This window comes from Floridaenema fluviatile BLCC-F154, assembly GCF_041929135.1.
Taxonomy (GTDB): Bacteria; Cyanobacteriota; Cyanobacteriia; order Cyanobacteriales; family Aerosakkonemataceae; genus Floridanema; species Floridanema fluviatile.
In genome coordinates this window covers 57,672-115,342 of record NZ_JBHFNS010000084.1, presented here as the reverse complement: position 1 = coordinate 115,342, position 57,671 = coordinate 57,672, and the positions used below count along the sequence as shown (strand labels likewise).

The 57,671-nt window shown below is 41.8% G+C and carries 45 protein-coding genes and 2 pseudogenes (2 of these 47 cut by a window edge); 23 read left to right on the top strand and 24 right to left on the bottom strand.

The features are described 5' to 3' along the window. From ACE1B6_RS23125 to ACE1B6_RS23105, 5 genes are all read left to right on the top strand, one after another. Positions 1-1,870, top strand: partial view of an AMP-dependent synthetase/ligase gene (locus ACE1B6_RS23125; protein ID WP_459563085.1) — the 3' portion only. 149 nt of this gene lie to the left of the window's left edge; 1,870 of the gene's 2,019 nt are visible here — the last part of the coding sequence; its start codon lies beyond the left edge, outside the window; its stop codon occupies positions 1,868-1,870. Positions 1,871-2,093: 223 nt separating this feature from the next. Then, complete coding sequence (locus ACE1B6_RS23120) at positions 2,094-2,543, top strand: YlqD family protein (RefSeq protein WP_073596152.1); 450 nt, start codon at positions 2,094-2,096, stop codon at positions 2,541-2,543. 115 nt (positions 2,544-2,658) lie between these two features. Continuing rightward, entirely contained in the window at positions 2,659-3,945 is a 1,287-nt protein-coding gene (locus ACE1B6_RS23115; protein WP_413259628.1) for a dihydrolipoamide acetyltransferase family protein, read from the top strand. A 339-nt stretch (positions 3,946-4,284) separates the two neighbouring features. Beyond that, positions 4,285-5,724, top strand: coding sequence for an ATPase domain-containing protein (locus tag ACE1B6_RS23110; RefSeq protein ID WP_459563086.1), 1,440 nt, complete (start codon positions 4,285-4,287; stop codon positions 5,722-5,724). 126 nt (positions 5,725-5,850) lie between these two features. Next, the gene (locus tag ACE1B6_RS23105; protein WP_413259626.1) at positions 5,851-6,837 is read left to right on the top strand and encodes a hybrid sensor histidine kinase/response regulator; all 987 of its coding nucleotides are present in this window, start codon (positions 5,851-5,853) and stop codon (positions 6,835-6,837) included. A gap of 85 nt (positions 6,838-6,922) precedes the next feature. Here the strand turns inward: ACE1B6_RS23105 and ACE1B6_RS23100 are convergent, their stop codons facing one another. Beyond that, complete coding sequence (locus ACE1B6_RS23100; protein ID WP_413259625.1) at positions 6,923-9,313, bottom strand: vanadium-dependent haloperoxidase; 2,391 nt, start codon at positions 9,311-9,313, stop codon at positions 6,923-6,925. A gap of 375 nt (positions 9,314-9,688) precedes the next feature. On the opposite strand from ACE1B6_RS23100, the gene ACE1B6_RS23095 reads away from it, so the two are divergent. Continuing rightward, the gene (locus ACE1B6_RS23095; protein WP_413259624.1) at positions 9,689-10,693 is read left to right on the top strand and encodes a zinc-dependent alcohol dehydrogenase family protein; all 1,005 of its coding nucleotides are present in this window, start codon (positions 9,689-9,691) and stop codon (positions 10,691-10,693) included. Positions 10,694-10,766: 73 nt separating this feature from the next. Here the strand turns inward: ACE1B6_RS23095 and ilvN are convergent, their stop codons facing one another. Beyond that, positions 10,767-11,288: an acetolactate synthase small subunit gene (gene ilvN / locus ACE1B6_RS23090; RefSeq protein ID WP_413259623.1), complete on the bottom strand. Its 522-nt coding sequence runs from the start codon at positions 11,286-11,288 to the stop codon at positions 10,767-10,769. A 311-nt stretch (positions 11,289-11,599) separates the two neighbouring features. Between ilvN and ACE1B6_RS23085 the strand changes: the two genes are divergently transcribed. Then, entirely contained in the window at positions 11,600-11,941 is a 342-nt protein-coding gene (locus ACE1B6_RS23085) for a BON domain-containing protein (protein WP_413259622.1), read from the top strand. A gap of 35 nt (positions 11,942-11,976) precedes the next feature. Here ACE1B6_RS23085 and ACE1B6_RS23080 read toward each other — a convergent pair whose 3' ends face one another. Together ACE1B6_RS23080 and ACE1B6_RS23075 are read right to left on the bottom strand one after the other, a co-directional pair. Beyond that, positions 11,977-12,936 (bottom strand): alpha/beta fold hydrolase, encoded by a 960-nt coding sequence (locus ACE1B6_RS23080; protein ID WP_413259621.1) that lies wholly within the window; start codon positions 12,934-12,936, stop codon positions 11,977-11,979. Positions 12,937-13,114: 178 nt separating this feature from the next. Then, positions 13,115-14,323 (bottom strand): RNA-guided endonuclease InsQ/TnpB family protein, encoded by a 1,209-nt coding sequence (locus ACE1B6_RS23075; RefSeq protein WP_413259696.1) that lies wholly within the window; start codon positions 14,321-14,323, stop codon positions 13,115-13,117. A 292-nt stretch (positions 14,324-14,615) separates the two neighbouring features. On the opposite strand from ACE1B6_RS23075, the gene infC reads away from it, so the two are divergent. The 3 genes from infC to ACE1B6_RS23060 all read left to right on the top strand — a co-directional run bounded on the left by infC (position 14,616) and on the right by ACE1B6_RS23060 (position 19,122). Next, positions 14,616-15,149: a translation initiation factor IF-3 gene (infC, locus tag ACE1B6_RS23070; protein WP_413259620.1), complete on the top strand. Its 534-nt coding sequence runs from the start codon at positions 14,616-14,618 to the stop codon at positions 15,147-15,149. 308 nt (positions 15,150-15,457) lie between these two features. Next, entirely contained in the window at positions 15,458-18,460 is a 3,003-nt protein-coding gene (locus ACE1B6_RS23065; RefSeq protein WP_413259619.1) for an MFS transporter, read from the top strand. 188 nt (positions 18,461-18,648) lie between these two features. Next, positions 18,649-19,122 carry a Crp/Fnr family transcriptional regulator gene (locus tag ACE1B6_RS23060; RefSeq protein WP_413259618.1) on the top strand — a complete coding sequence of 158 codons (474 nt, stop codon included), beginning with the start codon at positions 18,649-18,651 and terminating at the stop codon, positions 19,120-19,122. 30 nt (positions 19,123-19,152) lie between these two features. Here ACE1B6_RS23060 and ACE1B6_RS23055 read toward each other — a convergent pair whose 3' ends face one another. Both ACE1B6_RS23055 and ACE1B6_RS23050 read right to left on the bottom strand, forming a co-directional pair. Next, on the bottom strand, positions 19,153-20,184 hold the full coding sequence (locus ACE1B6_RS23055; RefSeq protein ID WP_413259617.1) for a diguanylate cyclase domain-containing protein: 1,032 nt from the start codon (positions 20,182-20,184) through the stop codon (positions 19,153-19,155). After that, positions 20,181-25,097: a PAS domain S-box protein gene (locus ACE1B6_RS23050; protein WP_413259616.1), complete on the bottom strand. Its 4,917-nt coding sequence runs from the start codon at positions 25,095-25,097 to the stop codon at positions 20,181-20,183. The genes ACE1B6_RS23055 and ACE1B6_RS23050 overlap by 4 nt, the downstream gene beginning before the upstream one ends. A 480-nt stretch (positions 25,098-25,577) precedes the next feature. On the opposite strand from ACE1B6_RS23050, the gene ACE1B6_RS23045 reads away from it, so the two are divergent. After that, positions 25,578-26,579, top strand: a complete 1,002-nt coding sequence (locus ACE1B6_RS23045; RefSeq protein WP_413259615.1) for a GGDEF domain-containing protein — start codon at positions 25,578-25,580, stop codon at positions 26,577-26,579. On the opposite strand, the gene ACE1B6_RS23040 is transcribed toward ACE1B6_RS23045, so the two are convergent. Continuing rightward, positions 26,558-27,250 carry an ATP-dependent Zn protease gene (locus ACE1B6_RS23040; RefSeq protein WP_413259614.1) on the bottom strand — a complete coding sequence of 231 codons (693 nt, stop codon included), beginning with the start codon at positions 27,248-27,250 and terminating at the stop codon, positions 26,558-26,560. The two genes, ACE1B6_RS23045 and ACE1B6_RS23040, sit on opposite strands and share 22 nt — an antisense overlap. 244 nt (positions 27,251-27,494) lie before the next feature. Between ACE1B6_RS23040 and ACE1B6_RS23035 the strand changes: the two genes are divergently transcribed. Next, positions 27,495-27,905 carry a hypothetical protein gene (locus ACE1B6_RS23035; protein ID WP_413259613.1) on the top strand — a complete coding sequence of 137 codons (411 nt, stop codon included), beginning with the start codon at positions 27,495-27,497 and terminating at the stop codon, positions 27,903-27,905. Between the two features lie 59 nt (positions 27,906-27,964). Here the strand turns inward: ACE1B6_RS23035 and ACE1B6_RS23030 are convergent, their stop codons facing one another. The 3 genes from ACE1B6_RS23030 to hetZ form a co-directional block, all read right to left on the bottom strand. Next, the gene (locus ACE1B6_RS23030) at positions 27,965-30,292 is read right to left on the bottom strand and encodes a transglutaminaseTgpA domain-containing protein (protein ID WP_413259612.1); all 2,328 of its coding nucleotides are present in this window, start codon (positions 30,290-30,292) and stop codon (positions 27,965-27,967) included. Between the two features lie 130 nt (positions 30,293-30,422). Continuing rightward, positions 30,423-31,454, bottom strand: coding sequence for a hypothetical protein (locus tag ACE1B6_RS23025; protein WP_413259611.1), 1,032 nt, complete (start codon positions 31,452-31,454; stop codon positions 30,423-30,425). A 31-nt stretch (positions 31,455-31,485) separates the two neighbouring features. Next, positions 31,486-32,625 carry a heterocyst differentiation protein HetZ gene (gene hetZ / locus ACE1B6_RS23020; RefSeq protein WP_413259610.1) on the bottom strand — a complete coding sequence of 380 codons (1,140 nt, stop codon included), beginning with the start codon at positions 32,623-32,625 and terminating at the stop codon, positions 31,486-31,488. A gap of 125 nt (positions 32,626-32,750) precedes the next feature. Between hetZ and ACE1B6_RS23015 the strand changes: the two genes are divergently transcribed. Together ACE1B6_RS23015 and ACE1B6_RS23010 are read left to right on the top strand one after the other, a co-directional pair. Then, positions 32,751-33,239, top strand: coding sequence for a hypothetical protein (locus ACE1B6_RS23015; RefSeq protein ID WP_413259609.1), 489 nt, complete (start codon positions 32,751-32,753; stop codon positions 33,237-33,239). 332 nt (positions 33,240-33,571) lie between these two features. Next, a complete protein-coding gene (locus ACE1B6_RS23010; protein WP_413259608.1) occupies positions 33,572-33,979 on the top strand; it encodes a hypothetical protein in 408 nt (135 codons plus the stop codon). Here ACE1B6_RS23010 and ACE1B6_RS23005 read toward each other — a convergent pair. The 3 genes from ACE1B6_RS23005 to ACE1B6_RS22995 form a co-directional block, all read right to left on the bottom strand. Beyond that, positions 33,976-34,566, bottom strand: a complete 591-nt coding sequence (locus ACE1B6_RS23005; RefSeq protein WP_413259607.1) for an SPFH domain-containing protein — start codon at positions 34,564-34,566, stop codon at positions 33,976-33,978. The two genes, ACE1B6_RS23010 and ACE1B6_RS23005, sit on opposite strands and share 4 nt — an antisense overlap. Before the next feature lie 180 nt (positions 34,567-34,746). Beyond that, entirely contained in the window at positions 34,747-35,280 is a 534-nt protein-coding gene (locus ACE1B6_RS23000) for an NfeD family protein (RefSeq protein ID WP_413259606.1), read from the bottom strand. 19 nt (positions 35,281-35,299) lie between these two features. Next, entirely contained in the window at positions 35,300-35,785 is a 486-nt protein-coding gene (locus ACE1B6_RS22995) for an NfeD family protein (protein ID WP_413259605.1), read from the bottom strand. A gap of 219 nt (positions 35,786-36,004) precedes the next feature. Between ACE1B6_RS22995 and ACE1B6_RS22990 the strand changes: the two genes are divergently transcribed. Next, positions 36,005-37,762, top strand: a complete 1,758-nt coding sequence (locus ACE1B6_RS22990) for an AAA-like domain-containing protein (protein ID WP_413259604.1) — start codon at positions 36,005-36,007, stop codon at positions 37,760-37,762. Positions 37,763-37,804: 42 nt separating this feature from the next. Here ACE1B6_RS22990 and ACE1B6_RS22985 read toward each other — a convergent pair whose 3' ends face one another. From ACE1B6_RS22985 to ACE1B6_RS22960, 6 genes are all read right to left on the bottom strand, one after another. After that, the gene (locus ACE1B6_RS22985) at positions 37,805-40,438 is read right to left on the bottom strand and encodes an AAA-like domain-containing protein (RefSeq protein ID WP_413259603.1); all 2,634 of its coding nucleotides are present in this window, start codon (positions 40,436-40,438) and stop codon (positions 37,805-37,807) included. A gap of 35 nt (positions 40,439-40,473) precedes the next feature. Next, positions 40,474-40,755 (bottom strand): peptidoglycan-binding domain-containing protein, encoded by a 282-nt coding sequence (locus tag ACE1B6_RS22980; protein WP_413259602.1) that lies wholly within the window; start codon positions 40,753-40,755, stop codon positions 40,474-40,476. Between the two features lie 151 nt (positions 40,756-40,906). Beyond that, the gene (sds, locus tag ACE1B6_RS22975; protein ID WP_413259601.1) at positions 40,907-41,878 is read right to left on the bottom strand and encodes a solanesyl diphosphate synthase; all 972 of its coding nucleotides are present in this window, start codon (positions 41,876-41,878) and stop codon (positions 40,907-40,909) included. A gap of 811 nt (positions 41,879-42,689) precedes the next feature. Then, positions 42,690-43,532 carry a glutamate racemase gene (gene murI / locus ACE1B6_RS22970; protein ID WP_413259600.1) on the bottom strand — a complete coding sequence of 281 codons (843 nt, stop codon included), beginning with the start codon at positions 43,530-43,532 and terminating at the stop codon, positions 42,690-42,692. 138 nt (positions 43,533-43,670) lie between these two features. Then, entirely contained in the window at positions 43,671-45,473 is a 1,803-nt protein-coding gene (locus ACE1B6_RS22965; protein WP_413259599.1) for an N-acetylmuramoyl-L-alanine amidase, read from the bottom strand. A gap of 625 nt (positions 45,474-46,098) precedes the next feature. Further along, entirely contained in the window at positions 46,099-47,637 is a 1,539-nt protein-coding gene (locus ACE1B6_RS22960) for a cation:proton antiporter (protein WP_413259598.1), read from the bottom strand. Between the two features lie 116 nt (positions 47,638-47,753). On the opposite strand from ACE1B6_RS22960, the gene ACE1B6_RS22955 reads away from it, so the two are divergent. After that, entirely contained in the window at positions 47,754-48,578 is an 825-nt protein-coding gene (locus ACE1B6_RS22955) for an SIMPL domain-containing protein (protein ID WP_413259597.1), read from the top strand. 105 nt (positions 48,579-48,683) lie between these two features. Here ACE1B6_RS22955 and ssb (ACE1B6_RS22950) read toward each other — a convergent pair. From ssb (ACE1B6_RS22950) to ACE1B6_RS22940, 3 genes and pseudogenes are all read right to left on the bottom strand, one after another. Next, positions 48,684-48,905: pseudogene (gene ssb / locus ACE1B6_RS22950) on the bottom strand (single-stranded DNA-binding protein); the annotation flags it as partial. A gap of 163 nt (positions 48,906-49,068) precedes the next feature. After that, the gene (gene ltrA, locus ACE1B6_RS22945) at positions 49,069-50,553 is read right to left on the bottom strand and encodes a group II intron reverse transcriptase/maturase (protein WP_413259596.1); all 1,485 of its coding nucleotides are present in this window, start codon (positions 50,551-50,553) and stop codon (positions 49,069-49,071) included. A 50-nt stretch (positions 50,554-50,603) separates the two neighbouring features. Further along, the gene (locus ACE1B6_RS22940) at positions 50,604-50,813 is read right to left on the bottom strand and encodes a hypothetical protein (RefSeq protein ID WP_413259595.1); all 210 of its coding nucleotides are present in this window, start codon (positions 50,811-50,813) and stop codon (positions 50,604-50,606) included. 222 nt (positions 50,814-51,035) lie between these two features. On the opposite strand from ACE1B6_RS22940, the gene ACE1B6_RS22935 reads away from it, so the two are divergent. After that, positions 51,036-51,179, top strand: coding sequence for a hypothetical protein (locus ACE1B6_RS22935; RefSeq protein ID WP_413259594.1), 144 nt, complete (start codon positions 51,036-51,038; stop codon positions 51,177-51,179). Positions 51,180-51,190: 11 nt separating this feature from the next. Here ACE1B6_RS22935 and ssb (ACE1B6_RS22930) read toward each other — a convergent pair. Continuing rightward, positions 51,191-51,337: pseudogene (gene ssb, locus ACE1B6_RS22930) on the bottom strand (single-stranded DNA-binding protein); the annotation flags it as partial. A 237-nt stretch (positions 51,338-51,574) separates the two neighbouring features. Between ssb (ACE1B6_RS22930) and ACE1B6_RS22925 the strand changes: the two are divergent. The 5 genes from ACE1B6_RS22925 (at position 51,575) to ACE1B6_RS22905 (ending at position 55,890) form a co-directional block, all read left to right on the top strand. Continuing rightward, positions 51,575-52,582 (top strand): rod shape-determining protein, encoded by a 1,008-nt coding sequence (locus tag ACE1B6_RS22925; RefSeq protein ID WP_193979936.1) that lies wholly within the window; start codon positions 51,575-51,577, stop codon positions 52,580-52,582. 35 nt (positions 52,583-52,617) lie between these two features. Then, a complete protein-coding gene (mreC, locus tag ACE1B6_RS22920) occupies positions 52,618-53,388 on the top strand; it encodes a rod shape-determining protein MreC (protein WP_413259593.1) in 771 nt (256 codons plus the stop codon). Between the two features lie 15 nt (positions 53,389-53,403). After that, positions 53,404-53,952: a rod shape-determining protein MreD gene (gene mreD, locus ACE1B6_RS22915; RefSeq protein ID WP_413259592.1), complete on the top strand. Its 549-nt coding sequence runs from the start codon at positions 53,404-53,406 to the stop codon at positions 53,950-53,952. A gap of 137 nt (positions 53,953-54,089) precedes the next feature. Next, positions 54,090-55,169, top strand: coding sequence for a bifunctional diaminohydroxyphosphoribosylaminopyrimidine deaminase/5-amino-6-(5-phosphoribosylamino)uracil reductase RibD (ribD, locus tag ACE1B6_RS22910; protein ID WP_413259591.1), 1,080 nt, complete (start codon positions 54,090-54,092; stop codon positions 55,167-55,169). Between the two features lie 106 nt (positions 55,170-55,275). Next, complete coding sequence (locus tag ACE1B6_RS22905) at positions 55,276-55,890, top strand: hypothetical protein (RefSeq protein ID WP_413259590.1); 615 nt, start codon at positions 55,276-55,278, stop codon at positions 55,888-55,890. Positions 55,891-55,996: 106 nt separating this feature from the next. Here ACE1B6_RS22905 and ACE1B6_RS22900 read toward each other — a convergent pair whose 3' ends face one another. Further along, positions 55,997-56,737, bottom strand: coding sequence for an amino acid ABC transporter ATP-binding protein (locus tag ACE1B6_RS22900; RefSeq protein WP_413259589.1), 741 nt, complete (start codon positions 56,735-56,737; stop codon positions 55,997-55,999). 503 nt (positions 56,738-57,240) lie between these two features. Here ACE1B6_RS22900 and ACE1B6_RS22895 point away from each other — a divergent pair. Further along, positions 57,241-57,671, top strand: the 5' end (the start) of a protein-coding gene (locus ACE1B6_RS22895; RefSeq protein ID WP_413259588.1) for a cation-translocating P-type ATPase. The gene runs 2,731 nt beyond the window's last position; 431 of the gene's 3,162 nt are visible here — the first part of the coding sequence; it begins with the start codon at positions 57,241-57,243; its stop codon lies beyond the right edge, outside the window.

Genomic DNA, 57,671 nt, shown 5'->3' with positions numbered 1-57,671 from the left:
AAAATTCGCCAATGCGATCGCCTTACACGATCCGCACAGTAAACCAGAGATTGTCCTAACCTATCCTCAACTTTACCAACAAATCCAACAATTCGCAGCTGGATTGCAAGCCAATGGCATTTTACCAACAACCACCAACGATAACAGCGAAGATCCGATCCGCGTCGCCTTAATTTCCGACAATAGCCCCAGGTGGATGATTGCTGACCAAGGTATTATGATGGCAGGGGCAGCGGATGTAGTTCGCTCCTCGGCTGCGGAAATAGAAGAATTACTTTACATTATTGAGCATAGCGGTAGTACAGCTTTAGTTGTAGAAGATGTCAAGACGCTGAAAAAATTAGGCGATCGTCTTTTGAATTTTCCCCTGCAACTGATAGTTTTACTCACAGATGAACAACTGGAAACTTTCGGAGAAATCAAGGTTCTCAACTTTTCGCAAGTAATGGCAGCTGGAACATCCCAAGAATTAAAACCAGCTAATCAAAATTACAATACCCTCGCCACTTTACTTTACACCTCTGGAACTACTGGAAAACCCAAAGGCGTAAGATTAACTCACGGAAATTTACTGCATCAAATTACCACCTTGGGCGCAATTATTCAACCTCATGTTGGAGATATTGCCCTTTCTATTCTTCCCACTTGGCACACTTTTGGACGGACTGCGGAATATTTTGTTCTGTCTCAAGGTTGCCACCAAATTTATACTAGCATTCGCCATATTAAACAAGACTTCAAAGACTTTAAACCGCAATATATGATCGGTGTTCCCCGACTTTTAGAATCAGTTTATGAAGGAGTGCAAAAGAAATTCCGGGAACAACCAGCGAATAAGCAAAAGTTAGTTAATAACTTGTTGGAATTTAGTCAACGCCATATTCAAGGAAAGCGAAATTGGCAAGGTTTAGTGTTAAAACCTCACCCCCCTGCATTCCCGGAAAGGTTATTAGGAGGACTGCAAGCAATTATTTACTGGCCCTTGCATTTTTTAGGGGAAAAGCTAGTATATAAAACAGTCAGAGAAGCTACTGGTGGAAGAATGAAATATTTTATCAGTGGTGGTGGTTCGCTGGCGATGCACTTAGAAAACTTTTATCAAATTGTCGGGTTGGAAATATTGGTGGGATATGGTTTAACGGAAACTTCCCCTGTGACTCACGCCCGTCGTTATTGGCATAATATCAGAGGTTCTGCGGGACAAGGCATTCCTGGTACGGAGGCGAAAATAGTCGATCCAGAAACTCGCCAAGCTTTACCTGTGGGTCAAACTGGGATTGTGTTGCTCCGGGGGCCGCAGATTATGCAAGGATATTATAAAAACCCGGAAGCTACGCAAAAAGCGATCGATTCCGAAGGTTGGTTCGATAGCGGTGACTTAGGATGGTTAACCGAAAATAACGATTTGGTGCTTACCGGAAGACAAAAAGATACAATAGTCCTCACCAACGGGGAAAATATTGAACCCCAACCAATTGAAGATGCTTGTTTGCGTAGTCCTTACATCGATCAGATGATGTTAGTGGGACAGGATCGGCGATCGCTAGGTGCTTTAATTGTGCCAAACACAGAAGCCCTCAAACAATGGGCAACTTCGCAAAACTTCCAATTAGTGCTACCGAATGAAACTTTCTCCGCTACCCAAGAACAAATCAAACTCGATAGTAAAATTGTTCAGGAATTATTCCGTAAAGAATTGACTCGTGAAGTGCAGAACCGTCCAGGTTTCCGTCCTGACGATCGCATTGGCCCTTTCAGATTGATCGAAGAACCGTTTTCGATCGAAAATGGAATGCTGACTCAAACTTTGAAAGTTCGCCGACCTGTCGTTATGGAACGCTATCGCGATATGATCGACGGGATGTTCTAAAAAATCAGTGAGAAGTTCCCCTGCAATTGTAGATTAAATCTCAGTATCAGGCAAAATAAAGGTGAAGTAGAAAATAACCTATTTCACTCTTTCACCTTGAGGAAATATAATTGCATATTGTAGGTAAAAATGCAAATTAAAACTTTAAATATATTTGCATTTTTCCGGCAACTTTGACTGATGAAACATCGCTCCTTAACCAGAACAAAAGATAAACTTAGTCATGGATACTCCGAAAAATCAACTTCTACTAAAGCGCCCAGTTAACATTAAGGCAATTGTGACTCCTCGTTGGAAGGAAGAAGCACAACAACAACTGCAAGGACAGCTGAATCAAATCGATCAGCAATTGCAACAGTTAGAAGTTCAAGGACAAAGGGCAATCACTGAACTGCAAAAGCAAAGTGTGCAGCCCCCAGGTCCCCAAGTAATCCAGCAAATTGACAACATTCAAAGTCAAGTAAATCAAAGAAAAAGTGAATTACTAGAACAGAAAAATCAATCCCTACAACAACTCCAACAAGTGCAATTGTTGGAACTCAATCAAGAGGTGAGTCAAGGCACAATTGAAAGCATTTTCACTGTGGAATTGGGAGACAACTTATTGGATAAATGGCAAGTAGAAATCCTGCTACGAGATGGAGTAGTAGAAGAAATTCGGGGTGATATTTAGCATTAAAAGTCATTAGTCATTGGTCATTAGTCATTCGTTAAAAATAATGACAAATGACAAATGCCAACTGACAAATGGCAAAATTCAATTAGTAATTAGCAAGTAAGAATTAGCAATGATTCATGAAGTTTTCATGCCCGCCCTCAGTTCGACAATGACTGAAGGCAAAATTGTTTCCTGGGTAAAATCTGCCGGAGACAAGATTGAAAAAGGCGAAACAGTGGTGGTGGTGGAATCCGATAAGGCGGATATGGATGTAGAATCCTTCTATGAAGGATATTTAGCCATCATTATTGTTGAGGCGGGTGGAGTTGCGCCTGTGGGTGCGGCGATCGCCCTAGTCGCAGAAACCGAAGCGGAAATCGAAACCGCCAAACAACAAGCAGCAGGTAAAACCACTCAAGCAGCTGCGCCAACTCCCGCACCTGCAAAGCAACCTGAACCTGTAGCTGTAGCCGCAGCAACTTCCAATGGCGCAGGACGTGGTAGCGACAGAATCGTAGTTTCCCCCCGTGCCCGGAAACTAGCCAAAGAACTGAAAGTAGACTTAAATAGTCTCCAAGGTAGCGGCCCTCACGGTCGGATTGTCGCCGAAGACGTAGAAGCAGCTGCCGGAAAAACGCCCGCCCCAGCTGTATCTGCTGCACCCACCGTTCCCACCTTTGTCCCCGCAACAGTTCCACCCGCTGCGAAAGCTGCACCCGCACCTGCACCCATTCCCGCAGTTCCCGGTCAAGTGGTAGGCTTTAGCACGCTGCAAAATGCTGTTGTGCGGAACATGGTAGCTAGTTTATCAGTGCCGATTTTCCATGTTGGTTACACGATTACTACCGATAAATTGGACAAACTGTATAAACAAATTAAGTCCAAAGGTGTAACAATGACGGCATTGTTAGCTAAAGCAGTGGCAGTAACTTTGCAAAAACACCCATTGCTTTATGCGAGTTATACTGAGCAAGGAATTCAGTATAATTCGGCAATTAATGTGGCGGTTGCCGTGGCAATGGATGATGGTGGTTTGATTACGCCTGTGTTGCAAAATGCTGACAAATTAGATATTTATTCCTTGTCGCGGAGTTGGAAAGATTTGGTCGATCGCTCTCGCAGTAAACAACTCCAACCCCAAGAATATAACTCTGGAACTTTCACTCTTTCCAACTTGGGAATGTTTGGTGTCGATCGCTTTGATGCGATTTTACCACCAGGACAAGGGGCGATTTTAGCGATCGGTGCCGCCCGTCCCCAAGTAGTCGCAACCGCTGACGGAATGATGGGAGTCAAACAGCAAATGCAGGTAAATATTACCGCCGATCACCGCATTATTTACGGTGCTCATGCTGCCGCCTTCTTACAAGATTTGGCGAAATTAATCGAAAATGACCCCCAATCTTTAACCCTGTAAAAGCTGGAAAATTCCCCCTATTTTTGGGGGAATTCGATTTTGAATTTTACTTTCTATAAGACTTAGAAAATGCTGAATTAGATCGCACTATTAGAAGTAGAAGAAACAGAACGATCGCACCCACCAACTAGTTTTGAAAGAAATCTCTTAATGGTATTCTCAAGCTGGGAAGATATAATTTTACAGTTCTGTCTTGCGAATCGCTGCCTTCATTATTCCGCAGAAAAGGTGTCTCAACCCACTGAAGCCTAAGCTTTCTGGCTCTCAATGGATGGTCAACTCCAACCCAGGAAGGGCACCTTACTTATCGTTTAGTACTGTTAGTGGAGGAGTGGCTTGCTGATGTCTAATCGTCTATCGACAGGAATTCCGGGACTAAGCGAAGTTCTTTGCGGTGGCTATGTTCCCGGTCGTGCTTACCTGGTTCGAGGAGGACCCGGCACTGGCAAAACAACCTTGGGACTGCACTTTTTAGCGTCAGGAGCCGCCAACGGCGAATCCGTTTTGTTCATTACGCTGGCAGAAACGGTTGCCCAACTCCGAAGAACGGCTGAAGGATTGAAGTTTGCCACTCAGGGCATCACTTTTCTTGACCTTAGCCCCACTTCCGAGTTTTTTGCTCAGGTACAGACCTACGATATTTTCTCACCTGCTGAGGTCGAGCGCGAACCGACGACCCAGCGCATTGTCGAGCAAGTTGAAGCCCTGAAGCCGCAGCGGATTTTCATTGACTCGATGACGCAGTTTCGCTACCTAGCTACAGATCCCTTCCAGTTTCGCAAGCAAGTTCTGTCGTTTCTGCGATTTTTGACAGAGCAAGACATCACAGTTCTGTTTACCTCAGAACATAGCGTTGAAGCGCCCGACGATGATTTACAGTTCATGAGTGATGGAGTACTCAATTTAGACTTTAATAAGGGCGATCGCACCCTATCGGTTTCCAAGTTTCGCGGGAGTAGTTTTCGGGATGGCGACCACAGTTTCCGCCTCACCAGTAACGGAATGCAGCTGTTTCCAAAATTAGTACCCCAAGTATCTGAACAACTGCTGAGTACGGAAGCGATTTCCTCTGGGATTCCAGAAATTGACGAACTGCTACATGGTGGGATTGAGCGTAGTACGATTACGATCGTCAGTGGACCGAGCGGCGTGGGAAAAAGTACTCTGGGGCTTCAGTTTCTCAAAGAGGCAGCCGGAAGGGGAGAGCGATCGGTGATTTACACCTTTGAGGAAAACAAGGAAACGCTGTTGCACCGTGCTGAAGGAGTCAATGTTCCAGTTCGTGCGATGCAAGAGCGCGGCACCCTGTCGATCGTGCAAATCGAACCGCTCCACTACACCCCAGACGAATTTGCCAGCCTCGTGCGACAGGAAGTAGAACACCAGCAGGCGCAGATTGTTATGATCGATAGCGTGTCTGGCTATCAACTCTCAGTTCGAGGCGAAGACTTAACGCCTCACCTCCATGCCCTCTGTAAGTATCTACAAAACATGGGGGTTGCTGTCCTGCTGATCAACGAAGTTGAATCGATTACGGGAGAATTTCGGGCAACCGAAATTGGCATTAGCTATTTAGCAGACACCATTATCTTTCTGCGCTACCTGGAAATCCGAGGCGAATTGCGACGGGTGATTGGCGTGCTTAAGAAGCGGATGAGCGATTTTGAGAAAAACCTGCGCGAATTTCAAATCAGCCGCTACGGAATTAAGGTTGGCAGTCCGCTCAATCAGCTTCGAGGCATCCTCACGGGTGTCCCCAAATTGCTAGAAGGTGAGTAAGCGATGAACCGAATCTTGATCTTTGTTGAGCAAACGGAAAATCGCCGCCTCCTGGCAGAGTGGCTTGGACGATATTACGATGTCGTAGTCGGAGAATCTATTGTGCAGGCAAGAAATGCCGTTCCATTGCTCAACGAATCGTTTGACCTGTGCATTCTAGATGGTCCAGCCTTGCATCATTTATGGGAATGGGTACAGGCAAGAAAACATACAGAGCAGCCTGTATTTTTACCTGTCTTGCTGATTACACTTCGGGCGGATGTCAAACTGTTGACGCGACATCTCTGGCAAACCGTTGATGAACTGATTAGCAAACCGATCGAAAAGTTAGAGTTGCAGGCAAGGGTGGAAATGCTGCTGCGATCGCGGCGGCTTTCCCTTGAGCTTCAAGCTGCACTGGAGCAAGAACGCGAACTCAAAGAACTAAAAACTCGTTTTGTCTCAATGGTTTCTCATGAATTTCGCAATCCGCTCAATATCATTTTTGGATTTACTCGCCTGTTAGAGCAGCACGACTTGCCATCCGAACGACGAGCCGACTTTTCCCAACGGATTCTAAAAGCGGTTAAATCCATGACGGCTTTACTCGATGACGTTTTGGCGTTTGGCAAAGTGGAAGCGAGTGTATTGACTGGTAATGCTGCGCTGATGGCGATCGGGCCGTTCTGCCACAATTTGGTTGAAGAAATTAAAGTCGGCATCGGAAGCAATCACATAATTCAGATCGACTGTGAAGAAGAATGCTTTACGGCTTGCGTCAATGAAGCACTACTGCGACAGATCCTAACGAATCTACTCTCTAACGCGATCAAATATTCAGCCCCCCACAGCACCGTTTGGCTTAAATTGCAGTGTCAAGCAGGGGTGGCAATCCTTCAAGTGCAGGATGAGGGCATTGGCATTTCCCCAGCCGATCGAGCCCGGTTGTTTGAATCTTTCTACCGTGCGAGCAATGTTGGTAATATTCCGGGAACTGGCTTAGGGTTGGCAATTGTGAAACAGGTGATTGAGCAAGCGGGTGGAACGATCGCAGTGACCAGTGAGGTCAATGTTGGGACAACGTTCACCGTAACTTTGCCGCTCAACCAATATAGCAACCGCCAAGGCGGATAAACCACCTGGTAGGGAGTTAGGGGAAGCTTCAGGGGCAGAGGATGCGCCTTCTGCCTTCTGTCTTCAAAAAGCCTTCTGCGTTTCTTTAAACTAGTTGAGCAATGTTGTTAACTACATAATTAGCAACTGCTTGACCTGTAGTTACTGCATCTTCAACAGCTTCGCGGACGTGAACGCCACCGTACAAGCGACTAATAGCATCTTCATATCCAGCTTGATTAAAACTGCTAAAAGAGCGAGTAACACCAATTAATTCTTGAGAAACGGCAGTAAATGCGTAATTATCACCGAAAAAGTTGGTCATTACTTCACCAAAAGCACCGCCAAAAGTGGAGTGACCGGAGATAAAATCAGGGAAGGGAGGAGTGGGTAAAAGTGACTCCCATTCTCGATCGGCAATAGTCTCCGCAATACCATCTGTTTCTGCCATTGGCGCGACATATTCCCCAGTTATTGGATCGGTCCAACCTGCGATCGCATCATCTGGTCTAGGCTGATTGTAAGTGTACTTAGCATCCCAAGCAGTAATTGCCGAATCAGCGAATGCTACACTTAACTGCAAGAACAAACGGGCATTATCAGAAATCGTATTTCCCTCGCGCACAGCTGCTTCTTGGGCAATTTGAATTAACTGTCCGTAAGGGCGGAAGGTGTCGGCGCGATCGTAAGCCCAAAACTGAACTAACTCCGTTTGGTCAGCGGTACGATTTACTGTTGTAACAGCAGTATTTTCCTTCGCCCCCAAAACTCGCACTTCTTCCAAATCTTGGGCATAAATATCGCTGTGATATAAACCGTCAAAGATAGGTGCAAAAGTATCGCTGTCAGGAACAGCAAAGGGAACAGCATCCTCGCCATATCCCGCACCCAGAGCATATCTATTCGGTACATCAACGTGCCAAACATAGTCGCCCACATTAGCAGTGTAAGGATAACCCAAATCTGGGTCAGCGACACTCAGCGCCGTTGCTTGGGGAGAAATCATTACTGCTTGAGCGATCGATCGCCCAAAATTTGCCCCAGTAGTTTTCTCTAATGCAGTGCCAGAAGCCTCAGCCAGAGAGCGTTCCAGTTGGGCGTTAATCTGATCCGCTTCTGCTGGATACAACAAACCTAGCACGTAATGTGCCGCCCCAGCTACGGCAGCTTCTAAAGATGCGCCAGTAGGTGCAATTTGATTGACTAAATAAGGAACGTGAGTTTGAGTAAAGGCATTTACGGTATCATAAATCGCCGCACTCATCAAAGCAGCGGCGCGTGTACCTTCCGGGGGTGCCGAGCCCACAGGATCGCCTGATTCGGGATCTTCTTGCACAGCATTTAAGAAAGTTGACATCCAATCAATTACTACATCTGTTCCCGGTGCAGAAACGTGCTGACTAACTGTTTGATTCCCGCTACTTTGGAATAAGGGATCGACTTCTGCGATCAGGTGATATCCTCCAGGGGAGACAACAGAAGTTAGGTTTTCATAGGGAATTTCAAAAGTAGTTGATTGTCCAGGGAGCAAGTTAACATTTTGGGTAAGTGTGGCTAATAGACCATCATTTTTTAAGTCTTCTTGTCCGTCAACTAAGGTGGTGGGAGTTGCGCGATCGATCGTTTCATCTGTAGAAATCACCAAGTTAACTGTTACAGGTCGATTAACCGTATTAGTTCCTTGATTAGTAACAGTAACTCTTGCTATCCCATTCGCACCAAAATCAATAGTTTCAGGCAAATCAATACTATCAAACCCTACTTGTAAAATATCTTCCGTTCCTGAGTATTTGATTTGCTGCACTAAGAAATCAGAACTGTCACTGAAACCAAACTGATTAGTAGGCTGAGTACTATTAGGACTTTCATAAGGTCTAGCTTCAAATCGCAATTCATCAAAGTTGCCAGTTACTCTGAATTTAAAATCCCCCCCAACTCCATCATCAGCAGTAAATCTGACCCCTAATTGAGAATTATTAATTGCAGATTGATTGCTGCTTTGGGTAGTTTCATTAACCATCCGCAAGCCTGTGATATCAACTTCTTGACCATTTTTAAAAGCCCGCAAAAATCCAACTTCATTCCCCCATTTTTCCGCATTTTTCGGAGTAAATGCGCTCAAATCAATAAAGGCACTAGTAATACTTTTATTGGGAGTCCATTTATAAGTTAGCTTTTGTGATTCCCCAGTATTAGGGTTATAGTTAATTTCCGCCCGAATTTTGCTAGTGTCAGTGTACCAACCTGCATAAGAAGCTGCCACACCCATACCATTTATGTGACCAAAACTTTGCCAGCTATTGTTATCCAAGGTGAGATTATTTAAGGGAGTTGGGTCGAAATAGTTGGTTTTTAACCCGTTAAAATCATTACTGAAAATCTCGATTCCTTGGTTTTGCGCTGCTGTCAACCATTCACTTTTGAAAGCACTTAATCCTGTAGCTTCGTTTGTGTATGCAAAATTCCGCCCTAAACTACCAGAAATAGGGTTAGCCATGTTTCTTCCTTGTGTGAATTAGTTATGAAAGTTAGCAAAGAGAATTGAGAAATAGCGGATTTGCTCATGTTGCTTCCGCCGTTTCTTATCTGTTTAAATTTGTTTGTAATTGGAGATGCCTGCGTATTTTTATCTCTATAGGGAAGGTCGATCCGGAAAATTTTATACTGAAATTCTCTAGTTAGTAATTGTTTACAAAAAAAGAGTGCAATCAAGCACTCTTAAGCTGTATTTTGTTTTAGAATATCCACCCGATCGCGAACTGAAATTGTCCGAATAAGGTTTAGCCACTACATTTTTCACTCTCCCCACCTCTCCATCCTCTGCGATTCAATTATGATAAATCTGGATGAATAAACACTTGCAGAAACAGCCGTGAAAGCAGTATTAATGACAACAGCAGGAGAACCCGAAGTCCTACAACTTCAGGAACTCCCAGATCCTAAAATTGAAAAAGATACAGAAATTCTCGTGCGACTCCACGCCGCAGGAGTCAATCCTATTGATACCAAACTGCGGAAACGAGGAACCTTTTACCCAGACCAAATGCCTGCTATTTTAGGTTGTGATGGTGCAGGAGTAATCGAAGCAGTCGGTAGCGGGGTGGAAAAATTCCGAGTAGGGGATGAAGTATACTTTTGTTGTGGCGGACTCGGAACCAAACAGGGGAATTACGCCGAAAAAGTCGTTGTCGATGAGAAATTCATTGCTTATAAACCAAAAACCCTGAGTTTTGCCGAAGCAGCAGCCGCACCTTTAGTTATTATTACAGCTTGGGAATCATTGTACGATCGCGGACGCTTAGAAGCCGGAAGAAAAGTCTTAATTCATGCAGGTGCAGGTGGAGTGGGGCACGTAGCCATACAACTAGCAAAATTACAAGGCGCAGAAGTTTGCACCACCGTTAGCACTCAAGAAAAAGCCGATTTTGTTCGTCAACTAGGCGCAGATCGATCGATCTTTTACAAACAAACCGATTTTGCCCAAGCCGCCTTAGACTGGACAGAAGGAGAAGGAGTAGATCTCGCCTTTGACACTGTTGGCGGCGAAATTTTCTTTAAAACCGTCCCCGCAGTCAAAGTTTACGGAGATCTCGTCACCATTTTAGAACCCGATACCACCCAAGGAAACTTAAAAACTGCCAGATTACGTAATTTGCGAATCAGCTTAGAACTAATGCTGACACCGATGCTGCAAGGCTTAATCGAAGATCAACGACATCAAGCCAAGATATTAACAGAATCAGCCCGATTAATTGAGCAAGGTCAGCTAAAAATTCATGTTAGTCAAACCTTTCCCTTAGCCGAAGCTGCTGCGGCTCATCGCTTGCTAGAATCCGGTTCTGTCACAGGTAAATTAGTGTTACTGATTGACAATTAGGATTTTGATTTTAGATTTGCGATTTTAGATTCTCAAGTGAAATCTAAAATCGGCAATCTAAAATCTTAAATGGTTAAGCTAACTTTGCTTCCAAAGACTTGAGGAATTCGGTATTAACACCAGATTCACGAGTCAGAGAAATTTTCCCAGTGCGAGCAATTTCCCGAATCCCGAATTTTTGTAATACTTGGACGATCGCCACCATTTTACCAGGATCGCCCACCACTTCTATAGTCAACGAATCTTCCGAAACATCCACCACTCGCGCCCGGAAAATTTGCGCCAACTCAATCACTTCCGAACGAGTGCTTGCAGTAGCATTGACCTTTATTAACATCAATTCTCGTTCTACACAAGGAACCTCAGTCACATTCTGAACTTTCAGGACATTGATTAACTTGTAGAGTTGTTTAGTCAACTGTTCAATTACTCGATCGTCCCCTGGCACTACCATCGTAATCCGAGAAATGCCCATTTGTTCCGCAGGTCCCACAGCCAGACTTTCGATATTAAAACCCCGGCGGGCGAATAAACCTGCAATCCGAGATAATACCCCGGCTTCATCTTCAACTAAAACAGAAAGTGTGTGTTTCATTATCGGTAATAAATCCTTCAGCGCAGGGCAGCTTTTGCTGCGGATAGCACGATGCACTGACCGTAACACCGAACTTTCTGCTAATCCAGACATCGCAAAAGCAGCTTTAGTAATAATTACTATATTACTGCCACTGTTGGGCTACAAAAATTACTTAAGCATCTTTTATTGATTCTAGAGGAATTCTTTTAATTTTCGATTTTCAACAAACCCTACAATCGCGAAATATTTCTAGAGATTCATGCCATCAAGTGGCAAAAGTTGTTTAATTGAGTATTGTTCATGTTAATTGCTATTGGAGGAAAATTCTCATGGGTTGGTTCGATCGAATATTTGGATTCGGGAAACCCGACAATGCTCAGACAAACCCAGAACCGACTGGAACTGATGACCAGGGGAACGCCATCCCACCAGAACGGGTAGGATTGAATGGTGAGTATGACCAAAGCGGTTTAGCCAAAAGGGTCGCTCTTGCTTTCGATGAAGATCCTAGCCTAGATGATATCAGCACTCTTTGGGTAGCTCAAACTGGCGGAACTGTAGTTTTGAAAGGATCGGTTCCCAGTGAAGATATTCTAAATAAGGTGGTATCAATTGCTGGTGGGATTAATGGTGCCACATCAGTAGATACAGATCAAGTTACTGTTGGTTAAGCATTTTTTGGTTCTTTGTCAAAGATGATGAATGCCTAAGAGTGTTTAACCACTAGTTGCTGAGGTGTCACAGAGAATTGATTTGTGGCTATCTGCCATGAATCGATCCAGTCGAGGATAATTTGGTTAACTTGCTCTGGGCATTCATCATGGGGGCAATGTCCAGCATTTTCGATTTCCATTACTTGCAGGTTGGAATTGTATTGGGTGAAGTGCTGGGCTAAATTTTTGGGAACCATGCGGTCTTGTGCGCCCCACAATAACAACAGGGGAATGCTTAAACCGGGAAGTAAGGATTTGACGCTGGGGTTAAATCCCGAAGTGGTCATGGCTTTGAGGATAGCGCAAAAAGCTTGTACTGAGCCGCGGTCTTGGGCTGGCCCGGTGAGAATGTCTACTAATTCGTCGGTGACAGCTTCTGGATTAGAATAAGCGAGTCCCGCCCAACTTTTGACTCGCTTGGGATGTCGGACCCAATAAAAGAGAGTTTTTAACAGGAGTGGGGATAGGACTAGATTTTTGATGCTGGCTACTAGCGATCGCAACTGCTGCGGAATCATCTCTTCTTCCAAAGAAGGATCTGGTAAACTCATCATGACCACACCTGCAACCATCTGGGGATATGTAGCCGCTGCCGTTAAAGCTACCAAAGAACCGATCGAATTACCCACCAAAACCACAGGTTGACGGATAAAAGTTTGCCAAAAATCATAAACTTGCTCTACCCAAAGCCGAACATTGTAGCTTGCAGAAGCTTTTTCCGAAGCCCCAAAACCTAGCATATCCAGGGCATAAACCGGATGAGCTTGACTAAATACATTTAAATTTTGCCGCCAATGCCCGATCGAAGTCCCAAAACCATGCAACAAAATTAATGGTGTAGCATTGACGGCTGGCTGTGGAGAACGAATATAAGTATAGCGAGTTTGCCAACCTCGCCAAACCCAATCTCTCTGACTTCCTATTCTTTGCTGCCAATGCAGGGAACTTGTCACACTAACCTCTGCTGCAAAAAGATTTACAAAACTGACCCTTGAATTTCATTGTAGTCTTTGTTTCCAGCAATAGCAGGAGGACACAGGAGAGTCAAATTCAAAACTCCAAACTTCCCGACCTCCCCACCTCAGCCTTCAAGAGAGCCAAAACAGGCAAATGGAAATTGACACTCTCCCGTTAAGCTAACGCTTTACGGTGTGATTCTTGTTTCTTAGAACAACGCTTTTTAGCAGGATTGCTAACGAGTCTTACTTGCTCTCCACAAGCTTGAAATTCGGTATGCCCTACCGTATTTGTTGAGAGAATCTTGATGCCTTCTTCCCGCAAATTCCTCGCTGCATTCTCATCCCTGTCATGATGGGTTTGACATACTGGACAAACCCATTCTCTGTCTTTTAAGGTGAGAGAATCGTTCTTATACTTGCAGCAATGACAAAGTTTGGTACTGGGGAAGAACCTGTCAAGTTCCACAAGAATTCCGCCAACTCTTTTCAGTTTGTAGCCTAAGAAATTAACCAGCGTTCCAAATCCAGCATCCAATACGGATTTAGCTAATTTGGTTCGTGCTAGTCCTTTTACACAAAGGTTTTCTACTACAACAGTTTGATTTTCACTGACTAACTGATGGGAGAGTTTATGAAGGAAGTCTTGTCTAGTATTTGCGATTTTCTGATGAACCTTGGCTACTCTCTTAACCTGTTTTTTCCGGTTACTAGAGCCAAGCTTTTTCCGAGATAAAGATTTCTGTCTACGCCTTAATCTTTTGGCGTATTTCCTGGTAGGTTTGATAGGGTCAACTTTATAAGTTGTTTCCCCATCAAACACCGTAACTAGGGAATTAAGACCTAGATCGATTCCTGAAATCTTTCCCTCTTTATTAACTGGGACATCTTCAACTTCCAATAAAATAGCGGCAAAATATTTATCCGTACTGTCCTTTGAGACAGTCACAGACTTTATTTTGCCGCTTATCTTTTTAGAGATTACTGCTTTTACAATTCCCAGTTTAGGGAGTTGGATACCATTACCTTTGATTGAGCAACCTGCTGGGTATCTCAACGATTGCTTCTTGTGTCTACTTTTGAACTTCGGGAATTTAGCCCGATGTTCAAAGAAGTTCTTAAATGCTGCTTCTAGGTTTTTAAGCGATTGCTGCAATGCCGAAGATGACGCATCTTTTAACCATAAGAACTCTTCTTGCTTCTTTAGTTGCGTCAAATCTTTCGCCATGTCGCAATAGCTTAATCCTTTTCCCGTTTCTTGATATTGAGTGTTGCTTTTATTTAGGTAGTAATTCCCAACGAATCGACAGCAACCAAAGTTTTGGATTAGGGCTGTTTGCTGCTCTTTATTTGGGTATAGTCTTACTTTCAAAGCTGTTAACATCACTCTATTAATCCGGGAATTAGTAATAGTATAGCTTGGGAAAATGTCAGCGTCAAATTATATTGATTCGCTACGCTCAGTCTGAGTCCTTGGTCGCAATTCATCTCCCGCTAACCCTGTCGGGTGTAACGGGAGATGAATTGCGACATTGAGATAAAATTAAGAATAAGCCTAAAAAAAGTCGGCTCAGTAGAATCGTAAAGACAAGCTGGTAGATGATTTTGTCTGTAATCTTAGATAACTGCCGCTTGTAGGCTCAATTGAGTTGTTAGTTAACTTGATACCCAAGTAAATGACAGTAATCGAAAAAAGACGCACGAACAATCAACCTCAAATCAACGAACGGATTCGATTTCCCAAAATTCGGGTAATTGATACCGATGGTGGTCAACTAGGGATCATAACTCCTAGAGAAGCAATGGCTCTGGCTAACGAAAAAGAACTAGACCTAGTTTTAGTTAGTGATAAGGCAGACCCCCCAGTTTGTCGCATCATGGACTACGGCAAATTCAAGTTCGAGCAGGAGAAAAAAGCGCGAGAAGCCCGCAAAAAGCAGCACACTGCGGAAATCAAAGAAGTAAAAATGCACTACAACATTGACAACCATGACTATAACGTGAGAATAGCTCATGCCAAACGCTTTTTAAATGATGGCAACAAAGTAAAAGCTACCGTCATGTTCCGCGGTCGAGAAATTCAGCACAGCAATTTAGCCGAAAACTTACTCAACCGCATGGCTTCAGATTTGCAGGAATTTGCAGAAGTGCAGCAAGCGCCCAAAAAAGAAGGACGCAACATGATGTTACTGTTAGCCCCGAAAAAGTAGGGTAGGGGACTGGGGACTGGGGACTGGGGAAAGTTCTGAGTTATCTCCCTTGCTCCCCTGTCCCCCTGCTTTTCCTCAATCATCGGCCAGAAAGTCAGTCGTCGTGATACTCTCGTATTATTGTGGTGCAATCATCGGCAAAAATTGTCACACTAGACATTGCCGGGAATTTTTGCCATGAGTATCAACAATAATGAATTGTTGATGGTTCATTGTTCATTGGTCTGGTAGGAAATGGTGATGAACTGTGAATCGCTTAACAGGGTGGCTAAATTTAGCAGGTGTGCAGTATCGATTCGGAGATTCAGATGACGCTGAAAAATCCGTTGTTTAATAGCCGTGGATGGGGACGGATATTGCTGCAAGGGCTGAATCTTCGTGCTGAAGAAAGCGAACGTACCTTGCTGATGTTTGCCGTTTACACTACCACTTCGGTAGGTCTTTTGTGGTTAGAGGCGACGACGGTAGCTCTGTTTTTAGAACAGTATGGCTCGGATAAGTTGCCTTGGATTTACATGGCTAGTGCGGTGATGGGTTCAGGTTTGGGAATTCTTTCTACCTGGATGCAAAGGGTTTTACCGTTGCGGCGGTTTGTGGTTTTAATTGGGTTAATTTCGGCTGTTCCTTTGTTGCTGTTTCGCTTAGGTTTGGAGGTTGGTTCTTTAGGTTGGTTGACGATATTTGTCTTACCGCTTTGGGTAGATGGGGGTTATTCTCTTAATCATTTAACTACTTCATTAACAGCTAATCAGTTATTTAATATTCGAGAAATTAAACGGACTTTTCCTTTAATTAGTAGCGGTGTTTTAGTAGCAGATGTTTTGAGTGGGTTTTCCTTGCCACTTTTATTAAAAGTTGTAGGTTTAAATAATGTAATTTTGGTATCAGCAGGAATGTTGGTGCTGGGTGCGGGAATATTATTTTATTTGAGCCAACGTTATAAACAGGCGTTTCCTGATGCTCCTTATCGAGATTTACAGGATGAGCAATCGGATTATACTAATCGTCGATTGAAGGGGCCTTTACAGGAATATGCGATTTATTTATTTGGGTTTTTTATCATTTCACAAATTTTGCTGTTGTTAATTGATTTTCAGTATTTAACGCAGTTGGAATTAAAGTTTGATGTGAAACAAATTGCGAGTTTTTTGGGGTTATTTAGTGGAATTGTCGGGATTTTTGAACTGATTACGCAATGGTTTGTTTCGAGCCGGGTGATTGAACGGATGGGGGTGTTTATCACTGCTATGTTACCTGGTGCGGTGTTAAGTGTGCTGGGTTTACTGCCGCTGACTGGGTTGTTACAATTATTTATTGGGATAATTGTTTTAAAGTTTGCTGATGAGTTGTTGCGCTACACTTTTGTTGCTAGTACGGCTTCGGTATTGTTTCAACCAATTCCTGATAATTTCCGGGGAAATGTGGAGACGAAGGCGCGTGGTATAGCTGAACCTGTGGCAACTGGGTTGACGGGAGTGGGGATTTTATCGGTTATTTGGGTGTTGAATTGGGTGGGTAATGGGAATGGGGAAACCGATCGGGTAAGTCTGCTAAGTTGGTTAATTGTTTTAGGAATTGTATTGTTTGCTTTGGTTTGGTTGCTGATTGTTTGGTTGTTGCGATCGCGTTACTTAGACCTACTAGTTTTAAGTGCCCAAAGAGGACAGTTAAGTGGAGTTGGAGAGGTCGATTTACGCATCCTAAAACGAGCAGTAGTTGAAGCTTTAGAAGGGACAACTTCGGAAGCAGATAAACGTTCTTGTATTGAGTTGCTGACGCAAATTGACCCGGAAAATGTGGGAGATGTGTTGGCACCATTACTAAAAGTGTTACCGCCAGCTTTGCAGTACCAAAGTTTGGAAAGTATGCTGATTGCTCCTAATATTAATTATTTACCTCATGTTCGGGCTTTGATTGGGGATGAAGTTGGAGTTAGGGAAGAAAATTTTTCTGCCAACTCCCAACCCTCAACCCCTAAAAGTCTTCAGCCGGAAGTGCTAGCGTTGGCGTTGCGCTATGTGTGGTTGACTGAGCCTAATCCAGATTTACGGGCATTAAAACTTTATCTCGATCCTGATGTCGATCCGGTGGTGCGGGGAACGGCGGCGGCTTTGTTGCTGCGGTTGGGAAATACGGTGCAAAAGGCTGAGGCGACTTCGGCTTTACGACGAATGCTGACTCATCCTGAAGAGGAAGAACGGGTAATGGGTTGTCGGGCGTTGGGTGATGCGGTATATTTACAGGCGCTAAGGGTGAATATTCCGGGTTTGTTACAGGATAAGTCTTTGCGGGTAAGGCGGGCTTTGTTGGAGGCTATAGCAGCTACTCATTTAGAAGAGTATTATCCTTTCCTGCTCCGAGGTTTGGAGTATAAATCAAGTAGAGATGCGGCGATTCGGGCTTTGGAAAGGTTGGAAAATGAAGCGATTCCAATGGTGCTGAATTTAGCAACTAATGTTCAAAAACCAGATTTAATTAGAAGATATGCCTGGGATGTGTTGGGGAGAATTGAAACTAAAGAAGCAGAGAGTGTGTTGGTAGCTAATTTGATGACGGCTTGGGGAAAGACGCGCCGACATATTCTGCAAATTTTGGTGAAATTGCCCCAAGAGGCGGGAATTGAGGCGGTTCTCGATCGCTTAGGTAGGAGTGGTGTGGAAGCATTAATTGGTCAAGAATTAATGTTTATTGGTCAAATTTATGCTGCTATGGTAGATCTGAAAGCAGCAATGTTAGAAGTTCCAGAAGTTGATTTAATTCTTCAGGCAATGAAAGGGGATCTGGCTGATGCGGCTGAAAGGTGTTTTTTGTTAATGAAGTTCCTTTATTCTCCAGATACTATCCAGGCAGCGGCTTTTAATTTCCGATCGGGTTCTCCATCAGATATGGCAAGGGGGTTAGAAATATTAGATCAAACTGTTGATATTTTCAGTAAACGAGAGTTATTAACTGTTTTAGAAAAGCATCCAGAGGAAGAAAAACTACGGAATCTGACAGGTATAATAGCTTATCAACCTTTGGAGGCACGCGATCGCATCCGGCGATTGCTATCTTTGAGGCACTTTTTGTCAGATTGGTCTTTAGCTTGTTGTTTCCATTTAGCCAGATCTCTGCGCTGGAATCTTACGGCTGAACCAACTTTAGCTTGTCTGCGTCATCCCACTGGTTTTGTGCGAGAAGCGGCAATTGCTTACCTGAGAGTAGCTTCCCCGCGTGCTTTGTCTGAACTACTTCCGAAGCTAAAACAAGATCCCGATCGCTTGGTAGCTGCTCAAGTGCAGCAGATAATGGCAGAGTTAGGTAATAGGTAATAGGCATCTACCTACTACCCACTACCCTTGGGGATTTTTGATTTTTGACTTTCGATTTTTGATTAAGGAATTAACTTCAAGGTAGATTCATTAATCTAAAATCTAAAATCTAAAAGCTAAAAGCTAAAAGCTAAAATCTAAAATCTAAAATACGACTACCTATTCCAGCAATAAGTAATTAGCAGTCAATGTTAACCAGTGTTGAACGATTATTATTTGTGAGAAACGTGCCGATCTTTCAAGAATTGCGGGATGATTTTCTTGTGAGGTTGGCTTCGGTAATGGATGAGTTATCTTTTCCCGCTAAACATACGATTTTTACTCAAGGGCAAGAAGGGCGATCGCTCTATATCGTAGTACTTGGTCAAGTAAAAGTTCACATTGGCAGCCAAGAATTGGCTCAACTTGGGCCTGGTGCTTGTTTTGGTGAAATGTCTTTATTTGATGCTGAACCTCGTTCGGCTTCTGTTTCGACGTTAGCCAATTGTGAATGTTTAATGTTAACCCAACAACAACTCTATGATGCTATTGAAGAAACACCCGGAATAGCGATTAATATTATTCGTTTGCTTTCTCGTCGGATTCGAGAATTAAATGAAAAAATCAATGCTCAAGCGATCGGAAGAGGAATTGAAGATTCAACTGCGGTGCGGCAGAAATAAACAATCAGTTATTCTGCCAAAATGCAATATTTATTGATGCTCGCGATCGATTTCTAAAATTTTAGTGACTAGGCGATTTCTCCCTTGAGCTTTGGCTGCATAAAGTGCTTCATCTGTAACATCAATTAATTGATTTGGAGCTAAATTCAGTTGGGGAATGATGCAAGAAACGCCCATACTTAAAGTGACAATTTCCGAGACAGAAGATTGACTATGAACGATCTGCAATTCCTTGATGTTTTGCTGCACTAATTCTGCTACATGAATTGCGCCTTCCACAGAGGTATTAGGTAAAATAATGGCAAATTCTTCTCCGCCATAACGTGCTACTAAATCAGCCGGACGCTTTAAGGTAGCATGAATTGTTTGTGCTACTTGCTTTAAGCAACCATCTCCGGCTAAATGTCCATAAGTATCATTGTACAGTTTAAAATAATCAACATCACAAAGAATCAAAGATAAGGGTGCTTTTTCTCTTTGCAGTCTTCGCCATTCTAAGTTAAAGTATTCATCGAAACAACGGCGATTAGCTACTTGGGTTAAACCATCTAAAGTAGCTAGTCGATGTAACTCTTGGTTGACTTTTTGGAGTTTAGCTTCAGCACGTTGACGTTCTTTAATTTCTTGGGATAATAGAGCATTTTGTTTTTGTAATTTCTTTTGTAATTCGCGAATAGTGAGTTGATTTTTAACTCTGGCTAATACTTCTTGAATTTCAAAGGGTTTGGTGATGTAATCTGCTCCGCCACGGGAAAATGCTTCTACTTTATCTACTACATCATCAAGGGCGCTAATAAAAATTACTGGTATGTCTTGAGTTTCTGAGCAAGATTTCAGTTTTTGACATACTATATAACCACTCATGTTGGGCATATTAATATCTAGTAATATTAAATCTGGTGGCATAATTTGACAAGCTTTGAGAGCTAATTCACCACTAATAACTTTTCTAACTTTATATCCCTGTTCGGTGAGCATGGTGGATAACAATCGTAAGTTATCGGGTTTATCATCAACAACTAAAATATCGGCTTTGGATGGGGTAGATTTGTTAGTATTCATTCGGCAATTTTTTCGGTGATGCTGATTATTTGATCTAGACGGAAGTTATTAACTAAATCAGTTAAAGTCTTGGTTAGGTTAGCGTTAGTTTCCGGGATCTGACTGAGGAGTTGAAAAATTAATTCTTCATCGGCACAAATAGCTGCTTTATGTAATTGTTGAATCCATTGATTAGGCATGATCTGCAAAGCTTGTTGATTGAGTGTTAAACTTTGTTTTCCAGTAGTTTGAGTAAATAAGTTGGTTGCAGACAATTCTGACGTTGATGGATTTGGTTCACCATAGATATAGCGTACTCCTAAATATTTAGCTATTTTTTCAAAAAGTACATTTTCTCGGAATGGTTTACCGATAAAATCATCGCAGCCTGCGGTTAAACTGAGCGATCGATCTTCATAAAAAGCACTGGCAGTAATGGCAATAATGATTGTATCTTTTCCTTTGGGTGTTGCTTTAATTTTTTTGGTTGCTTGATAGCCATCCATGACAGGCATTCGCATATCCATTAAGATTAAATCTGGTTGCCAGTTAGCCCAAATTGCGATCGCTTCTGCGCCGTTGACTGCTTCTTGAATTTGGAATCCTAAAGGAGAAAGTAAACTGCGTAATAGTTGACGATTTTCTAGTTTATCTTCGACTATTAAGATGCGATATTCTTTTTGATTTCTCTCTAGAGAAATTACTTTTTTCGGATTTACTTGTTGGTTAATTTCATTAGTTTCAGCTAAAGTCACTTGAATATTAAACTTAAATACAGAACCTTTTCCCTGAAGACTACTAACATTAATTTGACCTCCCATTAATTTAATAAACTCTCGGCTAATTGGTAAACCTAAACCTGTTCCTTCTTGGGAATTCCTTCCAGTTTCAGTTTGGACAAATGCTTCAAATAATTTGTCAATTTCTTGAGGAGAAATCCCCGATCCAGTGTCTTCTATTGCAAAATAAAGTACACAAGGAGCAGATGGATTTTCATTTTCTGTAGCTGATTTTTGTACACTTAAGGTCACAGAACCAGAATTTGTGAATTTGATGGCATTGGAAAGTAAGTTAATTAAAACTTGGCGTAATTTACTTTCATCAGTTTTGACATATTGGGGTAGATCGCTAGCTAAATTAAATATTAATTGTAACTTCTTAGACTGAGCTTTTAACCGGAACATATCTTCTAAATCATCAAGTAACCGATAGAGATCGAAGCTAACTTCATTAAGGTTAATTTGTCCGGCTTCTATTTTGGACATGGAAAGAATATCATTAATTAATGTAAGTAAATGTTCGCCACTGCGATTAATGATATCTACATATTCTTGTTGTTGAGGACTAATTTTAGCATCCCGATTCATTAACTGAGTAAAGCCCAAAATTGCATTAAGTGGAGTGCGTAATTCATGACTCATATTGGCTAAAAATTGGCTTTTGGTGCGGTTAGCGGCTTCAGCGGCGTAGGCGGCTTTTAGTAAGGCTTCTTCGCTGCGTTTGCGATCGCTAATATCCCGAATTACGCTTAACAAACGCTCTTTACTACCTAATACGATCGGTTTCATAATTATTTCTGTCCAAAACAGTTTTCCTGAAGCGTGCTTACTGTGCCATTCAAATTTTTGTAGTTCTCCTTTAGCGGCTTTTTGCATATATTCCCAAGCTTCTTTTTGGCTGTAAGGAGATTCTCCTAAACTCAAATCATTGAATTCTAATTGCAGGACAACTTCTCGTTTAACGCCAAACATTTGGCATAGCTTTTCGTTGACATCAAGAAGTTTTCCTGTATCAATATTGAGAATTGCAATGCCATCATAAGAAGCATCAAAAATGGTGCGGTGATTTTGTTCGCTTTTGTGGCGTTCAATGGCAACTTTTGCTAAGTGAACAGCTTTAGCAATCAAATGTCGATCGCTAGCGGAAGGACTCTGAGGTTGTCGATAATACATAGAAAAGGTTGCCAACACATCACCTTCACTGGAAAATATTGGGGTAGACCAACAAGCACGTAATCCGTGACTTAAGGCTAAATCTTTAAATTTTACCCATAAACGGCTAGTAGCAATATCTTCAACAATTACAGCGGTTTTATGGTAAGCAGCTGTGCCACAAGAACCTACCTCTGGGCCAATTTCTATACCATCAATAGCTTGATTATAACTGTCAGGAAGACTGGGGGAAGCACCAATATGTAATCTATTAGTGGAGGTATCTAACATTAAAAAAGAGCATAATGCTTGCTGAGATTGTAACTCGATAAATCGTGCTAAAACTTCTAATATTTCATATACAGGCTCACCTTTAGCAATTAATTCTAAGATTTGATTTTGCCAATCTAATAAGACGTGCATTCTGTGGCGCTGGCGAATTTCTTCTTGAAGTTGAAGATTTTGGTTATCTAATTCTAAGCGTTGTTTTTTCTCTTGTTCTAATAGGTTAGCTTGGGAAAGAGCGATTCCCACTTGTGCAGCAACAGCTTCTAATAATTCAATTTCATGTTTTTTCCAATGGCGGAGACGATCGCATTGTTGTAAACAAATTACTCCGTTAGGCAAATCTTGATAAGAAGTCCGAACTGCTAGTACAGATAAAAGCTTAATTTCTGAGTTAGATGTTAACTGAATATTAAAACGTGGGTCAGTAGAAATGTCATCAGAGGCGATCGCGCGATCTTTTAATAATACCTCTTGAATAAAGAGATTACCAGAAATTAGTACTTCTAAATCCATTATTGAGTTATAACCTGATTTCAGATATTCGGCGACAGAGACAATTTGCGGTTCTGGATCGTTAATATAAGTATGAAGCAAACAGCGACTAACATTAAAAGTTTTCCCAATTTGAGTAACAGCAGTTTGAAAGATTTGTTGAGGATCTAAACTGCTGCGAATTTCTTGGGTAATTTCTCTTAGTAAAGATGCCCAAATAATTTGTTGTTCTAAAGCAATTTCTGCTTGTTTGCGATCGGTAATATCTTCAGCAATGCCTACCAAACGATAGATTTCTCCGGTTTCATTTTGAATCGGAAAACACCTTGTCCACAACCAACGAATTTCTCCATCAACTCGAATAATCCGATATTCTTCATTAAATACTTTGTGACTTTCCAACTGCTTTTGAAATGCAGAAATTACTTGCCTTTTATCTTCTGGGTGTATAGTCTCAGTCCAAAATTGTGGGTTTTGATAAATCCGATCGCAACTGTAACCAAAAATTTTCTCATAACCTGGAGAAACATAAATCATTTCCTGAGAATCAGGAGAAATAACAAAAAATACTTCCCGGACATTTTCCGCAATTTCCCGAAAACGTTCCTCTGTTTCTTGTAACGATCTAATTAATTGTAAACGTTCTGCTTCTGCTTTTTTCTCACTCGTAATATTGCGGAAAGTGACAGCAAAACCATCATCTAACTTCACCGCTACATTTTGAAACCAGGCTTCTATTCCTTCAAATGAATAGTAAAATTCCATCTTTTGAGGTTTACCAGTTTCCACCACTTGGACATATTTTTTAAATAAGCCAATTTCTCGATTTCCAGGCATTTCTTGTAACAGTTTTTTACCAACTAAATCTTCAGCACTACAACCTATTATTTGGGCAGCTGCTTGATTAGCCAAAAGCCATTGGAAATCAATAATTTCGCCTTGACTATTTCGCACTGGGGAAAATGCCATTACCCCATCCAGGGAACTATTTAAAACTCCTTTCAGTAAAGACTGAGAATTAGCTAAGGCTGTAGAACTTTTCACGAGTTCAGTAACATCTGTATGGGCTCCCACCATGCGAATTACTTTGCCAGTTTCATCTTTAAGATGAATAGCACGGGAAAGAATATAAACCGTGGAGCCGTCTTTATGATAAAAACGCTGAGTTGTTAAAAATTGTGATATTTTCCCAGAATTGTAATCATTTATTAATTTTAAAGCCGTAATTTTATCTTCATGGAAAATCACTTTTTCCCAGGAAGAAAACTCATTTGGGAGTTCGCTATCTGCATAACCAATCATTTCCTTCCAACGGGGAGAGAAGTAGATTTTTCCGGTGATAAAATCCCAATCCCAAAAACCATCATTTGCAGCACAAATTGCTAATTCAAAGCGTTCTTTAGCAATTTTAAGTTCTTCTTTTGCCTGTTTGCTTTGGGTAATATCTGTTTGAACACCGATAAAATGAGTTAAATTACCCGCTGGATCTCGCACTGGAGAAATGGATAATTCATTCCAAAAACAAGTACCATCTTTGCGATAGTTACGTAGGGTAACTAAACATTCTTTGTGTTCCCGAATTGCGTTTTTTAGTTCTCTCAAACCAGGTTGATTAGTATCTCCTCTTTGTAAAAAGCGACAATTTTTTCCAACGACTTCTTCAGCTGTATATCCAGTCAATTTTTCAAAACCTGCATTTACGTAAATCACGGGGTTATTGGGTTTAGTTGCGTCAGTAATGACAATGCCGTTACTGGAAGCTGCGATCGCTCTTTCCCATAATTTTAAACGTTCAATAATTCTCTCTTCCTGTTGTGGCTGAAAAGAATTAATTATCGTTAATCTACTGGCAACTTTGCTAATTACTTCTTGAGCCAGAAAAGGTTTTTTAATATAATCTATGCCACCAACTTGAAAGACTTTAGCTCTCGTTTCTAAATTGTCATCCTCTACCAAAAAAATTACCGGGATTTTTTGCGTGTTTTCTCCCGTTTTTAATGATAAACAAAACTCGTAACTGTCCGTTTCAGTTAACGTATTGTCAAGTAAAATTAAATCTGGCAGAGTTTTCTGTAGTATTGATAACATGAATTGTTCAGTCTGCACCTGCTGGACTTGATATCCTTGGCTACTCAAAGTTAAAGACAAAAAATCTTGCTCATCTTGACGATGAGCTACAACTAAAATATTTATTCTGCTAGATTTTACTTGATTGCTATTCATGTAGAATGTTCATTACTAACTCCAGACTATAAATCTATAATAAATAATTCAACTAGCCATTAGTTAAATTAAAATAGGTTACAAAGTATTAAAAATCATATCAATTGCCGGAAAAGTGTAATTTTTTTTATCAAAATATGTAAGTATTTCGGGTTTAAAAAATTGAGAGGTGATAGTTATGACTAATTAACCAAACTCATCGGATAAATGCAGTAAAATAATATATTATCAGGGTCTAAAGCTAACAAGTAACAGAAAATTGACAGTGTGCTTCTCTCTTTTGTTGGTATCGGCTCAGAATTTATTCTTTAATCCGACAAAATATAAATGAAGCGAGGTGTGAATCGATAATAAAAAACTAGATAAGACTGGGCAAAGTCTAGATGTATTCGTAAACCATCTCTGTAAATATCTGTATTTATACGCTGTGAATTTTATCCCGGTTCAAAATAAAATATTTCTTTCATATTTTTACAGCAAATGAATGCTTCCATTTTGATAGTTGGAAGTGTTGAATTTCACGCCACACTTCTAGATCGTTTGCATTATTTAGCAACTTGTAGCGTTGAAGTGATACCTTCTACCAGGGAAGTCATGTCTTCAATTCAAGTGAAAAAACCGGATTTGTTGATTTTTTCAGCAAACCAGGCAAGTAGTTGGGAAATTTGCCGCATGGTTAAACAAAATTCCAGTTTAGCCTGGATATATTGTATTTTCGTGTCAGACCAACCAGCAGAAGCTTTGTCAGAAATTTTGCCTGGGTGGAATTGGGAATTAGGATTGAGAGCAGCAGCGTTAGAAGTAGGGGCGGATGCTTGTTGTTGGTTGTCGTCAAAGAAAGACAATTGTAAGATTGCCGAGGCGGAATGGAGATTACAAAATTGGCTGCTTACTTCTCAGATTCAAACTGGAATCAGGCAAGTAGAAATTTACCGAAATTTGATGCAAAGTAATGATTATTTGTCAGCGATCGCGCTTGCCGATCCATTAACAGAATTAAGCAATCGTCGGGCTTTAGACTGGGAATTACCACGACAAATTAATAATGCTCGGACTCGTTCCACACCTTTAAGCTTACTAATTTTAGATGTGGATTACTTCAAATCTGTGAATGATACTCATGGTCATTTAGTGGGCGATCGGGTTTTACAATTACTCAGCGCCCGGTTGCGGCACAATCTCCGTTTTCAGGATACACCATTTCGCTACGGTGGCGAAGAATTGGTAATTATCCTCAATAATACCAAACTTACTGAAGCCAAATTAGTTGCCGAAAGAATTAATTTCTTAATTGCTACTCAACCCTTTATGATTGACAAAAAATTAGCTTTAAAAATTACCGTTAGTATTGGAGTTGCTACTCTCAAAGCTAACGATGATGACCAAGGAGTTAGCTTGCTCGATCGCGCCGATCAAAACTTACTTAAAGCTAAAAGTAGCGGAAGAAATCGCGTCGTTGCTCAACCAGAAGAAGGAGATTGATGTTGTTGAATAATTTGCTGACAAACAGCAACAGATTCGCGTTTTTCCATTGCTGTTACCAAAGCTTCATAAGCAGCCCAATTAGATTGTAAAAGAGTCCGAGCTTGGAGAATAAAATAACGTTCTTGTTGAGCATAATTTAATCCTGAATTACCCAATTGGGTTAAAGTAATTCCCAGTTTTTCCCGGTCTTCCGCGCCGCCTGAAGCATTACCATAAACCAAAACTTCCGCTGCAATTCCCGCCATCCAAATTGTGCCGTAACGATGGAAAAGTTGAGATGATAAAATACCTTTTTGTAGCTGAGAAGCTAATTCGCGATCGGTAAATCTCACGCCTCCTCGTCCCGGATGTCCTTCCTGTAAGGCTGACCAAGCACTCAGGGAATAGCCAGAAATCGGAATTTCTAACAAAGTCGCTACTAAGAAATGCCCTGCCTCATGGCGTACTATCCGGGCACGATACTCCGGCGAGGTACTAGCTAGCCAATCTATGATTAAATTCCCTCCTTGCCCTTGCCAAGTGAAAGTATCGAGGGTAGTAAAACCTAAAACGATCGCCGTAGCGATCGCTGGCAGATAAGGCGATATCTGTAGCCAGGGACCCAAAAGAACCGAAAAAGTCATCGCAAAAACTAAAATCGCGATTAAATTCAAGCTAGTTTTGCTCATCTTAGTGGGTAAACTAGATTCTCAAGTACAACTTTATTTATTATGAAACAAGGTTGAGCAGTTATCTATTAGCAATCGTGCTTTAGTGCTTTTGATTACAGTTTCCTAAGTAGATTGGCTGATTGCTGAAGTATTAATAGTTTTATTTATAATAACTATCGATTTTTTGTAGCTATTTAAGCTTGACTTAACTGGAAATGGCTGCTAAAACAGTTAATTAATTCATTCTTCACACTTAGCAATTATGAAACTGAATTTACCTCTAGCAACCGCTTTATCCACAGTGGCAATCAGCAGCGGTATTTTACTTACCAATATTGCTCCTTCCGAAGCAGTTATTGGCTGCGCTTTTGGCAAAAATAAGGGGACAAATGCGGTAAATGCGGCTAATTCACCTAGTTTAATTGCCAAAAAATTGAATTTTCCTAAATTGGCGATCGCAGGCGCAGGAATTGCAGCTATTGGCGGTTTAGTAGCTGCGGGAATTTCCTATAAATCACGTCTGGCAAATAAAGCTGATGCTACCACTGCGGAACTTCCTACTGTACATCCAGAGGTTCCAGTTGATACTAATTCTACCGATCTTCTCTTTGCGCCTAAAGTAGAAGATCTGGCTTCAACAACAGATAAAAAAGATTTAACTCACATTAGTTAATTAATTTCAGATAATCCCCAAAAACCCGGTTTCTTGAAAAAACCGGGTTTTTGAATTAACTACCTTTTAATTCTCTTGTTAGCCGTTTTCTGCAAATCTTGTAATCTCCTTTTCAAGCGTTTTAAATTGGGATTTTCTCCACCATAACGCCAGCTAATGTAGGCTTGGGAAATTTCAGCGATCGCTTCTGCGCCTTCAGCAGAACAATGGGAACTTACCTCATGGACATATTCTAAAGGTGTTTGGGCTGGATGTTTACGTAAACCTTTTTCTTTCAGCCATTTCAACATTTGCTGATAAATACTTTCCATTGCTGGCAATTTTCGTAACCATAAATGATAGCGCCACATTTGCCAACCTTGCCAAGCTAACCAAGCTACAAAAGCCAAAATAATCGTTAAAATCGATCCAAAAAATAACCCCGTCCAACCTTGAGCAAATAAACCGAAAAACCAAGCAATTGCACCAAATAAAGCAGCTGCGATCGCCCCAAATACCGTATTTAAAAACCCCGTAACTGGCGAAGGTAGCCAACCTGCAATCCATTTCCAAAATCGCTCAATTAAAGAATAACTTTGACTTTCATTAACCGACGGTGGAATTAACGGATGTCCGGGTATCGGATCGAAAGCAAACCAACCATAATTCGGGAAATATACCTCAGTTAGCAAATGAGCATCCGTATTTTTCACAATGTATAAACCTGTGAATGGATTGAAAGTTCCTGGCGAAAAACCTGCGGCTACTCTGGCAGGAATGCCAATGGAACGTAACATAATCGTGTAAACTGTGGTAAAGTGGTCGGCGTAACCTCCGGTAATTGTTTTATTAGCTGGACTGTTTTTGTAACCAAACAAAAATGCTTCTACTAAGTCTTCATTTTCTTCTAAAAATGGGGGAAATCCTTCAATTTTATAGTTAGGATTTTGTTTGAGATATTGGGCTAAATAAAGTGCCTTTTCGTAATTAGAAGCAATTTTCTTGTTAGATTTTGACACCTTTTGTTGATTTACTAAAATCTGTTCAGTGCGTTTTCTGACCTTTTCCTTAATTGCTTCAGGAACTTGCAGATAGTATTTTTTAACATTTTCAGGATAATCAGTAGAAGCTTTACCTAAAGCAGTTCGATCGCGCAGAGCCACATCAGAAATTACCGTATAAGTCAAACCTTCATTCAATCCTACAGGCGATCGCAAACTTCTTTCCGCATCCATTGCTATTTGTTGCGTGGGAAAATACACCTGTCTCGGTTGTGAAAGCGCCGGAATAATATTTGGCATTTCTGACACAACCGTATAAGTTTGGACAACTTCTTGAGTCCTACTTAAAGTCGCTAAAGTTGGTAAAATAAATTGGAAAGACCAACTCGGACGATCGATAGTTTGAGTTTGCTTATTGCGCGAAACTTCCCAACCTTGTCCATTATATTTATCAAAAGCCATAACTCGCCAAAAACCTTCCGCTTGCGATCGGACTCGCATCACAGTTTGTGGCTTCATTATGCCTCGCAAATTCTGATTAATTACCGCATTAAACCCATAATAAAAAGTATCATCTAACTCTCCAGCACCTTTTTCTCGGTTGCTTCCCAAACCTCTACCGTTACCTTCTCCAGAATTTCTCCCCCGGTTATAAGCAGGATTATTAATATTACTCGGATCGAAATTTTCCGTTAACTCGATCGGAGAACTTACCGGAAAAGTTCGCAACTGATAACCCGGAACTCGCGGTAAGAAAGCGAAAATACTCAACCCCAAACCCACAACTACCAACAACAATACACTTAACCGTTTTAGCGAAAAAGGAAAAACAATCTTCTCCTTCTTCCGCCGACTTATAGTGATTGGTTTTAATCCTAATCTAGCACGATAGTCTAGCACTAAAGCTGGTAAAGCGATCGCCAAAAACAACAACAACAAAGGTGCAAAAGCCATCGTCTGACTGAGAGTAGCAGCTACCCCTAATAAAATCAGACCAATCACCATTGAATAACCTAAATCCTTACGCCTTGGCAAGTCAAAACTGTGTAAAACTTGCAATTGAATTAACAGTTCACCTAAAATTAATCGCGTATCATTCAAAGAATCTCGGAGATTCCATAGAAAAGAAGCTAACGCCAACAACATCCCGATCGCAATACAAAACTTCACCGGAATATTGCGTTTACGGCGTTGATACCAACTCCAAGTAGCACCCAAAATACTAGCAGGAACCGCCCACAAACTAATACTAGTCTCAGCCGCCACATCTGTAGCAATAATTCCCACCACTACCAACAATTGCACCAAAATTCTGAACCAGAGGGAGTCCTCAACCTCTTCATTAGGTTTCGCTTGTAGCCTTTGTCGAAATTGGCTGAAAAAAGGACTATTTTGCAGTTGTTGCATCGCCAAATCACCAGTTTTATATGATTAATAACTCCCAGGTGTTAGGTGCGCCAGAAAAGGGAAAACTTCACTGAACTGAAAAATTCTTAGTCTGACCCACCCTACTAATTAAATCTAAAATCTAAAATAGCTAAGTAGTCGGACAAATAGCAAAAATTAACGAATTATTAGCTAACTGGTGGAACTGCACCTCTAGAGGATAACTCTGGTTAGGCATTAAATCAAACAATTCTACACTCAAATAACCCGGATCGGGTCTTTCAGTTTGAGCACAGGCTTGACCTCCCTGTAATTTTAGAATTCCGCCGCAGGGAAATAAACATTGGATTCGCATTGACCTGATTAACTCAGCTTCCAATTTATATTCTGCTTGCAGAGTCAGCATTCCCAACTCACTTAGCCATTCTCGTTCCACTAATTTGTTAGTTGGAGATAAAGCCAAAGTCAGAAAATCAAAAATTTGTTTAGCCGCTAGCAACAACAACACCATGCGTTCATTTTCTTTCGCCATTTCGTAACTCCGGGGAAACTGAGATTTAACGGCAGAAAAGTCAACTTGCGCTAAATTTTGGGAAAAATTAATGATTTTGTGAGCAAACTTCTTTAATAAGTGGGAATGATTCGGAAATAACGCTTCTACAGCCTGGACTATTTTCACTTCCTCCGCGATCGAAGATTGTAGTACGGACTGCGATCGATGAAATAACCGCAGTAAAATTTCTTGGGGAATAGATACAGGTAAACCTAACTTTTCTACTTGAGCAATCCATAAATGTTCTTCCACCCTAGCCACCGGGGAAGCAAACTCATCCATTTCATATTCCCAATCCTCCTTTTCCCAAGGAAACAAAGGCGGATTGTTTTTTAACTCTGACTTAATCCGTTGCTTAATCAAAGCTTGAAAACGATCGCGTACCGCCGGAATCTCTCCCACTTCCGTTGGCTGAGGCGATGCTTCAGGAAAATCCCAGTCTGTGGTGCTACTCAATATTTCTGACTCCAGCAAGTCTAAATCATCTAACTGCCAATTTTCTATATCACAATCTAGGTCATTAGTGCTAAAAATAGAAATTTCCTTATCTTCAGCAGATAAGGTGGATCGATCGCTCTGGAGTAACCAAGCGAAAAAACTTTCAGGGAAGGTTTCAATGTCTTTGTTCATCAGTTGATGCACCCGATCCGGATCGGAAAAGTCACGGTAAAAAGTTACGTATATCCCAGGCTTGTTCTAAAAGCTTAAACCACTGCTTCTGAGTCTGGGTAACAGTCCAACCAAGACGCTGTGCGATTTCCAGATCGGACAATTTCTCCCGTTTTAACTCTAGTAAAGTTACCTGCTGAGAATCTAGTCTCGCAACAAAAGTTTCCCATTGTTGCGGCGTTAAGCCAAGATTTTTGTCTAACTCAGCCTCTAACCACTCATGTACCAACTCCCACCGATGCAACAGCGCAAAACGAATCAAATGATACTTAAAGCGTTGTTGTAAATAATCCCTTTGGCGGGGTGTTAAATTCATGATAGTTTCAATCTCTTTAGTATTGCTATCACTAAGACGAAGTACAAAGTACTCAACGCAGTCTTGCTGTTGATGCTCCTCTAAATAGTTAATTAACTCAGTAATCACTGACTGACGCAGTTGCGCTTGCTGATTAATCCCCTGTTCCTGTACTAACATCATTTCCCCGACTTGGCGCAATAATGCTTCATCCATTTTCTGAGATGGAGATTCTGAACCACCGCTATCAGCCACTTGTTCCATATCAATCAGTGTTTCTGGCGGTTGTTGTTGAACGAAAGCCTGTGCCCGCAAAACAATTAACTGTTGACGGCTTTTACTGGTAATCGGAATTCGACGTTTAGCGTAACGTTCTGTAAAGCTGAGGAACTCTGCTAACTCCAAAAGTGTCGTTGGTGTGTAGGTAGGGCTAATAGGAGCAGTTTCACAGATTGCTCCTTCCCGACGAAACGCAGTTAACGCCTCTACATAAAATCCCTGCAAAAAGTCTTCGATCAAAGTCAAGCGTCTTTGATACGCCGGAGAAGTGCGCGAAGGGGTGATGTAGCGATAAACAATAGCACTCAAGGTACTGTGTAAGTCCAATCTCGCCGCAGTTGCCCTGAGATAATAGTAATGGAGACATTGCTGTAAGCGATGACGAGCTAATTTAACAGCCCAAACTTCCACATCGCCCAGATTTTGGATACGTTGACTTTGTTCGCAAATCCGCATCACTTCAGTTGCTAAACGTGCTGCAACTTCACGGCAATTCGGCTCTGAAGCACGGGTAGATCGTCTCAGTTCGTTGAATAATAGCTCAAATATAGCCTCCACGCCAGCAGATTTCTCCTTGGCTAGTTTTTTTTGCTGGGGTTCCGGCGATCGCTTTTAATCTACCTAAACTACGACTAGTGAGGTAAATCGCTAGACTCGAAGGTAGACTACCAGAGCTTTGCCTTATGGATTTAGATCAACAGATTCAACTTTTAATTGATAGCGCACCGAATGATGGGCGGATACCCCAGGCTATGCAAGCGATCGCACCAGCACTGAAGCTCGTGGCAAGTCAGTTGGAACATCCCCAGTACTACGTTCTCCAAACCTTGGATGAAGCCTGGGTACTCACAACTTTCAGCAATCCTGAGCAACCGCAAGAAACAAAGCATATCCTTTACGCTTTTCCCACTCTCCAAGATGTCACCACCCAGACGAGTACCTTGGAAGATCCCGAAGTCATGGCGATTCCGGTTCCTGTGACCCATATTTTGTTCCAAATGGTAGCTATGGACACTGTTGATAGCGCGATCTTTTTTGAAACCCCTGGTAATCTTACTGAAGGAATTCAACTACGTCGGGAAGATTTACAAAATTTGGTGCAATCTTACTTAGAACAAGGATTCCCTCCTCCGCAATCTCCTCCTGGGAACATTCCACCCAATATTGCTTAGGGACGATTTTAGATCTTTTAGATCCCCGACTTCTTGAAGAAGTCGGGGATCTGGATAGCGAGTTTTGTCAAATAAATGGTCAGCTAGTATCTTTTGGCAAAGAGCAAATTCAACTGGGGATAAAATATGACCAAAATAACAAACATTTAAAAGCAATTGAAAAAGGACAGGTATCCCCTCGCGGTAATATTGGTCTTGTTCCTTCCGAAGTAGAGGGTTACGATTGGAAATCAAAAATTTTAGGAAAAGGAGGCGATCGCCGTTTTCACAGAAAAATCATAGATGGAGTTTTGCACTTTCCTGGTTTACTAACAGAACATTAATTAAAAACTATGACCAAGTTAGAATTAAAAAATCACCAAGTTTGGCAGGACTTGACGGAAATATTAGAAAATATAGATGCCAATAAACTTGTGACGGAACATTTAGAGTTATGTGATTATAAAGTCTGTGGTTATTGGGATGAAGATGATGAATTTCATGAAGAAATTCTCTTGCCTCGTTCCCTATCTGCTAAGTTAATCAGCAGTTCTATTGGTGTTACAGGCAAAAAACGATGGATTCAAATGAAATTTGTTCTCGAAGCTAATCAGATTAAGTTTGCAGATCAAAAAATAGGCGAATTGCTTCTTATTTATGATGAAAACCTGGAATTTATTGATGAAAATTGGCAGATAAAGGCATCAGATCCCCGACTTATTCAAGAAGTCGGGGATCTGGGGAATTTCTCAATTCATTAAGCTTGACGAATACTAACGTAATCCTTACTTACATTTCCTCCGGTTTTGGCAGGAGTTTTTAAGGCTTCATGCAATAACTTATTGGTGATTGTAAAACCAAGCATTTCTACTCGCGTAACTTTTACTCCCCAAGCTTCTGTCGCAATATCCAACTGTTCTACTAATGCTTCATTAATTTCTGCTCTCGCAGTGAAAACTCGATCGAGTTCCATTGTGGCGATTTGGGAACGAATATTACTAATTAATAAATTCATCATCGCTGCTTTCAAATCTTGTACTTTATAGTACGCTCTTTCTATGTCTGTGATTCGCCAGAACACCACAAAGTTAGTAATAATGCAAGTCTTATCTTCGGTAATGCAATCAAGCGGACGCATTTCTAAAATTTGTTCTCGCGTCGTTTGTTTGTACGCCACATTTTCGATATAAGGAATCAAAAAAGTTAAACCAGGTTCTAGCTTTTTACCTTCATATTTACCCAACATTTCTACTACAGCTTCGTCACCTTGGCGAACTATTTTTACACTGCTGGCTAGGGTAGTTGCACCTGCAATTGTTAAGAAAGTAAATAATGCTAATGGATTCATGGTAAAGTTCCTCAAAGATTAACTAAGCTGTTACGCATTTAAATCACTTATTAACGAGTAGGGTGCGTCAGACGGTAAAGCCTATGTAGAAAGGAAAATATCTAAATCTGACGCACCCTACAATATGACTTTTAAATGCGTAACAGCTTAAAAGTGAACGGTGTTTGTTTAATTCTGGGATTATTGGCGAGGCGAAATAATTAAAGTATTTGCTTCGCGACGGAGAACAGAAACTTTTTGGTTAGGTGCGATCGCCATTTGTTTATCCACACAAAATGCTTTCCAATAAGAGCCTTCGTAAAGTACTTTTCCGGGCTTTCCAGGCAAAACTTCGGTAATTGTTTTCGCTTCCTTCGCATCAGGAATCACAGTTTTTTTGCTCTTGCTTAATCCCGGACGTACCCAGATAACGGAGGCTAAAGAAATTCCCATCCAGTAAACGATTTGAATCGGAAAATCTTCGTCATAATTATTGGTGAGACTCCAATCAACTTCCATAAATACTGCCATTTGCCAGACGGAAATCGAAGTGACAAATGCACTAATTCCGAGAAGTAAAGCAATATTTTGGAATTTTTTAGGCAGTTTTTTGGCTAGGAAAAATTCTGTGGAACAAAGCACAACTCCGACGGTAAACCATAACCAAGGCGGACTAAAGCTAAAAGATGAATTAGCAGTCGTTTGGGCGATAAACTGAATAAAAATAAAGTACACAACACTTTAATCTCCTTAATTACAATTGGAATAAATTTTCTGGCGCAACAATTAGCGTGTTTCCTTCTCGACCTAAAACATAAACTGTTTGATCGGGTGCGATCGCAATAGTTTTGTCGTTACATCGAGCGTGCCAAATAGCTCCTTCATAAATCACTTTTCCGGTTTTTCCTGCTAAAATATTGCTGATAGTTTTAGCTTCAGTTGCATCTTGAATTTTAGACTTTTTGCTTTTGAAAAACATCGGACGCAGCCAAATAACCGAAACAGCTGATAAACCCATCCAATAAGCAATTTGCCAATTCCAATCTGGTACATAATTAGCTCTTAACAAGAACATCGATAATATAATTGAGTTAATTCCAATGATTAAGGGTACAAGTTTGTAGTTTCTACCTAACTTTTTGGCGAACAACAATTCAAGTAAGCAAAGAAGAATTCCTAGTACAAACCAAAATAAGGTAGGCGCTAATCTTGACCACATTAGGTAAGAATCTGATAGCACATAAACCTCCTAAAAAAGTTCATCTACACTCAAAATTTTTTTGATTTAGTAGGGTGCGTCAGAAGTTTAAACTTAGCGGTAATCGCCTAAAATTATTTTGTCTGACGCACCCTACTATTAAGCTGGATGTTTGATTGAGTTCTTAACTGAGTTCTTTTAGATCTCATCGACTTTCCATCGACTTTAGAGATAAAATTTGAAAAGTGTATTTTTATTGTTATGGCGCGATCGCTCAGACTGCGTGAAGATTTGATTCCCACAGTCAAATCATCTCTACTGAGAAATGGTTTTCCCAGTCAGAAAATTTTGGCGGAAGATTTAGGAATTTCTCAATCCACAGTCAGCAACTTTCTGAATGGTAAACCTGTGGATTATGCTAATTTTTTAGAAATTTGCCGAATTTTAGCCCAAGAATGGCGAAATATTGCTGATTTTGCAGATAATCACGCTTTAGATGTCATATCGGATCGGAAAGTCAGCGTTTTGATTAGCGATCGCTCTTCTCACCCCACCCTCGCCTACCACTTGCAGCAAGAAATCTGTAACGCAGTACACGAAGTAACAATACTTAACGCAAACAGTTTCCCATTATCATCTTTACAAATGTGCGATTATCTGCTGTTGCTGCTTTCACCCAATGCAGCAGTCAGCGAAATGATTTTAGAAGAAGTTTTATTAGTAAAAGAAACGCAAAAATCGCACCAGCAGAAGCCAACAGTTTTACCAATTTGTATCAATTTACCTTGGAAAAATGGGCTATCTTTTGATTTAGTGGAAATGTTAGCAGGATGTCAACCTTGGCAATGGCGATCGACAGAAGATACAAATGCGATCGCTTCCGAACTTTGCAACATTTTCCAACAAAATCGCACTTCTTTTAGCGCCAATCATCAATTAGCAATTAACTGGGAAAATATCACTATTTCCGCTTTCACTTCACCAACTTTATTGCAACCTTTACCAGTCGCCGCCCCCGAATTACCAGAAGGGCAAGTTGAGTTAGCTTCCTATTTTTATATCGATCGTCCGCCTATTGAATCGCGTTGTTATGAAGCGATCGATCAACCGGGCGCATTAATTAGGATTAAAGCACCTAGACAAATGGGTAAAACCTCATTAATGGCAAGGATTTTACATCATGCAGAACAGCAAAACTCTACTACATTAGCCTTAACTTTTCAGTTAGCTAACAAGCGAGTATTCACCAATTCCGATACATTTTTACAATGGTTTTGTGCCAGCGTCGCGCAAGAATTAGGAATTTTAGAGCAATTAACAAAATGTTGGGAATTAGCCGAAATTATTGGCAGTAATCAATGTTGTAAAGCGTTCTTTGAGCAATATGTATTACCGGAAATTCCCAATTATTTAACTTTAGGTTTAGATGAAGTCGATCGCGTATTTGAATCCCCCGAAATAGCCGACGACTTTTTTGGTTTGTTACGTGCCTTACACGAAGAAGCCAAACGGAGAGATATTTGGAAAAAATTCCGTTTAATTGTCGTACATTCCACCGAAGTTTATATCCCTTTAGACATCAATAAATCACCTTTTAACGTAGGATTACCGATCGAATTACCAGAATTTAATTCTCAACAATTACAAGAATTAGCAATCAAACATGGCTTAGATTGGCATCAAGAACAAATCGAAAAATTAATGGATTTAGTAGGAGGACATCCTTATTTAGTCCGACTAGCAATGTATCATATTGCGCGTCAAGATGTGACTTTAGAACAAGTCCTCGCAGAAGGCGCAACAGCAGCGGGAATTTACAGCGATCACTTACGAAGACATTTATGGAACTTAGAAAAATACCCAGAATTACTAACAGCAATGAAAGAAGTTGTTAGTAGTGAAGGAGGTGTGAGATTGCGATCGGAACAAGCCTTTAAATTAAATAGTATGGGTTTAGTAAAACTCGATGGCAATAATTGTACAGCAAAATGCAATTTATACGCCCAATATTTTCTCTAGATCCCCGACTTCTTGAAGAAGTCGGGGATCTAATTTGGGGATCTAATTCTCTCCTATTCCCTCACAAATACTCTTATCCCGCTGATTAAGATGAGAATTATTCTGCAAATATTCCCGCAGCGAATTACAACCTTGAACTAACATTTCTCCTAAATTTAAATTCCACAAAATCACCCTTTTATCGGCACCAGCAGAAGCAAGAAATTTACCATCTGGCGACCAATTTACACTCAAAATTTCACCTTGATGATTCTTTAAAGTTCTCAATAAACTACCATCAATATGCCAAATTCTTACCATTTTATCTGCACTTGCTGTAGCAATTGTTTGTCCATCGGAACTAAAACTAACGCTATTAATTTTACCAGGATGTTTTAAAATAGCGATTAAGTTGCCATCAATATGCCATAGTTTCACAGTGCGATCGCTACTACCAACAGCAATTAATTGACTATCAGCACTAAAACTTAAATTATTAATCGCGCTATTATTGTCTTTTAAATCTCTTAACCAAGTGCCATTTCGTTGCCAAACTTTCACAACTCCATCATTACCAACTGAAGCAATAATTTGATTATTAGGGCTAAAAATTACGCTATTTACCCCAGCTTTATGACCTTTTAAAGTGCGTAATTCTTGACCGTTCGATCGCCAAATTTTCACAGTACGATCTACACTTCCCGAAACCAACATTTCCCCATCTGGGCTATAATTAACACAGGTAATTTTCTGGTTATGCGCCGGGAAAGATTGCATTAATTTACCCTCTAAATCCCAAATTTTAATAGTTCCATCATCACTTGCTGAAGCAATATTTAGATTATTTGGATTGAAACTGACGCTGGTAATTTTACTACTATCTGGATTAATTGTGGTTTTCAATGTGCGATCGCGATCCCAAATTTTGAGCGATCCGCGATCGCTAACCCCAGCAATTAATTGGCTATCATTACTAAAAACAACCAACTTAAAATAATCGCTCTTATCTTCTATTTGTTTAGGCTTTTCTCGATTGTAAACTGCTTGATTTAAAGCCATCAAAACTCGCATTTTAGTTGCGGGATTTACATCTAATGAACTTTGCATCCTTACACCTGCGCGAATACTTTGCAGCAAAGCATCTAAACTTTTCCCAGATTCAAACAGGTTTTCCGAATATAAGCTTAATCTATTTAGTTCGGTGTTTCGGCGATCGATAAATAACTTTAAGAAAATCAATTCTACAATCAATATAAAAAACAACAATAAAACTATAATTGCTCGAATATTAATTGCTAGTTTTAATCGTCGTTGATGAACCAGTTTAGCCTCAGTTAACTTTCGTTGTTCTTGCTCTTTACTCAATTGAGAAACTAAATCTTTTTCTCGACAAAGCTGTTCAATTTCCGCTTGACGCTGCACTTCAATTTTGCGTAAATCTGCCAAAGCTGCTTCTTGACTAGCAGCTAAAAACTGATAATCTTGATTACTTAAACTTTTGCCAGTTGACCAATTGAGTGCATCTTGTAAAGCTTTTCCCCGCAATAAACGCGATTCATCTTGACAATTAGAAGCTAGCCAAGCTGTTAATGCTTCAGCATGAGGACGTAAGGCAAAAAAAGTTTTTTCTACCCAATTTTCATCAAATATTGTCTCGTAAATCCGATTATAAACTCTTAATTTTCCCTCCCACATTACCACTAAACCTGATAATCTTAATTGAGTTTGTTCAGTGGTTTCATTAACTGAAATTTCTCCTTTTTGCAGTATTTTCTGGTATAATCCTAATAGTCTGCCAGCAGATTGGCTATTTCTAGTTAAGCGATCGCGAATCGTCTTTATATGCGTTGGCTCATCTTGAGATTCCCAATTATCAATAATATGAGATTTTACTAATTCAGCAACCGAAACCTCTGCACCAGATGGCAAATATTGAACCACCAACTTACAAAGTTTTTGCGTCAGAAAAGGTTGTCCCCCTGTCCATGCCAAAATCTCTTTTAAAATTGCTTCAGGACGATCGACTTTTCCTTCTAAACCTTGAATTAAAGGTGCAACTTCCTGTATTTTAAAACCCTCTAAATTAATTGCTCGACCAATATTAAAAGGCGTGCGTGTTGGATCGGAAATTAAATCTGATGGCGTTGCCACTCCCAGCAAAGCAAATGTTAATCGCTGATATTCTGGATTCTGAGCGCGTTTATTATGGCAAGATCTAATTAAGGTAAAAAAATCATCTAACGGTTCCTTAAAACTGAGAACACTATCAATTTCATCGATAAAAATAACAATGTTTTGAGATATTTTGACTAACAGAACTTCGCCAATTAATTCACCCAAGCGTTGTACTGGTGGAATAATTTCTCTCTCTTTCCACCAAGTCATAAATTCGATCGCAGAAAACAGATTGAAACTAGTTAATAATTTGTAAGCAACACCACCATACCATTTATCAAGAGAAACTTGTTGATTTCCTAAATCAGAAAGGTCAATTGTAGCACAAGCAAAACCATCTGCTTTTAACCTTTGCATCGTTCTTACTAACAAGCTTGATTTCCCCATTTGCCGAGAATTTAGCACATAACAAAATTCCCCATTTTTCAATGCTTCGTAAAGTTCATTATCTGCTTGACGCACCACATAAGTTGGTGCATTTTCAGGCAAACTTCCACCTATTTGATATTGATAGTTTTTCATAAAATAGGAACTCCTTCATCTTGAATTCCAGATTTTTACTTTGTTTTTTTCAAAGTAGGCACACCGTCCAAAAATGAACCTCTCAGAGTTAAAACTGTCGGCGGATCTAATTTACCAGTAACTTGCAAACCCAGATTTTTTTGCCAGCGTTCGATCGCCAACTCCAACTCAGACTCATCTTTAATTTTATCGCCTAATTTTTGCAGATAGGTAACAGCTTGAGCAGCAGTTATTGAGACATCTTGAGGGCGAAAAATCGGCAGATATTGTTTCCGCCAATCTTTTTCAAATTCGGGGCGATCGATCTCGTTAATCAATCCTATTTTCTATTTAAACAGATGATTTATCGAGTTCTTAACTGACTTCTTTTAGATCTCATCGACTTATATCAGTAAGTTGTTGCGCTTGGGTGCGAAAATTGACACCCAAGCGCAACAACTTACCTTTCGATAGTTCCTGTCTAAAACTTCAGTAAAGACGACTCAAAACATAATCTGCCATATTAACTAAAGCTTGACGAGATTCGGAAGCTGGTAAATCTGCTAAATATTCCACCGCAATACAAGCATTCTGAGTAGCTAATTCTCTTGCTCTCTCAATACCCTTTGCTTCATTAATCAGTTGTAAAGCTTGTTCTAAATCTCCTTCTTGGGAGAATTCGCGATCGATCAAAACTTCCAAAAAAGGTTTTTCTTTAAGAGCAAACAGCGTTGGCGCAGTTAAATTGCCACTGCTCAAATCAGAAAGCGACGGTTTCCCCAAAACATCCGTAGAACCCGTAAAATCTAAGATATCATCGACAATCTGGAATGCTAGACCAAGATGACGACCATAGTAATACAAATTCTGCGCCATTTCGCTACTCACATCACTAAGTACTCCAGCTGCTTTAGCACTATTAGCAATCAGCGAGGCAGTTTTGTAGTAGCTTTTTTGTAGGTAAGCCTCGATCGATAAACTAGCATCAAAGCGATTTAAACCTTGCTGAATTTCCCCAGCTGCCAAATCCATAATCACTTCCGATAGGAGTTTGACAACCTCTAGATTATCTAGATTAGCAAGATACCAGGAAGATTGCGCGAATAGAAAATCTCCCGCTAATACCGCAATTCGATTACCGAATAAACTATGTACCGTCGGTACACCCCGACGCACGGAAGATTCATCCACTACATCATCATGCACCAAACTAGCTGTATGAATCATTTCGGTAATCTCAGCTAGTCGTCGATGTCGGGAAGTAATGTCCTGTTCTAGCATGGTAGCTCGCGAAATTAACAGGACGATCGCTGGTCTCAGTCGCTTTCCTCCTGCTCCAAACAGGTGTTCCGCTGCGGCAGACAAGATAGGGTGACGATTACCAACTAGCTGCTTTAAATTCTCCGACAGCAAACGTAGGTCTGCTTCAACAGGCGAAAAGAGGGAGGTAGTTGAGGTCATGGATCTGCCAGTTCAGGCTTTATTTACGAAATTTAACATATTCTCTCCCTCATTTTAAGCTAAGCACCCCACAGATGAAATCCCGTTTCCCATCCTCTTTACCGATCTACCTACTCTACCCCTAATACTCCGGTTCTCCCAGAGAATTCCCGTATTATTTATCCAAAGTAGATATATATCATATCCCCACGGAATTCGATACCTAAAATTTGTGTAAAATCTTTAAAGATTTTTCCGATCCACCTTAAAAAGCCGGGAAGCTTGTGATAGGCTAGTTAGTAAGGATTTCACTAAATTTGAATAACACTCCAAGGAAACTAACTACCGTTAGTTGCCAATGGTGATATGGAGTGACTCCTTTCATTTACAAAGATAGATGTAGCTACTGATTAGTAGTTGCTTAAACCGATTCATAAAATCGGAACTCTGTTTCTTAGAGCTTCTCTAAGACTTTTTCAGGATAGGTCAATCAACCTAACCCGCAATTCCTTAGTACTTATCTAGGGTCTTCCATAAGCAAACAAAACACTAAGCGGAATTAATTCCGTTGCGTGACTTGTTTTGCTAACAGCTTTCCAGTGCTATTCCCGTAAGTACTCGTAAGCTGGAGTTTTCTATAGCTAATCAAACATACCTCATTTCTCTACCTACTAGTAAATTGATTATGGTTTACCGCGATATGCCTCTAATGATTCCCTTGTTAGCCACAGGTTACTTACTGGCGATTTATCTCCTACTGATGATCGCCCAAAGATCGAGAGCTTGGAGAAGACCCCAAGGTTAACTCCAGAGCTCTGAAAATAGCTTTTGACTACTCTCTTTCGAGTTTTTCGAGAGATTCTCCGATCGCTGGCTGTAAAGAGACAGCTGGCAACCATATTTGCTCCACAATAGGGGTACAACCTAGCCACTGCACCGACAATTGAGCGAAGTGATCTGGATCGCCACTCACACAAAAGCGCGTCGGTAGCGGTGGACTAGTGTTTCTTAGCCCCAGTAAATCTAACTCTTGAGCAGCTGCTCTCACCACATATACAGCAGGATCGACGGTACGTACTGTTCGCGGCAAGATAGTTTTTAACACTGGTGCTAAATGGGGATAGTGAGTACAGCCATAAACCAAAGTATCAATCTGTTGCTCCAGCATCGGAGCTAAGTATTCCTTGGCAACTTGGTAGGTATCAGGGGTGTGAATGCGGTTTTGTTCGATTAACGGGACAAAAGCCGGACAACCGACTTGCCAGACTTGAACTGTAGAGTCAATTTCGTGAATGGCGCGACGATAGGCATTACTAGCAGCAGTAGCAGGGGTAGCAATTACGCCAATTCTTCTGCCTCGTTGTACCGCTGCCCTAGCTCCCGGTAAAATGACTCCTAAAATCGGGAAATTGAATTCCGATCTGACAGTTTCCAGTGCTAAAGCCGAACTGGTATTACAGGCCATTATTACCATTTTGACGGACTGTGCTTCCATCCAGGTGAGAATTTCCCGGACAAAGTTTAAAATTTCGCTTTCCCGACGGTTGCCGTAAGGTAATCTAGCCGTATCTCCAAAATACAGGATCGATTCAGAGGGTAATTGACGATAGAGTTCTCTGAGAACTGTAAGACCACCCACACCACTGTCAAAAATCCCGATTCTTTGAGAGGTCATTGGTATTGCTTGTCCTTTTTAAATTGATTTTGAATTGTAGATTTTAGATTGTTAAGAGTCAAACTAATTAGGGGATAGGTGGTAGAAGTTGGGGGTTGGGGAATTTTTCTTCCCTAACCCCTAACTCAAATCCAACGGCTATCTGTAATATTGAAGGTACTGAAGAATACCACGGGCGATCGCTTCTGCCATTTGGCTTTGGTAAGCCGGAGTTGCCAACTTAGCCGAATCTTCCAATCCAGTGACAAATCCAGTTTCCACCAACACCGCAGGCATCGCACTATGACGTAGCACGTAGAATCTAGCACGGCGCACCCCGCGATCGGGAACATTTATACTTTGGAGAATGCTATTGTGAATAAATCGAGCTAGAGTCAGACCACTACTCAGGTAGTAAGTTTCCAAACCGCTGACATCCGGGCGATTAGCTACTGCATTAGCGTGAATACTGACAAATATATCAGCATTGGCTCGATTAGCCATTGCCGTTCGCCCAGGTAACTCGACAAAATAATCAGCATTGCGAGTCAGAACTACCTGAACACCCTGTTGTTCCAACAATCTAGCTACTTGAAGTCCGATCGGCAACACCACATCCACTTCTCTTAATCCACCAATGCCGATCGCACCCGGATCTTTCCCCCCATGTCCCGGATCGATCACCACCAAAGCACGCGCATTAGGACGGCGTTGAGGTAACTGTTGGTAAGGATAATCTGTAACCCCTTGATTTACGGGCGGATAATTAGGACTCGTAGGAATCTGTTGGACTCTGGCACTATAAAACGGTAAAGCCAAAAGTTGCGGACTAGGTTGACTGACCTCCCCAATTTGCACCCCAGAAGCAGGTAACAGCAAAATATTAACTCGATCGTTTTCCTGACGGACACGCAAGCGTAATACAAGCCCACTGCGCTCAAATTTCGGTTCTGAGAAGCGTTCAACCAACTCAGAAGAATTCACAGTAATCCGATAAGCACCAGAAGACCTATCCCAACCATTAGTGTAGGTAATGGGCCGATCCGATCGAATAATCAATTGATTTCCATTCAGTTCCACCGATTGAACTTTCGCCCTTTGACTTTCCCCTCTTTGAGCAGTAGTAGACTGTCCCACCCCAGGTAGCAAAACAATCCCACCCAAACTGCTCACACTAGCACCCCAATCCGGGCTATTCGCCCCTACCTTCAAAGTCAAACGAACCACAGGCGGATTATTATTCACCTGATTAAGTTGAATCGTACTCGCACCATTCCGGTTCACCGAAAATTCCCGATTCCGAATTTGCGGCGACAAAATCGCCCCTTTCAACTCAATATTAATCTGCTCTCGATTCCGGTCAACTTTAATCTCTGGATTGCCCCCATTTGTCCGCAAGAACAAACCATCAGGAGTTACCTGTACATATTGGATTTGTGTAATTGTCGGCACTACAGAAGCCGCAGCAGTCGCCGGAGGGAGAACCGGGGGACGAGTTGCCGCTTCTGGAGTAGGTAAAGTCAGACTAGTGCCAGAACTTTGTTCTCCCACAGCCACATTCGGTGCAGCATCAGTTCGGATCGGAGTTGGTAGTTGAACTACCCATTGTCTAGGGGAAACTCCGCGAAATGACACTTGTTGGGGGTCGAGAGTATACCCATCTACCAACTCAACCACTAAACGAGTTGTTCGAGAGTCTACCTGTCCGATTCGTACAGAACGGATTAAACCTCCCACTTGTTGATTAATGCTACGACGCAGGGTAGTACCGGGCAAATCAATCACCAAGCGAGTTGGATTAAACAATAATTGTGCTTGGGGTTGAACGCCATCATCTGTGGTAAATACCAATAGATTACGTTGCGGATCGAAACGCCATGATTGCAGTCTACCTGCGATCGCTGGAGATGAAAGTAAAAGTAGGCTTAAAAAAGTACTGGGTAGTATCCAGTGAAATTTCACGGTTTATTTCTCCATGATTTACATAGCCCAGCAGTAGAACTTTTCCCAGCTGGTGAGGAGCGAACGATGATGCCAAAGAAAAATTTTCGTTGGTACTTTCCATTGAATTTAGGCTTATCGGTTAATTCAGTACACCGCCTCATTTGAACTACCTTACCCAACAGCACAATAAATTCCTTATGTCAACTACCATCAACTTTCAAAAAACACCATCAGATTGGAGAGCTTACACCAATGGCTAACCAGAATCAACTGAGGCAGGGGGGCAGGGGGGCAGGGGGGCAGGGGGGCAGAGGGGTAGAGGGGCAGGGGGGCAGGGGGGCAGGGGGGCAGGGGGGTAGAGGGGCAGGGGGGCAGGGGGGTAGAGGGGCAGGGGGGCAGGGGGGTAGAGGGGCAGGGGGGTAGAGGGGTAGAGGGGTAGAGGGGCAGAGGGGCAGAGGGGTAGAGGGGCAGAGGGGTAGGGGAGAAGTTAATTAACTCAAAACTTTCCCAACTCTGCTTCTGCTTTTAGACGAAAAAGGGAAAAGGGGAATTTAATCTTTGTTCTCCCTTTTCCCTAACGCTATTTATTTGGAGTTTTAAGTTGCTAGTGCAACTTGTTGAACTTGTTGGATAATTCTTTGGATCAACTACTGGCTTGTTCTGGCTTTTCTGCCATTGGCTTTTGAGATAAAGCTTGTTTCACCATTTCCGATTCTAGAAGAACAGGTGATTGATTGTGACCATTTAAAGCTGGTGAATCGGAGTCTGTAACAGGTACAGGTTCGTCTTTAAAGACAACTCGCAACAGGGGAGGAGCCATGAAGGTGGTAATAATTACCATCATGATGATCGCAGCTTCTAAAGGTTTAGATAAAGCACCACTTGCTGAACCAATGCCAGCAAATACTAATCCTACTTCACCTCTAGGAATCATACCCACACCGATCGCCAAGCGATTAATCTTATCTTGACCAAATACAGTCGCACCAGTCACAATTTTACCGATGATGGCTATTACAATCAGAAAAACAGCCATGATCAGACCTTCCCGATTTGTAGGAACGGCTGGATTGAGTACGCCGATATCAGTTTTCGCACCCACACAAACAAAGAAAACGGGTACCAACATATCCGAAATTGGCAACACCAGTTTTTGTAATTCTAGAGTCTCATCACTCTCATCTAGAACTAAACCAGCAGCAAAAGCACCTAAAATCGCTTCTAAGTGAATCACTGCTCCCAAGTAAGACATGACAAAAGCAAAAACTAATGCCGGAATTAGCAGTCCACCTCTAGTTTTCAGGGCATTAGCTACTCGGATAAAGCTATTGTGAAAGAAACGACCCAGTAAAATTGAGCCAAGTAGGAAAACCGTTGCGCTGACAATCAGATAGATAACGTTCATTACGTCTACTTCGCCAGTTTTTGCCAAGCTAGCGACAACAGCCAAAACGATAATCCCCAGAACGTCATCGATGACAGCAGCACCCAGAATAATTTGACCTTCTTTGGTGCTTAAACGTCCAATTTCCGAAAGAACTTTCGAGGTAATCCCAATACTAGTAGCTGTAAGAGCCGCACCAGCAAAAATTGCTGGAATTGCTGGTACACCAAACAGTAACATTAATCCGGCTGTGCCACCAGCAAAGGGTACGGCAACCCCCACACAAGCAACAATGGTAGCTTGATAACCAACTGCCATCAAATGTCTAATGTTTGACTCTAAGCCAATTTCAAACAGCAGTACAATAACACCTAGCTCTGATAACACAGAAACTACTTCGCTTTGAGCGTTAAATACTGCTTCTGCTGATTCTGGGCTTAATCCAGCAGTTGCTTGTAACAGCTGGATAATTGCGGAATCTGCGCTATGGGCTCCGCTTTCTGGAAACACTAGTAAATGTAGGGCTGATACGCCGACAATTACACCTGTAACCAGTTCGCCTAAAACTGGCGGAAAGCCTAGTTTGTTAGACAATTCACCGCCAATTTTACTAGCGATGTAAACTACTACTAGACTCAGTAATACTCCTGGCAGTACCAGTGCAGCACTATCTGCATCTAGTTCGTGAGTGGTTGCTAGGATGGGTGCAGCTTGTCCCCAAGCAGGGATAGCTATTCCCAAGGAAAGTTTCGGGAACAAAGGTGTGAAGAAATTCGACCAGGCAAATACGTCAGCCATTGGTTTTACAGAGTGTCGTTTTTTCTAATGTACAGGTTTCTTTACAATTTCCATTGTTTATTTTTTTTGGATGTTTCGTGTATTCGGATTTTCTAGGGAGTGTATAAAGAAACTTTATGTTGAGTGCATATCGGAATTTGCAGAACAAAAAACCGAAAGAAGAAAGAGTTAAGGTCAAACTTTCTGCTTGTCTCGGTGTTAAATTTAACCAAATACTTTTGACAATACCGATCGCTTTAGCTCTAGGATTGCTAGGTATATTTATTGACGATTTAGTTGTAGCTCAAGAGCAAAAACAAATTCCCAGTCAGTTAATCAGAACTATAACGGTGACAGGTCGGGGTGTAGAATCAATTCCAGCTACTATCGCTCAAGTGAGTTTGGGTGTGGAAGCGCAGGGGAAAACGGCTCAGGAGGTGCAACAGGAGGTGGCGCGGCGATCGACAGCGGTGGTAGAGTTATTGCGATCGCGCAACGTCGAAAAACTCCAAACCACTGGCATTCGCCTCAATCCCAACTACTCTTACCAAAATAACGTCCAGCGTCTAGTCGGATACACCGCAGTTAACACAGTCAGTTTTCGCATCGACACCCAACGAGTCGGCAACTTGTTGGATGAAGCAGTAAAAGCCGGAGCAACCAGAATCGACGGAATTAGTTTTGTAGCCGCAGATAGTGCTATAGCCAAAGCCCAAGAACAAGCATTACAAGAAGCTACCCAAGACGCTCAAAGACAAGCTAACGCCGTTTTAGCCACTTTAAATCTAAAACCAGAGCAAGTAGTCAACATTCAAGTTAATGGCGCAGCCGCACCACCCCCACCACCGATACCACTCGCTGCTGCCCCACCAACGGATAAGTTAGAAAATCGGTTTTCTATTCCTGTAATCGGTGGAGAACAGCAAGTCGAAGCCTCCGTAACCCTGCAAATTCGGTATTAAAAAAGACAGAAGGCAGAAGGCAGAAGGAAAGAAGGGTAAAGGTGAAAATTCCCCTGATTCCAACAGTCTCCTTGTCACCTGAACCCTTCTGTCTTTTGCCTTGATTTAAAACTCGTCGTTGCTTTGATAGTTGCCCATAGCACCTGCCTCGTTATCTCGCTTAGAACCTAATAAATCTAATCTTTCGACTCGGATTACAGGTTTAGAGCGATTAGCCCCAGTAGCTCGATCTTGCCAGTATTCAAACTTTAGAGAGCCTGTAATTCCGATTAAGCTGCCTTTACGGACATAATTAGCGGCAACTTCGGCTGTTTTGCCCCAAATTTGTTACAGTCGATAAAAATGTCACCATTTTTACCTCTGATTCAGAACCGGACATGAGACTTTCACCTCATCCGGCTCCTCAATGACTTGGCTGCATTGGGTATTTTCGCGTACCTCTGCTGGTTTTCTTTTCCACTGTTTTGCCTCTTCAGAAGTTTTTGAACTCTCATTGGCAACCCCGTAGGTTCCTCAGTCTTTCGCCCCAGTACACCCAGTTGCCATCGTATAGGCTGCTACCGCCTTTGACTTTAGTATGTCTTTTTATGCGGTACTGATTATGAGTCTGGAGCATGATTAGCTCTCCTCCCTTTGGCGGGTTACTGGCAAATACTTTTGCACCTTTTACTTCATGCCAATACATTTGGTAGGTTTTGTCGTATTTACCAGTTCTTCTCTTACCCCATTGCGTGAGCATCATATACAAGTCATGATGCACCCTTTTGAAGGTTAGAGAACTGCATACCGTCCTGTAGTAGTTTGCCCATACCCTGATTACGGGGTTAAGCTTTTTGATTAGGTCTACCGTTTTAGCACTTTTATGTGCCTTGACAATCTCCCTTAGTTCCTGAACGTGCTGTCTGACGCTCTTTTCACTAGGTTGGATTATCGTTTTGAAGCCAAGATGTGTATTGTTGTCAGAATATTGTTTGATGTTAAAACCCAAGAAATCAAATCCGGGTTCTTCATCTATTGATTTGTTCAGGGTGTGACACAATCTGGTTTTTTCATCCTTCAGAGTTAGACCCATTGGTTTGAGCCACTGGTTGATTTTTCCTTTAATCTCCATAATTGTGGGTCTATCTGGATGGATGACCACAAAATCACCCCCATACCGAACGATACATGGTTTCCAGTTCGTTTGTTTGCCATTTACCCTTTTCGTTTCGGGATATTGGCTTTCTATATCCTGCATCATGCCGTGAAGGGCTATATTCGCTAACAAGGGTGATATAACTCCTCCTTGAGGCGTTCCTTCAGTGGGGGGGAATAGTTCTCCTCTATCCATTACTCCAGATTTCAACCAAGCTTTAATTTGCCTCCTCATTGTGGGAAAGGTGCTAATTTTCCTGAGAAGTTCTTGGTGGTTGATTTGGTCGAAGCATTTTGCGATATCCGCTTCTAGCACATATTTTGAACTTTGTCCAATGCTTATGAATATATGTTCAATAGCATCGTGCACGGAGCGTCCTGGTCTGAAACCATAGCTGGTTTCTTCAAATTTTGCTTCCCACTCTGGTTCTAGTGCCATTTTTGCTAGTGACTGTTTGGCTCTATCTTTAATGGTAGGTATTCCCAGAAGTTGTTTTTCATCACTTCCTGGCTTAGGTATCCATATTCTTCTGAGCGCACTCGCTCTGTGGTCAATTTTCAGGTTTTTGGCTAAATTAAGCCGTTGTTGGGGGTTAAGAGATTTAACTTTGTCCACTCCGGCTGTGTTCTTGCCTTGATTATCCTGAGTGACCTTACGGACGGCTATACATTGCGCTGACCATGAGCGCATGAGAGTCTTCTGAAGCTTTTTAACAGCTTTTACATCACCACGTTGAGAGGCTCGATAGATTCTTTTTTGCAACTTAGTTACTGCTCTTTCTAGCTTGCGCCAGTTGAGAGTTTCCCATTCCACCGTAGTTTTGACGCTCGTTTTAGACATTTTCATTGCTACTCGTGATTCTATCTCCAAGTCATCGTGGGACTATGGGCTTATCCATAACCATTACGGTTAGGCTTTTGCTTGGGTCCCAATCCTCGCCTTTCTGACACCTTGCGGTTAGCTACCTGCTTGAGCGATCGACCAAGTACCCAAGAGATGTCAGAGGCTCCACGTTCCGAATGTCCATTGGTTTGAGGGTTTAGGGTGGTACTATCCGCCGAGGTTATTGGGGATGCAGACTGCCCCACATTGATGGACAATCCTTTTAAGTCAATTACCTAGATATTGACTCCTCAACCTGTTGCCTTTTGGCTCCAGCGTATCAACCTCTTTCGCTGGCTCTGGTTAACGACGGTTACATACCTTCGCGTTTGCTACCCATATCCTCCTGCTAGAAGGGATTCTCCATTAGGTTTGGAGTTACCTCCGTTTCTTCCCGGCTGTCATTACGCAAGATTGCTAGTCTCAAGTAATGGGGAGAGATGCTTTCACTCTTGCATCCTAGAGGATTGGACTTGCCGATCGAATCGGCTCACCAATATGGACATTCAGTTGTCAAGGTTGGCTTTGATGCCATTTTCCTTGCAGCTAATCCCCCGTATCCATTGGATGCGGTTTCTAGCTAACGAGTCACACCCAAATTAAACCAATCTGGTTCGTCATTATCTCGGCTACGACGATTCACCGCTAGCGTGAAGTTACAGACAACACTACCCGACTCAAAATAGCGAACGTCGGGGTCGCGGCCAGCACGACCGACTAAAGTTACAACATTGAGAGACATAAGTAATTACCAGTACAGTTGTACTCATTTATTTGTTTATCTACTTTAGCGAATTGAGGGTACAATGCAAATTTCAGGTTGCAACTAAGAAAAGAAATATTTCTCGTTTGACTAGACGCAGGAGAGAAAACGTAATAAAATCCTGCACGGTTAGGTTACAGTCCTACAAAAAAGCATCTCTTGTTTGGGGGCATAAAGCGCGTGGGTCTTTTTAATCGCTTATCCATATCTCGTGACATGGGTATCGACCTCGGTACCGCAAATACTTTAGTTTATGTGTCTGGTAAAGGCATTGTGCTTCAGGAACCTTCAGTGGTCGCCATTGACAAAGATACTGGCGAAGCACTGGCTGTAGGAGAAGAAGCGAAAAAAATGCTGGGAAGATGCCCTGGTAACGTGGTGGCGTTGCGTCCGCTGCGTGATGGGGTAATTGCTGATTTTGATAGTGCGGAGTTAATGCTGAAGCACTTTATCAAGCGGGTGAATGAAGGTCAAGCTTTGGTACAGCCGCGAATCGTCATCGGGATTCCTAGTGGTGTAACTGGGGTAGAACGACGGGCGGTGATGGATGCGGCGCTACAAGCGGGCGCTAGAGACGTGAGATTAATTGATGAGCCTGTGGCGGCGGCTATTGGTGCGGGTCTACCTGTGGCTGAGCCTACGGGTAACATGATTATCGATATCGGTGGTGGGACTACGGAAGTGGCTGTACTGAGTTTACAAGGTACGGTGCTGAGTGAGTCGGTGCGTGTGGCTGGAGATGAACTGAATGATTCGATTATTCAGTACATGAAGAAGGTGCATAATTTGGTGATTGGGGAAAGGACGGCAGAAGAAATTAAAATTCAAATTGCTTCGGCTTATCCTACAATTGCTGATGAAGATTCGATTATGGAAGTCAGGGGTTTACATCTACTCTCTGGGTTGCCGAGAACTGTGACCATTAAGGGGCCAGAAATTAGGGAAAGTATGTCTGAACCTTTGGCGGTAATTGTGGAAGCGGTGAAGCGGACTTTGGAAAGAACTCCTCCTGAATTAGCGGCGGATATTATTGACAGGGGCATTATGCTAGCAGGGGGCGGAGCTTTACTCAGGGGTTTGGATACTTTAATCAGTCATGAAACTGGAATTGTAGTTCATGTGGCGGCAGATCCTCTAAGTTGTGTGGTTTTAGGCACTGGAAGGGTGCTGGAAAATATCAAACAACTCGATCGGGTATTTAGTGGTCGCTCTCGCAGTTTATAATTCCTACTCAAAGCAAAAATTGAAGACTACTGTGTATGGATACGTTACGCCGTTGGTGGGATCGGAATTGGTTACAAGTGGCACTGATAGGTTTGGTAATTAGTACTGCTTGGTTTGCGCGGCAAACTCAAGGGGGAAGCTTATTCGAGGTCTATCAGTTGCTTACTCGTCCGTTTCAATCTAATCCCAGCAAGCAAGAGGTTCTAACTAATGCCAAAGTTTTGGAAATGGAGGCTAAGTTACAACAGATTGAGAAAGAAAATCAAAAGCTGAAGGAACTTTTGGGTTATGTATCCAAAAATAATCAGGAACAGGCGATCGCAGCCCCAATTGTAGGTCGCAGTGCGGATCATTGGTGGCAGCAAATTACTCTCGGTCGGGGAAGTAAGGACGGGATTAAAGAGAATTTTGTCGTTACTGCGCCTGGGGGTTTGGTGGGTAGGATAACTAATGTCACCTCTAGCACTAGCCGGGTGCTGTTGATTAGTGACCCTACCAGTCGTGTGGGTGTAACGATCAACCGCAGCCGTTTTATGGGCGTGATGCGGGGTAAGTCGGGAAACAAGGCGGTAATGCAGTTTTTTGAACGAGTTCCTGATGTTCGGCGCGGCGATGTGGTGACTACTTCTTCGGCTAGTAAACTGTTTCCTTCGGGATTACCTGTGGGGCGTGTGGAGTCGGTGAATTTAAGCCAAAGTCCTGCGCCGGAGGCGGTGATTACTCTGGCGGCTCCCACTAGTGTTTTAGAATGGGTCGCAGTTTATCCAGTGGAAGAAAATTCAGATTCGGAAGCAACCGATCGCTAAATCTCAAGAAGCTCAATGATAGAAATTTCTCGTTTGCCTTACTATGGTCGTCAAATGCTGAATTGGGGAGTGACAGTTGCTTCGGTGATTGTCTGTGCGCTGATTCTACCAACTCGACTACCTGGTATGGAATTGTTAGGTTTAGGCCCGAATTGGTTGCTGATCTGGGTGGTGGCTTGGAGTGTGAAACGGACGGTTTTGCAAGGAGCGATCGCTGGATTGGCTTTGGGTTTAATTCAGGATGGCATGACTTCACCCGATCCTTCTCATACGTTAAGTTTAATGTGTGTGGGCATTTTAACGGCTAGCTTTAAAAAACAGAGGTATGTCCAAGAAGATTTTATTTCGGTGGCGTTAATTGTTTTTGGCATGACTGTGGTGGCGGAAACTGTTCTGGCACTTCAGTTTAGTTTGACGGGTACTCGCACTTTGGCGGAAATTTGGACAGAACATCAACAAATTGCTTTGTCTTCGGCGATTCTCAGTAGTTTATGGGCACCAATTCTTTATTATCCATTAAATGTTTGGTGGGAAAAGATGAATTGGATCGAGAATAATGCTTAGTTTGGTAGTGGGTAGTGGGAATTTGAGATTTTAGATTTGAGATTTTAGATTTAAATTTTTAATCGTCATGGAAAATCGAATTACTACCTACCAACTACCCACTATCAATTACCCACTACCATAAGATTGATAAGAAAATGAATGATTTTGACCAGGCAATGATGCGTCGATGTCTGGAATTAGCCCGGAAAGCATTAGGAAAAACTGCCCCTAATCCGATGGTGGGGGCAGTTGTAGTGCGGGATGGACAAATTGTTGGGCAGGGGTATCATCCAGAGGCGGGTCAGCCTCATGCTGAGGTGTTTGCTTTGCGGGAAGCGGGGGAGTTGGCGCGGGGTGCAACTATTTATGTGAGTTTGGAACCTTGCAATCACTACGGGAGAACTCCGCCTTGTACGGAAGGGTTGATTGCGGCGGGTGTGGCTAAGGTGGTGGTGGGGATGGTCGATCCGAATCCGCTGGTGGGGGGTACGGGAATTGAGAAGTTGCGATCGGCTGGAATTGAAGTAGTAGTTGGGGTGGAAGAGGCGGCTTGTCAGGAATTAAATGAGGCTTTCGTACATCGCGTTTTACATAAACGCCCGTTTGGGATTTTAAAGTATGCGATGACTTTGGATGGAAAAATTGCTACAACTAGCGGTCATAGTTCTTGGATTACAGATTTGGCGGCTCGTGGTGTGGTACATCAGTTAAGGGCGGCTTGTGATGCGGTGATTGTGGGTGGCAATACGGTGCGTAATGATAATCCACATTTAACTAGTCATCAAGTGGAGGCGCGGAATCCTTTGCGGGTGGTGATGAGTCGCAGTTTGCAGTTGCCGGAAACTGCTTATTTGTGGAATACGGAGGAGGCGGCTACTTTGGTGTTAACTGAGGTGGGGGCGAATCCTCATCTGCAAAAGTTACTTTTAAGAAGGGGTGTAAATGTGGTGGAGTTAGATCCTTTAACTCCCACTAAGGTTATGAGTTATTTATATGATTTGGGATTTTTGTCGGTGTTATGGGAATGTGGGGGAGTTTTGGCGGCGAGGGCGATCGCAGAAGGTACAGTACAAAAAGTAATGGCTTTTATTGCCCCGAAAATTATTGGGGGGGAGGGCGCACCTTCTCCTGTGGCTGATTTAGGTTTCCAAAAAATGACTGAGGCGTTGACTCTGGAAAGAGTGAGTTGGCGAACTATTGGCCCAGATTGTTTAATGGAGGGTTATTTACCTTGAGAAGGTTTTCCCGATCGATAAATTTAGGGGAAACTTTTTCTGCTTTTAATTTATTTCCCGATCGCGAAGATCTACAACAGCAGGAAGTGGAATAGACTATCAAAAGATGTTAGAAATTACGCTTTTAACTTTATTTGTCGGTAGCCTTGGTGTCCAGGCAACAGCCCTTGGTGGATGGATGCGCTGGTATCAGTCAGTGGTGGAAAAAGAGGAACAGGAGGAAGAAACTTTGACTCGTTATGAATCCAAGATAAACACTGAGATGGAAATGCTTGGGCAAGCTAATCACATCTCTCCCCAAGGAGTACCGCAGGGAATACCCCGTGAGTTACGGTTAACTGGTTGGGAGTTTAAAATTGTCCGGGCTAGTCGGGATATTTTTCGCGATCCGGAGGTTTTACAACGTTTGTGTGAGGAGGAGGGAGAGGCTGGTTGGATATTATTAGAAAAGCTGGACGATCGTCGAATTAGATTTAAGCGTCCGGTGGCTTTACGGGATTTAATTAAACCGGAACGTTTGGCGATCGATCCTTATAGAACTCAGTATGGCCCTTCTAATAAACCCTTGGTTATTTTGGGGATGGTGGCGGCTTTAGGAGCTATTATTTTACCTGCTTATTTGGCTTTTGCTCTAGTGTCGAATACTTTGCATAATTCCAACAGGAATTTTACTCAACCTGCGGGAGTTTCTACTCCTCGACCACTAGAACCTATTGATTAGTTTTTGGTCATTGGTTATTTGTGAGATTAACTGTTTGTTATTTGTTTATGGTAAATCATCAATAAATTTTACTATTAACTAATAACCAATGACTAATGACTAATGATTAAAGAATTTGTGATAAAAATTGCTTGGTGCGTTCTTCTTGGGGGCGTTGGAAAAATTCGTTGGGGGTGGCTTCTTCTACTATTAATCCACTGTCCATGAGGATGACGCGATCGGCTACTTCACGGGCAAATCCTACTTCGTGAGTCACTACTACCATTGTCATTCCACTTTGGGCTAGGGTTCGCATTACGTCCAGTACTTCTCTGACCATTTCTGGATCTAGTGCTGATGTGGGTTCGTCGAATAACATTATTTTAGGTTGCATGGCTAGGGCACGGGCGATCGCAACTCTTTGTTGTTGTCCTCCTGAAAGTTGGGCGGGATATTTGTTTGCTTGTTGTAATATTCCCACTCTTTCTAATAGTTGCATTGCGGTTTCTTCAGATTTCTTTTTTGACCATTTCCTTACCCAAATTGGTGCTAAGGTGATGTTTTCTAAGACTGTTAAATGCGGGAATAGGTTAAATTGTTGAAATACCATTCCGACTTCTCGGCGAATTATATCAATATTTCGATTGTTATTATTAAGGTTTACTCCGTCGATTTCTATGCGTCCTTTTTGATATTCTTCTAAGGCGTTGAAGGTACGAATAAATGTGGATTTGCCGGAACCTGATGGACCCATTAATACTACTACTTCGCCTTTGTTGACGGTGAGGTTAACTCCTTTGAGGACGTGAAATTGTCCGTAGTATTTGTGTAGGTTTTGGGCGATGATGATTGGGTTTTGTTCTGGCATTTTTTTGACCTCTGGGTAGTTCAATTTTGAGCGCAGATGGATGTGGATTTTCTGTGGGATGCAATGGCTTTTTTTTTACCACAGATATCCACAGATGAACACAGATGAACACAGATGTGGATATAGATTATTTGTGGGATGCGTGGGCTTTTTTTAAACGCAGATGAACGCAGATGAACGCAGATGTGGATTTGGGTTTTCTGTGGGATGCAATAAGCGATCGGGTTGACTGCTTCTGATTTCTTATGTAACTGTATTTTAATTTCTGACCGGAATCAAGCTATTTCGTGATATAAATTATATCAGTAGTAGGCTTGATTATCACTTCAAGTACGGAAGAGCCATTCTATCAGTAAAGTTTATCTAGATCGCTGTAATTTCAAACTCATTTAATAATTGGTTTTGTCATGTTTCATCTAACAGGTTCTCTGAAACAAGTCGATCGCAATCAACAACTACACCGCTTAGGTAGTCTGACAGTTCCCTAGCGTCACCTCGGAAAAATGATTACTTACCAACATAACTCCAATACAACCAGCCTTCCTGTTGTTCAGTCTATTAATACTACTGTCCCAGGTCGGGCAAGATATAAGGTTAACGGGCTGCATCGTTCGGAAGCTCTCCGCAATTATCTAGAATTTAGGTTATTAGATGAAAAGGGAATTCACAAGGTTTCAGGTAATTTCTTAACTGGGAATATTCTGGTGTTTTTTTATCCCTCTGTTAGTCCCGCGCAGGTGGCGGAACTGATTGCGGAAATTGTCTCGGATTATGGCAGGAAAACCCAGAAGTCTTTCAACGGAAATCACTCGTCTAATTCGGTAAATTTAGAAAAAGTTAATCCGTCTTCGACAACAACAGATCAGTTAAGAAAGTTAGGAACTGGGACGGAAGAACAAAGGGTTAAACATTGGCATTTGCTGGATTCTCATGC

Excerpts from the sequence above, each read along its gene's own strand:
- ACE1B6_RS23075 (WP_413259696.1), bottom strand. The coding sequence starts at position 14,323 with ATGTTAACAGCTTTGAAAGTAAGACTATACCCAAATAAAGAGCAGCAA.
- ACE1B6_RS22960 (WP_413259598.1), bottom strand. The coding sequence starts at position 47,637 with ATGGCTGACGTATTTGCCTGGTCGAATTTCTTCACACCTTTGTTCCCG.
- ACE1B6_RS23120 (WP_073596152.1), top strand. The coding sequence starts at position 2,094 with ATGGATACTCCGAAAAATCAACTTCTACTAAAGCGCCCAGTTAACATT.
- ACE1B6_RS23115 (WP_413259628.1), top strand. The coding sequence starts at position 2,659 with ATGATTCATGAAGTTTTCATGCCCGCCCTCAGTTCGACAATGACTGAA.
- ACE1B6_RS23050 (WP_413259616.1), bottom strand. The coding sequence starts at position 25,097 with ATGAATAGCAATCAAGTAAAATCTAGCAGAATAAATATTTTAGTTGTA.
- ACE1B6_RS23030 (WP_413259612.1), bottom strand. The coding sequence starts at position 30,292 with ATGCAACAACTGCAAAATAGTCCTTTTTTCAGCCAATTTCGACAAAGG.
- ACE1B6_RS23015 (WP_413259609.1), top strand. The coding sequence starts at position 32,751 with ATGGATTTAGATCAACAGATTCAACTTTTAATTGATAGCGCACCGAAT.
- ACE1B6_RS22990 (WP_413259604.1), top strand. The coding sequence starts at position 36,005 with ATGGCGCGATCGCTCAGACTGCGTGAAGATTTGATTCCCACAGTCAAA.
- infC (WP_413259620.1), top strand. The coding sequence starts at position 14,616 with ATGACAGTAATCGAAAAAAGACGCACGAACAATCAACCTCAAATCAAC.
- sds (WP_413259601.1), bottom strand. The coding sequence starts at position 41,878 with ATGACCTCAACTACCTCCCTCTTTTCGCCTGTTGAAGCAGACCTACGT.
- ACE1B6_RS22935 (WP_413259594.1), top strand. The coding sequence starts at position 51,036 with ATGCTTTCACTCTTGCATCCTAGAGGATTGGACTTGCCGATCGAATCG.
- ACE1B6_RS23055 (WP_413259617.1), bottom strand. The coding sequence starts at position 20,184 with ATGAATACTAACAAATCTACCCCATCCAAAGCCGATATTTTAGTTGTT.
- ACE1B6_RS23025 (WP_413259611.1), bottom strand. The coding sequence starts at position 31,454 with ATGAACAAAGACATTGAAACCTTCCCTGAAAGTTTTTTCGCTTGGTTA.
- ACE1B6_RS22905 (WP_413259590.1), top strand. The coding sequence starts at position 55,276 with ATGTTAGAAATTACGCTTTTAACTTTATTTGTCGGTAGCCTTGGTGTC.
- ACE1B6_RS23010 (WP_413259608.1), top strand. The coding sequence starts at position 33,572 with ATGACCAAGTTAGAATTAAAAAATCACCAAGTTTGGCAGGACTTGACG.
- ACE1B6_RS22925 (WP_193979936.1), top strand. The coding sequence starts at position 51,575 with ATGGGTATCGACCTCGGTACCGCAAATACTTTAGTTTATGTGTCTGGT.
- ACE1B6_RS23005 (WP_413259607.1), bottom strand. The coding sequence starts at position 34,566 with ATGAATCCATTAGCATTATTTACTTTCTTAACAATTGCAGGTGCAACT.
- ilvN (WP_413259623.1), bottom strand. The coding sequence starts at position 11,288 with ATGAAACACACACTTTCTGTTTTAGTTGAAGATGAAGCCGGGGTATTA.
- murI (WP_413259600.1), bottom strand. The coding sequence starts at position 43,532 with ATGACCTCTCAAAGAATCGGGATTTTTGACAGTGGTGTGGGTGGTCTT.
- ltrA (WP_413259596.1), bottom strand. The coding sequence starts at position 50,553 with ATGTCTAAAACGAGCGTCAAAACTACGGTGGAATGGGAAACTCTCAAC.
- ACE1B6_RS23035 (WP_413259613.1), top strand. The coding sequence starts at position 27,495 with ATGAAACTGAATTTACCTCTAGCAACCGCTTTATCCACAGTGGCAATC.
- ACE1B6_RS23040 (WP_413259614.1), bottom strand. The coding sequence starts at position 27,250 with ATGAGCAAAACTAGCTTGAATTTAATCGCGATTTTAGTTTTTGCGATG.
- ACE1B6_RS22985 (WP_413259603.1), bottom strand. The coding sequence starts at position 40,438 with ATGAAAAACTATCAATATCAAATAGGTGGAAGTTTGCCTGAAAATGCA.
- ACE1B6_RS23060 (WP_413259618.1), top strand. The coding sequence starts at position 18,649 with ATGTTAACCAGTGTTGAACGATTATTATTTGTGAGAAACGTGCCGATC.
- ACE1B6_RS23065 (WP_413259619.1), top strand. The coding sequence starts at position 15,458 with ATGACGCTGAAAAATCCGTTGTTTAATAGCCGTGGATGGGGACGGATA.
- ACE1B6_RS23045 (WP_413259615.1), top strand. The coding sequence starts at position 25,578 with ATGAATGCTTCCATTTTGATAGTTGGAAGTGTTGAATTTCACGCCACA.
- ACE1B6_RS22900 (WP_413259589.1), bottom strand. The coding sequence starts at position 56,737 with ATGCCAGAACAAAACCCAATCATCATCGCCCAAAACCTACACAAATAC.
- ACE1B6_RS23100 (WP_413259625.1), bottom strand. The coding sequence starts at position 9,313 with ATGGCTAACCCTATTTCTGGTAGTTTAGGGCGGAATTTTGCATACACA.
- ACE1B6_RS22955 (WP_413259597.1), top strand. The coding sequence starts at position 47,754 with ATGTTGAGTGCATATCGGAATTTGCAGAACAAAAAACCGAAAGAAGAA.
- mreD (WP_413259592.1), top strand. The coding sequence starts at position 53,404 with ATGATAGAAATTTCTCGTTTGCCTTACTATGGTCGTCAAATGCTGAAT.
- ribD (WP_413259591.1), top strand. The coding sequence starts at position 54,090 with ATGAATGATTTTGACCAGGCAATGATGCGTCGATGTCTGGAATTAGCC.
- mreC (WP_413259593.1), top strand. The coding sequence starts at position 52,618 with ATGGATACGTTACGCCGTTGGTGGGATCGGAATTGGTTACAAGTGGCA.
- ACE1B6_RS23085 (WP_413259622.1), top strand. The coding sequence starts at position 11,600 with ATGGGTTGGTTCGATCGAATATTTGGATTCGGGAAACCCGACAATGCT.